The organism is Palaeococcus ferrophilus DSM 13482 (genome assembly GCF_000966265.1).
Classification (GTDB): Archaea; Methanobacteriota_B; Thermococci; order Thermococcales; family Thermococcaceae; genus Palaeococcus; species Palaeococcus ferrophilus.
Genome location: NZ_LANF01000011.1, coordinates 161,992 through 218,712, shown reverse-complemented (window position 1 = coordinate 218,712; position 56,721 = coordinate 161,992). Strand labels below are relative to the sequence as shown.

The 56,721-nt window shown below is 54.9% G+C and carries 56 protein-coding genes and 1 pseudogene (2 of these 57 cut by a window edge); 27 read left to right on the top strand and 30 right to left on the bottom strand.

Translation table 11 applies throughout. The features are described from left to right. Nucleotides 1-846: the 5' portion of an L-aspartate oxidase gene (locus tag PFER_RS06245; RefSeq protein ID WP_048149971.1), read on the bottom strand. 546 nt of this gene lie to the left of the window's left edge; 846 of the gene's 1,392 nt are visible here — the first part of the coding sequence; it begins with the start codon at nt 844-846; the stop codon falls past the left edge of the window. A 44-nt stretch (nt 847-890) separates the two neighbouring features. Continuing rightward, a complete protein-coding gene (gene purF, locus PFER_RS06240; RefSeq protein WP_048149969.1) occupies nt 891-2,225 on the bottom strand; it encodes an amidophosphoribosyltransferase in 1,335 nt (444 codons plus the stop codon). A 156-nt stretch (nt 2,226-2,381) separates the two neighbouring features. Here purF and purC point away from each other — a divergent pair, with 156 nt between their 5' ends. Beyond that, the gene (purC, locus tag PFER_RS06235; RefSeq protein ID WP_084593921.1) at nt 2,382-3,071 is read left to right on the top strand and encodes a phosphoribosylaminoimidazolesuccinocarboxamide synthase; all 690 of its coding nucleotides are present in this window, start codon (nt 2,382-2,384) and stop codon (nt 3,069-3,071) included. Here the strand turns inward: purC and PFER_RS06230 are convergent, their stop codons facing one another. From PFER_RS06230 to PFER_RS06215, 4 genes are read right to left on the bottom strand one after another with little or no spacing between them, the layout of a single operon-like run. After that, nucleotides 3,072-3,713: a hypothetical protein gene (locus tag PFER_RS06230; RefSeq protein ID WP_245612469.1), complete on the bottom strand. Its 642-nt coding sequence runs from the start codon at nt 3,711-3,713 to the stop codon at nt 3,072-3,074. Between the two features lie 52 nt (nt 3,714-3,765). Then, nucleotides 3,766-4,155, bottom strand: a complete 390-nt coding sequence (locus PFER_RS06225; RefSeq protein WP_048149961.1) for a hypothetical protein — start codon at nt 4,153-4,155, stop codon at nt 3,766-3,768. Between the two features lie 53 nt (nt 4,156-4,208). After that, nucleotides 4,209-4,703 carry an Lrp/AsnC family transcriptional regulator gene (locus PFER_RS06220; protein WP_048149958.1) on the bottom strand — a complete coding sequence of 165 codons (495 nt, stop codon included), beginning with the start codon at nt 4,701-4,703 and terminating at the stop codon, nt 4,209-4,211. Nucleotides 4,704-4,726: 23 nt separating this feature from the next. Then, entirely contained in the window at nt 4,727-5,101 is a 375-nt protein-coding gene (locus tag PFER_RS06215) for a cupin domain-containing protein (RefSeq protein WP_048149955.1), read from the bottom strand. Nucleotides 5,102-5,192: 91 nt separating this feature from the next. Between PFER_RS06215 and PFER_RS06210 the strand changes: the two genes are divergently transcribed. Beyond that, a complete protein-coding gene (locus PFER_RS06210; RefSeq protein ID WP_048149953.1) occupies nt 5,193-6,887 on the top strand; it encodes a metallophosphoesterase family protein in 1,695 nt (564 codons plus the stop codon). Nucleotides 6,888-7,062: 175 nt separating this feature from the next. Further along, nucleotides 7,063-7,875 carry a helix-turn-helix transcriptional regulator gene (locus tag PFER_RS06205; protein WP_157255122.1) on the top strand — a complete coding sequence of 271 codons (813 nt, stop codon included), beginning with the start codon at nt 7,063-7,065 and terminating at the stop codon, nt 7,873-7,875. Between the two features lie 109 nt (nt 7,876-7,984). Here PFER_RS06205 and PFER_RS06200 read toward each other — a convergent pair whose 3' ends face one another. Continuing rightward, the gene (locus PFER_RS06200; RefSeq protein ID WP_048149948.1) at nt 7,985-8,830 is read right to left on the bottom strand and encodes a universal stress protein; all 846 of its coding nucleotides are present in this window, start codon (nt 8,828-8,830) and stop codon (nt 7,985-7,987) included. A gap of 130 nt (nt 8,831-8,960) precedes the next feature. Between PFER_RS06200 and tnpA the strand changes: the two genes are divergently transcribed. Continuing rightward, the gene (gene tnpA / locus PFER_RS06195) at nt 8,961-9,371 is read left to right on the top strand and encodes an IS200/IS605 family transposase (protein WP_048149944.1); all 411 of its coding nucleotides are present in this window, start codon (nt 8,961-8,963) and stop codon (nt 9,369-9,371) included. After that, nucleotides 9,371-10,578: pseudogene (locus PFER_RS12640) on the top strand (RNA-guided endonuclease InsQ/TnpB family protein). The gene tnpA and the pseudogene PFER_RS12640 overlap by 1 nt, the downstream one beginning before the upstream one ends. Nucleotides 10,579-10,660: 82 nt before the next feature. On the opposite strand, the gene ileS reads toward PFER_RS12640, so the two are convergent. Continuing rightward, nucleotides 10,661-13,858, bottom strand: coding sequence for an isoleucine--tRNA ligase (gene ileS / locus PFER_RS06185; RefSeq protein ID WP_048149941.1), 3,198 nt, complete (start codon nt 13,856-13,858; stop codon nt 10,661-10,663). Between the two features lie 512 nt (nt 13,859-14,370). On the opposite strand from ileS, the gene PFER_RS06180 reads away from it, so the two are divergent. Further along, nucleotides 14,371-15,492, top strand: a complete 1,122-nt coding sequence (locus PFER_RS06180) for a hypothetical protein (RefSeq protein WP_157255120.1) — start codon at nt 14,371-14,373, stop codon at nt 15,490-15,492. 228 nt (nt 15,493-15,720) lie between these two features. Here PFER_RS06180 and PFER_RS06175 read toward each other — a convergent pair whose 3' ends face one another. Then, the gene (locus PFER_RS06175) at nt 15,721-16,086 is read right to left on the bottom strand and encodes a hypothetical protein (RefSeq protein WP_048149935.1); all 366 of its coding nucleotides are present in this window, start codon (nt 16,084-16,086) and stop codon (nt 15,721-15,723) included. Nucleotides 16,087-16,216: 130 nt separating this feature from the next. Here PFER_RS06175 and PFER_RS06170 point away from each other — a divergent pair, with 130 nt between their 5' ends. From PFER_RS06170 to PFER_RS06160, 3 genes are all read left to right on the top strand, one after another. Continuing rightward, complete coding sequence (locus tag PFER_RS06170; protein WP_048149933.1) at nt 16,217-17,407, top strand: TIGR00529 family membrane protein; 1,191 nt, start codon at nt 16,217-16,219, stop codon at nt 17,405-17,407. A 42-nt stretch (nt 17,408-17,449) separates the two neighbouring features. Then, on the top strand, nt 17,450-17,980 hold the full coding sequence (gene yjjX / locus PFER_RS06165) for an inosine/xanthosine triphosphatase (RefSeq protein ID WP_048149930.1): 531 nt from the start codon (nt 17,450-17,452) through the stop codon (nt 17,978-17,980). Between the two features lie 62 nt (nt 17,981-18,042). Then, on the top strand, nt 18,043-19,110 hold the full coding sequence (locus tag PFER_RS06160) for a DUF835 domain-containing protein (RefSeq protein WP_048149928.1): 1,068 nt from the start codon (nt 18,043-18,045) through the stop codon (nt 19,108-19,110). Here the strand turns inward: PFER_RS06160 and PFER_RS06155 are convergent. After that, nucleotides 19,107-19,934 carry a DMT family transporter gene (locus PFER_RS06155; protein ID WP_048149926.1) on the bottom strand — a complete coding sequence of 276 codons (828 nt, stop codon included), beginning with the start codon at nt 19,932-19,934 and terminating at the stop codon, nt 19,107-19,109. The two genes, PFER_RS06160 and PFER_RS06155, sit on opposite strands and share 4 nt — an antisense overlap. Before the next feature lie 96 nt (nt 19,935-20,030). Beyond that, the gene (locus tag PFER_RS06150) at nt 20,031-20,216 is read right to left on the bottom strand and encodes a hypothetical protein (protein WP_052696188.1); all 186 of its coding nucleotides are present in this window, start codon (nt 20,214-20,216) and stop codon (nt 20,031-20,033) included. 60 nt (nt 20,217-20,276) lie between these two features. On the opposite strand from PFER_RS06150, the gene PFER_RS06145 reads away from it, so the two are divergent. From PFER_RS06145 to PFER_RS06115, 7 genes are read left to right on the top strand one after another with little or no spacing between them, the layout of a single operon-like run. Then, on the top strand, nt 20,277-20,546 hold the full coding sequence (locus tag PFER_RS06145; protein WP_048149924.1) for a ubiquitin-like small modifier protein 1: 270 nt from the start codon (nt 20,277-20,279) through the stop codon (nt 20,544-20,546). A gap of 1 nt (nt 20,547) precedes the next feature. Further along, nucleotides 20,548-21,243 carry a ThiF family adenylyltransferase gene (locus PFER_RS06140; protein ID WP_048149922.1) on the top strand — a complete coding sequence of 232 codons (696 nt, stop codon included), beginning with the start codon at nt 20,548-20,550 and terminating at the stop codon, nt 21,241-21,243. Nucleotides 21,244-21,252: 9 nt separating this feature from the next. Next, entirely contained in the window at nt 21,253-21,831 is a 579-nt protein-coding gene (locus PFER_RS06135) for an AAA family ATPase (RefSeq protein ID WP_048149920.1), read from the top strand. Nucleotides 21,832-21,842: 11 nt separating this feature from the next. Continuing rightward, entirely contained in the window at nt 21,843-22,643 is an 801-nt protein-coding gene (locus PFER_RS11840; RefSeq protein ID WP_052696187.1) for a DUF835 domain-containing protein, read from the top strand. Nucleotides 22,644-22,647: 4 nt separating this feature from the next. Then, nucleotides 22,648-24,624, top strand: coding sequence for an IGHMBP2 family helicase (locus tag PFER_RS06125; protein WP_245612465.1), 1,977 nt, complete (start codon nt 22,648-22,650; stop codon nt 24,622-24,624). Next, nucleotides 24,621-25,190, top strand: a complete 570-nt coding sequence (locus tag PFER_RS06120; RefSeq protein ID WP_048149914.1) for a hypothetical protein — start codon at nt 24,621-24,623, stop codon at nt 25,188-25,190. Before PFER_RS06125 ends, PFER_RS06120 begins: the two co-directional genes overlap by 4 nt. Next, a complete protein-coding gene (locus PFER_RS06115; RefSeq protein WP_048149911.1) occupies nt 25,187-25,648 on the top strand; it encodes a flavodoxin family protein in 462 nt (153 codons plus the stop codon). The genes PFER_RS06120 and PFER_RS06115 overlap by 4 nt, the downstream gene beginning before the upstream one ends. A 99-nt stretch (nt 25,649-25,747) precedes the next feature. Here the strand turns inward: PFER_RS06115 and PFER_RS06110 are convergent, their stop codons facing one another. The 3 genes from PFER_RS06110 to glmM (PFER_RS06100) form a co-directional block, all read right to left on the bottom strand. Beyond that, complete coding sequence (locus tag PFER_RS06110) at nt 25,748-26,692, bottom strand: hypothetical protein (RefSeq protein WP_157255118.1); 945 nt, start codon at nt 26,690-26,692, stop codon at nt 25,748-25,750. 260 nt (nt 26,693-26,952) lie between these two features. Further along, entirely contained in the window at nt 26,953-27,375 is a 423-nt protein-coding gene (locus PFER_RS06105) for an EamA family transporter (protein ID WP_084593919.1), read from the bottom strand. A 2-nt stretch (nt 27,376-27,377) separates the two neighbouring features. Then, nucleotides 27,378-28,727 carry a phosphoglucosamine mutase gene (gene glmM / locus PFER_RS06100; RefSeq protein ID WP_048149906.1) on the bottom strand — a complete coding sequence of 450 codons (1,350 nt, stop codon included), beginning with the start codon at nt 28,725-28,727 and terminating at the stop codon, nt 27,378-27,380. Nucleotides 28,728-28,781: 54 nt separating this feature from the next. Between glmM (PFER_RS06100) and PFER_RS11835 the strand changes: the two genes are divergently transcribed. Continuing rightward, nucleotides 28,782-29,219 (top strand): hypothetical protein, encoded by a 438-nt coding sequence (locus tag PFER_RS11835; protein ID WP_157255116.1) that lies wholly within the window; start codon nt 28,782-28,784, stop codon nt 29,217-29,219. Here PFER_RS11835 and PFER_RS06090 read toward each other — a convergent pair. From PFER_RS06090 to PFER_RS06065, 6 genes are all read right to left on the bottom strand, one after another. Then, nucleotides 29,216-29,920 (bottom strand): hypothetical protein, encoded by a 705-nt coding sequence (locus PFER_RS06090; RefSeq protein ID WP_048149904.1) that lies wholly within the window; start codon nt 29,918-29,920, stop codon nt 29,216-29,218. The two genes, PFER_RS11835 and PFER_RS06090, sit on opposite strands and share 4 nt — an antisense overlap. 11 nt (nt 29,921-29,931) lie before the next feature. Further along, nucleotides 29,932-30,321: a hypothetical protein gene (locus tag PFER_RS06085; RefSeq protein WP_048149900.1), complete on the bottom strand. Its 390-nt coding sequence runs from the start codon at nt 30,319-30,321 to the stop codon at nt 29,932-29,934. A 20-nt stretch (nt 30,322-30,341) separates the two neighbouring features. Further along, nucleotides 30,342-30,791, bottom strand: coding sequence for a hypothetical protein (locus tag PFER_RS06080; RefSeq protein WP_048149899.1), 450 nt, complete (start codon nt 30,789-30,791; stop codon nt 30,342-30,344). A gap of 160 nt (nt 30,792-30,951) precedes the next feature. Continuing rightward, nucleotides 30,952-32,214, bottom strand: coding sequence for a hypothetical protein (locus tag PFER_RS06075; protein ID WP_048149896.1), 1,263 nt, complete (start codon nt 32,212-32,214; stop codon nt 30,952-30,954). Beyond that, the gene (locus PFER_RS12340; protein WP_211255077.1) at nt 32,207-34,654 is read right to left on the bottom strand and encodes a hypothetical protein; all 2,448 of its coding nucleotides are present in this window, start codon (nt 34,652-34,654) and stop codon (nt 32,207-32,209) included. The genes PFER_RS06075 and PFER_RS12340 overlap by 8 nt, the downstream gene beginning before the upstream one ends. Nucleotides 34,655-34,973: 319 nt before the next feature. Then, nucleotides 34,974-35,765, bottom strand: coding sequence for a BtpA/SgcQ family protein (locus tag PFER_RS06065; RefSeq protein WP_048149892.1), 792 nt, complete (start codon nt 35,763-35,765; stop codon nt 34,974-34,976). A gap of 298 nt (nt 35,766-36,063) precedes the next feature. Between PFER_RS06065 and PFER_RS06060 the strand changes: the two genes are divergently transcribed. From PFER_RS06060 to pbp11, 3 genes are all read left to right on the top strand, one after another. Beyond that, a complete protein-coding gene (locus PFER_RS06060; protein WP_052696197.1) occupies nt 36,064-38,991 on the top strand; it encodes a PKD domain-containing protein in 2,928 nt (975 codons plus the stop codon). 68 nt (nt 38,992-39,059) lie between these two features. Then, a complete protein-coding gene (locus PFER_RS06055; protein ID WP_048149888.1) occupies nt 39,060-39,629 on the top strand; it encodes a PH domain-containing protein in 570 nt (189 codons plus the stop codon). 9 nt (nt 39,630-39,638) lie between these two features. Beyond that, complete coding sequence (gene pbp11 / locus PFER_RS06050) at nt 39,639-39,941, top strand: tRNA-binding protein Pbp11 (protein WP_048149886.1); 303 nt, start codon at nt 39,639-39,641, stop codon at nt 39,939-39,941. Here the strand turns inward: pbp11 and PFER_RS06045 are convergent. The 10 genes from PFER_RS06045 to PFER_RS06000 form a co-directional block, all read right to left on the bottom strand. Next, nucleotides 39,929-40,531 (bottom strand): ZPR1 zinc finger domain-containing protein, encoded by a 603-nt coding sequence (locus PFER_RS06045; RefSeq protein ID WP_048149883.1) that lies wholly within the window; start codon nt 40,529-40,531, stop codon nt 39,929-39,931. The two genes, pbp11 and PFER_RS06045, sit on opposite strands and share 13 nt — an antisense overlap. A 73-nt stretch (nt 40,532-40,604) precedes the next feature. Beyond that, nucleotides 40,605-41,006 (bottom strand): cell division protein SepF, encoded by a 402-nt coding sequence (sepF, locus tag PFER_RS06040; protein WP_048149880.1) that lies wholly within the window; start codon nt 41,004-41,006, stop codon nt 40,605-40,607. A gap of 124 nt (nt 41,007-41,130) precedes the next feature. Beyond that, entirely contained in the window at nt 41,131-42,498 is a 1,368-nt protein-coding gene (glmM, locus tag PFER_RS06035; protein WP_048149878.1) for a phosphoglucosamine mutase, read from the bottom strand. A gap of 44 nt (nt 42,499-42,542) precedes the next feature. Then, on the bottom strand, nt 42,543-43,925 hold the full coding sequence (locus tag PFER_RS06030; RefSeq protein ID WP_048149875.1) for a mannose-1-phosphate guanylyltransferase/mannose-6-phosphate isomerase: 1,383 nt from the start codon (nt 43,923-43,925) through the stop codon (nt 42,543-42,545). Further along, entirely contained in the window at nt 43,922-44,653 is a 732-nt protein-coding gene (gene mpgP, locus PFER_RS06025; RefSeq protein WP_048149873.1) for a mannosyl-3-phosphoglycerate phosphatase, read from the bottom strand. Before mpgP ends, PFER_RS06030 begins: the two co-directional genes overlap by 4 nt. A gap of 2 nt (nt 44,654-44,655) precedes the next feature. Then, nucleotides 44,656-45,837: a mannosyl-3-phosphoglycerate synthase gene (mpgS, locus tag PFER_RS06020; RefSeq protein ID WP_048149866.1), complete on the bottom strand. Its 1,182-nt coding sequence runs from the start codon at nt 45,835-45,837 to the stop codon at nt 44,656-44,658. A 65-nt stretch (nt 45,838-45,902) separates the two neighbouring features. Next, the gene (locus PFER_RS06015; protein ID WP_157255144.1) at nt 45,903-47,276 is read right to left on the bottom strand and encodes an ADP-specific glucokinase; all 1,374 of its coding nucleotides are present in this window, start codon (nt 47,274-47,276) and stop codon (nt 45,903-45,905) included. Between the two features lie 97 nt (nt 47,277-47,373). Further along, nucleotides 47,374-47,949, bottom strand: a complete 576-nt coding sequence (gene pgiA, locus PFER_RS06010; protein ID WP_048149862.1) for a glucose-6-phosphate isomerase — start codon at nt 47,947-47,949, stop codon at nt 47,374-47,376. 70 nt (nt 47,950-48,019) lie between these two features. Continuing rightward, complete coding sequence (locus tag PFER_RS06005) at nt 48,020-48,601, bottom strand: site-2 protease family protein (protein WP_048149860.1); 582 nt, start codon at nt 48,599-48,601, stop codon at nt 48,020-48,022. A 2-nt stretch (nt 48,602-48,603) separates the two neighbouring features. Further along, complete coding sequence (locus tag PFER_RS06000; RefSeq protein ID WP_048149858.1) at nt 48,604-48,783, bottom strand: KH domain-containing protein; 180 nt, start codon at nt 48,781-48,783, stop codon at nt 48,604-48,606. Between the two features lie 112 nt (nt 48,784-48,895). On the opposite strand from PFER_RS06000, the gene PFER_RS05995 reads away from it, so the two are divergent. The 7 genes from PFER_RS05995 to PFER_RS05965 form a co-directional block, all read left to right on the top strand. Beyond that, on the top strand, nt 48,896-49,837 hold the full coding sequence (locus PFER_RS05995) for a ribonuclease Z (RefSeq protein ID WP_048149855.1): 942 nt from the start codon (nt 48,896-48,898) through the stop codon (nt 49,835-49,837). Next, nucleotides 49,834-50,508 (top strand): TraB domain-containing protein, encoded by a 675-nt coding sequence (locus tag PFER_RS05990; protein WP_048149853.1) that lies wholly within the window; start codon nt 49,834-49,836, stop codon nt 50,506-50,508. The genes PFER_RS05995 and PFER_RS05990 overlap by 4 nt, the downstream gene beginning before the upstream one ends. A 141-nt stretch (nt 50,509-50,649) precedes the next feature. After that, complete coding sequence (locus PFER_RS05985; protein ID WP_048149851.1) at nt 50,650-53,676, top strand: PKD domain-containing protein; 3,027 nt, start codon at nt 50,650-50,652, stop codon at nt 53,674-53,676. Nucleotides 53,677-53,744: 68 nt separating this feature from the next. Next, nucleotides 53,745-54,716 carry a tetratricopeptide repeat protein gene (locus PFER_RS05980; RefSeq protein ID WP_245612462.1) on the top strand — a complete coding sequence of 324 codons (972 nt, stop codon included), beginning with the start codon at nt 53,745-53,747 and terminating at the stop codon, nt 54,714-54,716. A 23-nt stretch (nt 54,717-54,739) separates the two neighbouring features. Then, complete coding sequence (locus PFER_RS05975) at nt 54,740-55,600, top strand: GNAT family N-acetyltransferase (protein WP_048149850.1); 861 nt, start codon at nt 54,740-54,742, stop codon at nt 55,598-55,600. A gap of 50 nt (nt 55,601-55,650) precedes the next feature. Then, the gene (gene hypA / locus PFER_RS05970) at nt 55,651-56,070 is read left to right on the top strand and encodes a hydrogenase nickel incorporation protein HypA (protein ID WP_048149849.1); all 420 of its coding nucleotides are present in this window, start codon (nt 55,651-55,653) and stop codon (nt 56,068-56,070) included. Then, nucleotides 56,067-56,721: the 5' portion of an Mrp/NBP35 family ATP-binding protein gene (locus tag PFER_RS05965; protein ID WP_048149846.1), read on the top strand. It continues 77 nt past the right edge of the window; only the first 655 of its 732 coding nucleotides appear in the window; it begins with the start codon at nt 56,067-56,069; its stop codon lies beyond the right edge, outside the window. Before hypA ends, PFER_RS05965 begins: the two co-directional genes overlap by 4 nt.

The following is a 56,721-nucleotide window of genomic DNA, read 5'->3' as shown; positions in this document are numbered from 1 at the left end:
GTATATCTGGGGGAACTTCCCCCTGAAGTCCTCTATGCCCGTGGCGTCGAGGTACACCTCGCCCTTCTCCAGCTCCCTGTATATGGCCCTCGCCACGACGTCCCTTGGTTCGAGCTCGTTCACGAAGCGCTCTCCCCTCTCGTTCACGAGCTTCGCCCCGTGCCCCCTCACGGCCTCGCTGATGAGCTTAACGCCTCCCTTTCCTATGAAACCCGTCGGGTGGAACTGTACGAACTCCAAATCCCTCGCGGGGGCCCCGTTCATAATGGCATCGCCTATGAGCGTTCCCGTGTTTAGGGGCGAGCCCGAGCTGTACGTGAAGAGTCCCGTGTAGCCGCCGGAGGCAAGAACCACGCCGTCCATTCTGATGAGTTCCCCTCCGATGAAAACCCCAACCGCCCGACCGCTGACAACTGCAAGGGCCTCAACCTCGCCCTCGAGCGTGTGGACACCCATCTCCCTCGCCCTTATGTACAGGAGCTTCGTCATGTGCCGGCCGGTCTCGTTCTTTATCGTGAAGACGCGCGGAAAGCTGTGGCCGCCCTCCAGCTCCGTGTACTCGAACTCCACCCCGGTGGAAAGCAGAAAATCGTAGGCCTCGCTCGCCTTTGAGATTACGCTCCACACGGCCTCCACGTCGTTGAGGTAGCGGCCCGCGCGGAGGGTGTCCATAACGTGGAGCCTTACGGAGTCCCCCTCGAGGACGGGAAAGGCCACACCGGCCTGCGCCAAATACGAGTTTGTGTTTTCAATTCCCCTGTGAATTAGCGTTACCTCGTAGCCCCTCTCCGCGAGGGCGATTGAAGCCGTCAGACCCGCTACCCCGCCTCCTATAACACCTATCATCCTCTCACCGGGGGATGTTGGGAAAGAAACGTATAAACTTTTCTCTAAACGCGGAAGTCGAAGGCCCACTCGGGGTATTCGCCCGTGAGGCAGGCGAGACACAGGCTTTCCCTGCCCACGGCCTTCACAAGGCCCTCAACGCTCAGGTAGGCCAAACTGTCCGCCCCTATGCTCCTCCTTATCTCCTCCACGTTCCTCCACGCCGCTATGAGCTCGTGCCTCGTGGGGATGTCAATGCCCATGTAGCAGGGGTGCCTTATCGGCGGCGAGGCAACCCTCACGTGCACCTCCCTCGCCCCGGCCTTTCTGAGCATGTTCACTATGCGCCTCATCGTGGTCCCCCTGACTATCGAATCGTCCACGAGGACTATCCTCTGCCCCTTGATGACCTCTCGAACGGGCGAGAGCTTGAGTCTCACCTTGAGCTCGCGGTAAAACTGACCGGGAGTTATGAAGGTCCGCCCTATGTAGCGGTTCTTTATGAGGCCCTCCGAGTAGGGGATTCCACTCTCCCGGGAAAAGCCCAGCGCGGCCGCCCTTCCAGAATCTGGAACGGCTATCACAACGTCCCCGTCGGCGGGGCTCTCCCTGGCGAGCTCCATTCCCATCCTCATCCTCGCCCGATAGACGTTCACCCCATCAATTGTGCTGTCGGGCCGGGCGAAGTATATGTACTCGAAGACGCAGCCGTGGTGCCTCTCCCTCGCGAGTATGCGGCTCTCGACCTCTTCCCCCACCAGAAAGACCTCTCCCGGTTTAACGTCCCTCACCTCGTCCACGAACATCCCCAGCGCGGAGTCCTCCGAGGCGAAGTAGTGGCCATCTCCGATGCCGTAGCTCAGAGGTCTGAAGCCCACGGGGTCTCTCGCTACGAGTATCTTCCCATCGAAGAGAAAAGCGACGGAGTAGGCGCCCTTAACCTCCCGAAAAACTTCCGCCATGGCCTCGAACTCGTCCCCTGTTTCCCTCAGATGGTGGAGGAAGGAGACCCCGAGGAGCTCGGTATCCACAGGCGTTCTGAACTTATACTCCCTCTCGTAGGTTCTCCTAAGGGGTAGGTAGTTGGTGAGCGTTCCGTTATGGGCCAGGGCCGCTCTCCTTCCACAGCACTCCACCTCGAGAGGCTGGGCGTGGTGCGCCCCCCCGAATGTAGAGTAGCGGACGTGCCCTATGGCGATGTCTGATTTGAGCCTCCTTATTCCATCCCCCTCAAGGGCCTCGGGAACGAGGCCGGGTCCCTTGAGAGTCCTTATTTTACCGCGCCACGCGCTTATTCCAGCACTCTCCTGACCGCGATGTTGAAGGGCAATGAGCGCGTAGTACGCTTTTCTCGGAGCGTTTTCGGTTTTTGCCGCGAAGACTCCGCACTTTTCCCTCATGGTACCACCGGGCTTCATCAGTTTCATGTTTAAAATGATACATCCATCTGCCTGAATTTACGCACCCGTGCTTAAAAACTTTGCCCCGTGATTTACAAATTTATGTTAAAAAATGCTTAAATATCGGTTAAATTTTACATTTAAATGGTGAAACCCATGGAGGTCTACGAAGGGAAGGCAAAGAAGGTAATCCCCCTCGACGGCAACAAAGCCATCATGGAGTTTAAGGACGATGCAACGGCTTTTAACGGTGAGAAAAAGGCCCAGTTTGGTGGAAAGGGCACTCTCAACGCCAAGATAAGCGCCCACCTCTTCAAGCTCCTCGAAGGGAAAGGGATAAAGACCCACTTCATAGGTATCGCTGGCGACAACAGGCTCATAGTTGAAAAGCTCGATATGTACCCGCTCGAGGTCGTCGTCAGAAACGTCGTCGCCGGAAGTTTGAAGAAGCGCCTCCCCCTCGGGGAGGGCACGGAGCTTCCCGAGCCCATAGTGGAGCTCTACTACAAGGACGACGCCCTTGGCGACCCCATGATCAACCACCACCACGCCAAAATCCTCGGCGTAAGCCCCGAGGAACTGGATGAGATGGAGCGCATAGCCCTGAGTGTGAACGAGGTTCTCAGGGAGTACTTCAACGAGAGGGGCATAATCCTGGTGGACTTTAAGCTGGAGTTCGGGAAGAACGCGAGGGGTGAGATAGTCCTGGCGGACGAGATAAGTCCCGACACCTGCCGCTTCTGGGACGCCGAAACCAAGGAGAGCCTCGACAAGGACGTCTTCCGCTTTGAGAAGGGGGACCTTGTCAGCGCCTACGAGGAGCTTTACAGGAGGCTCGCGGGGTAATCACTCCCCCATCAACAGTTTTGCTTTTTCATCCACCGTTATTGAGTGCTCCCCGACGTTCTTTATATGGAGAGCTGGAAGCTTCGAGAGGCTCACGTTCAGGCGGTAGTGGCCACGGTAGGAGGAGCTCCTTATCACGATTAGGTACTCGTAGAGCTCCGGGAGAACAAAAAGGCGCCTGTACTCGGCGTTGAGGTTGAGCTCGTTGAGTTCAAGCGTGTTCTGGGAGAAAACCGCGTAAAGCCCCTTCTCATCAATGAGGCGTCTAAGGCCCACAACATCCCCCTCGCCCGCCCCGAGAATCGAGAAGTTCGAGACGAAGACGAAGGAGTTCTCCTCCACTATCTCGAGGGCCCGAACCAGCTCCCCGGCACTGTAAACCTTGCCCACGAGAACCTCCCCCTCACCGAAGCGCGAGAAAAGCTCCACGGAGAAGCCGTTTGAGGGGTCTATGTAGTAGGCCCTTACGCCCGCGTTAAGGGCGCCGGCGAGGGAGGAGTACTGGATTAAATTCTGGGAGAAGAGGTCTGTGGTTATTACTCCCGCTATGCTCCCCTCACTAAGCTCCCCCGCTAGGGGGGTCAGCTCGTCCATGAGCGGGACGGTGACTTTATTCGGCGCTGGTTTAAAGAACATGGCCATCACATAGATTACTCGCCAGGAATATTTATCTTTTTTGGAAAAAAGAAGAGGGTCACATGAATGCCGTCATCATTGAGACACCGATCAAAACGCCGAGGATTATCATGACGACGAACTCGACGATTATGGTCAGGAGCCACGCTATCGCCGCCTTGCCCCAGTCGGTGTTGAAGACGGCCTTTATGACCCAGATGTAAACCACTATGCCCACTATCCACCCTATGAGCCTTAGCACGGGTATGAAGGCGAAAATCCCCGTGATTATTGCCGACAGGATTCCACCACCAAGCACTGCTATCATGGCCTTTCCGAGCGTGGCGTTCTCAATCCCCGCCCACTTGGCACCGATGTAAAGGAAGAACCCCGCTATTACCAGGGCCACGAGCATGGCCACTATCGCCATTCCCCCGAGTGCGAAAAATCCAGCCATTGGAGCCGGCATATCCACCACCTCAACTAATGATGGGGGTTATCTTATTTAACTTTTTTGAGTACTCAGCGGCGCCTTCCCCTGCGGCCCTTCCTCTCGGCCTTCATAAGCACGCCGTTCTCCTTTATCTCGTCCAGAACCACAGAAACGCGGTAGCGGCGCATGTTAGCCCTCAAATGGCGGTAGGAAAGCTCTTCAACGAACTTCTTGAGCTCCGCGGGGCTTTTGAAGCTCGCCCTTATCATGAGCTGGTACTCTCCAGTCTTCCGGTATATCGCGAGAACCTCCTCCCTCTTCGCCAACTCGATGAGTATGCCGTCGAGGTTGGCCTCGCTTATGACCTCAACCTCTATTATGGCCTGCACGAACTCGTCGAGAAAGGCCGGGTCAACTATCGTGGTGTAGCCCTTCACGGCCCCGAGGCGCTCGAGCTTGCCGAGCCTGCTCCTGACGCTGGCGGGGCTTAGCCCGAGTTTGTGGCCTAACTCCGTCAGGGTGATTCGCCCGTTCTTCCGGAGCTCCCTCAGAAGTTTCCTATCAACCTCATCAACGCCGGGCATGGGACCACCAAAAAGTAAAGGGGTTACTCACCCCACTCGCTCTCGGGAATGGCCTCCTTCTTGGCGGGGATTATGCATAGGAACTCGAAGGTCTCAGAATCCTCGTTTATATAGCCGTGGGGCTCGTTTGGAGGCACGTAGAAGAAGCTTCCCGGAACGGCTTTTATGAGGTTCTTGCCGTCCGTGGTGAGGTAGCCCTCGCCCTTGACGACGAATATCTCGTGCTCCCAGTCGTGCTGGTGTATGGGAATCGTTCCGCCCTTCTTTATGACGAAATAGCGCATGGCGAAGTTCTTCGCTCCGACCTTGGGGCTTATCAGCCACCTGATGGTGGTGTTCTCGACGCCCTCGAGGGTGACCTCCTTCTCCTCAACATCGAGGTAGTGGTTCGCGTACATGGTATCACCGGGAAAATCTCCCATCGAGAACTTTTAAATTATTCGAAAAGCTATTGAACCCGGCCGGCGTTTATCCATCTAGGTGAAGCGTATGAAAAGGCTCATCGTGCTTTTGATTATCGGGATTGTTCTGCTTGGAAGCGGATGCACATCCAAGGATACCACCACAACGCCCTCAACTACAGCACCGCCCACCACCATAGCGACCACAACCACGAGCCCATCTTCAACTACCCCAACCACAACAACTACCACAACGACAACCACTCCAACCAAGACCTACGCCCCAATAGACTTCAAGACCGCCAAGACTGGGGAGATACTCTCCAACTGGTACGATCTCTTCGATTCAAGCGTGATATACGCCAGCCCCGAGCTGGTTGAGCTGGCAAGGCACTACTTCCCCGATTCGGAGATAAGGCCTATAAACGAGTTCCAGAGCGGAATAGCGATTCTAAGCCCAAAAGACGGAAGGGCCCTCCTGCGCGGCAAGCCCATGCTCGTAACCGTTGACAGCTACTTCGGCTACGTCTCCTACCGCACTGGATACAAGTACTTCGGGGAGAACGTGGGCATGATGGTGGTCTACAAGGAGGACGGCATGGACAGGCTGATCTTCACGGGCAATGGCCCATCTGGCATCGGCGCGGCGCTTGAGTACGCGATGGAGCTTAAGGAAGGGAGAAGCGTGAACCCCATGTTCGTGGCGAAGCGCGGGGACTTCAGGGGGATAATGGTGAAGGTCATAGGGGACAACGACTGGGACGGCGTGAAGGACGAGGGCGAATTCTGGACGCTTAAGGACTTCGCCTACGAGGAGCCCGTCCAGTTCTACTGGCGCGTGGTTGATGGAACCAACGTGACAGTGAGCGGCGGCTTCATAAGGATGGTGAACGGCTCAACAGTCTACATCCGCGCCCTCGGTTTTGACGTGAGCGTTGACGTGGACGAGCCCGGGAAGCCCATAACATACGTGGTGGAGAACACCAACCCCGATGTGCTTGAACTACCAGATGGTGCCGAGAGGGGAGACACCTGGGTGCGGTTTACATCTACGGACGATTTTGAGCTCAAGGCAAAGCCCATTGGCGATTACAGGATACTGGCCTTCGGAGACCACAGACCCGGTGGCGGAACCGCACCTCCGAAGCCGTTCCTCAAAATAGTCGAGGCCCTCAAGAACGAGAGCGGGCTCTTCATAATAGACGGCGGAGACCTCGTCTACTCCGGAAGGATGAACGAGTGGGCGGCGCTCATGAAGGTCTGGGACTTCAATAGGCCGATTTTCCTGGCATCAGGCAACCACGAGTACCAGGGGGAGGGCAAGGCCATCTACCACAAGCTCTTCGGGCCCACGGACTACTCCTTCGCCCTCGGGAGGTTCTACTACATATTCGTTGACAACACGGAGAGCGGCTATCGCCTCTCAAGCGCCCAGTGGGCGTGGCTCGAGGAGGAGCTCAAGAGGGCAAGCGAACTTGGCCTCAGGCCCGTTGTGGTGATGCACGCCCCGCCCTTTGACCCGAGACCCGGGGAGCACCATGCCATGCGCGATGCCGACGGTGAGAGGCTAATGAGCCTAATGAAAACCTACAACGCCTTCGGAATCTTCAGCCACATCCACATGTTCTGGTTCGGGAAAAAGGACGGTGTTGAGGTGCTGGTTACCGGGGGAGGAGGCGCTCCCCTCTACGTGCCCGAGGAGGAAGGAGGCTACTACCACTACGTCCGCCTCGACATGCTGGCCAACGGGACGGTTAGGGTGGAGCCAGTTAGGGTTGGCTGACTCTTTTCTATTTTTAAAAAAAGGGAGCGGGGATTTGAGCCCTCTGATTTTAGCTACGGCAGATTCACACACCATGTGTTTGTTCCACTATATAAATTTTGTTATTATATGTAAATTTTGATAGCCCACTTAAAAATGGAAAATTTTATTAGCGGGGGAGAATACACTTCCAGTGGTGTGGAGGCGCATGAACGGTGAGGAACTCATCAAATCCCTTGCGAGCTCGGCGCACAGGAGAGAAATACTGTTTTCGCTGATGGACTCCCCCAAACCACTGCGCGACCTTCAGAGCATCGTTAACGCTTCCCCCTCCGTCCTGGCCCACGCCCTCTCCTATCTGGAGGAGGAGAACCTCGTGGAGAGGGAGAAGGGCACGAGGAGCTGGAGGCTAACCAACACGGGGCTCATTGCGGCGAAGGTTCTAAAGAGTGCGATGGAGGCTTTCCACGTTCTGGAGAAGTTTGAGGACTTCTGGCTGGAGCACGAGGTGAGCTGGCTTGACGATGAGCTTATCTTCCACCTCGGGAAGCTTAAAAACACCGAGCTCTTCGCCTACGACGGCATAAACTACCCCCACGTTAAATACGTTGATGAGATAAGGAACGCCAGGTGGCTCAAAGGCGTCTCGGGGATGGTTCTCAAGGACTACATGGACGTTTACCCTGAGCTCGTAGAGAAGGGCGTGGAAATCGAGCTCATCCTCTCGGAGGAGGTTCTGGACTACGTGAGGGGGCTTCTGAGGGAGTCCTTCGGGGTGACCCTCGGGGAGTACCTCGATGCCCACCCCAACGTGAGGGTCTTTAAGCTCGACTTCAAACCCTCTGTGGCGTTCACCGTAACGGACACTTACTTTTCCCTAGGCTGCTTCACTGTGGAGGGCATCTATGACCTTAACACGGACATCATGGGGTGGGACGAGGATTCCGTGAGCTTCGGTCTCATGCTCTTCGAGCGCTACCGCTCCAGAGCGAAGGAGGTTCGCGAGTGAGGGGCTTCCGAGGAAACCCTTAAAAGATGGAAAGCGTATGGTCACCTGACCTGTGATGACTTTGCAGGGTAGCTACTGATATTGATGAAGAGGTCGCTCCAGTCTGAGGTCACAGCTCGCACGGAACGAGGAGTACGGGAATCTTTGAGTCCCTCACAATTCTTTCCGCCGTGCTTCCAACGAGAAGGTCCTTTAGGATGCTCCTTCCCTTCTTGCCGAGGACTATGAGGGACGCCCTCTCCGCTATGCCGATCCCGAGTATCTCCTGGGACGCAACGCCAAAGCCCACCCTCTTCTCCGTGGGGAACCTCACTATGGCCCCGTATCTCTCCAGGTTTGCCTTGGCCTTTTCCGTGTTCTCCTCCAGTTCCTCCACACCCCCGTAGTCCACGACGTGAAGGAGTATGCCCTTCTCAACAAGCTCCTCAAACTTCTTGACCGCCGCCATGACCTTCAGGGAGCACTTTGAGAAATCTAGAGCTATGAGCGGTTTTTTGAAGATTGAAGAGCAGTCCGTTGTGCACTCAATCTTCTTGCCCTCCTCGTCCCACTCGTACTTTATGAGGAGAACCGGTTTCTTGGTGGCCCTCACGAGGTTTGAGGCGGTGCTGCCCAGGAACATCTGGCGCACGATGTTCTCTCCCTTCGAGGGTGAAACTATGAGGTCAACGTTGAGCTCGCGGGCCATGTCAGCTATCTCTATGGAGGGGATTCCCAGCTTGACTATTGCTTCGGCATCTATACCCCTCTCGTGCATTTCCTCCGCAAGTTTGTTAAGTTCCTCCTCGTCCACCTTCATGAGCTCCAGGGCCTCGATATCCGTTGCCGTTATGTCCACGATGTGGACGAGGTAAAGCTTCCTGGCTCCGAGGTTGAAGAGCTTTGGCACGCACTCCCTCAGGGCTAGGAGAGAAACCTCCGAAAAATCCGTGGGGAAGAGAATCTTTTCGAACATACCACCACCATGTTAATACACGCTCCCAAAATATTTAACCTATTCGGGCGGGAAGTTCCCTCCCTTTAGGGAGGAATGAAAGCCCGAAACCCTTAAATACTTTCATAGTTACACAAAATTTGGGATAACTATGAAATACAAACTCGACAAGGGAGCACATTCAGTCTATTCGCTCTACTACCACCTCATTTTAGTCGTAAAATACCGCAGAAAAGTTTTCACCAACGATAAGATAATAGACTTTCTCAAACAGAAAATCCACGAAATATCAGAGACCCACGAGGTAGAAGTCCTCGCCATCGAGACAGACCAAGACCACGTTCACATCCTCTTCAAGGCAAAACCCACCCTCAACATACCAAAATACATCAACGCCCTAAAGACAATCACGTCAAGGGAAATACGCAGGAACTTCCCAGAAGTGAAGGAAAAACTCTGGAGAAACACCTTCTGGTCGCCCTCATACTTCCTCGCAACCTCTGGGCAGGTAACCCTCGACGTTCTCAAAGCCTACGTTGAGAGCCAAGGTGAGAAGAGTTGATGCGTTCCTACCGCTTCAGAATTTATCCCTCAAAAGCACAGCAGGAAAAGATGCTCCGGCATATGGAACTCTGTCGCTGGCTTTACAACGAGTTGTTGAGGGCAATACGGGAAAACCCTTCGCTCAGGAGAACCGACACCCAAAGGCTAATCGTTGAGCTGAAGAAGGAAAACCCAGAACTCAAGGAAGTCTACTCCAAAGTCCTGCAAATGGTAAACCACCAGCTCTGGAACAACCTGACCGTCCTGAAGGTTCTAAAAAAGAACGGACATAAAGTTGGGAGGCTTAGATACAAGACCTCACCGAATAGCTGGAAGTCGCTGAACTACAACCAAAGCGGTTTCAAGCTCGATGAAGAGGGGAAGAGACTACACCTTTCCAAGGTTGGGGAAGTCCCCATAAAGCTCCACAGGAAGATTAAGGGCGAGGTTAAGGGTGTAATCATAAAGCGGACGAAGACTGGGAAATGGTATGCCATTTTTCAGGTCGAGGAAGAACCAGAACCGCTACCCAAAACAGGTAGAGCAGTCGGGATTGATTTGGGAGTAGCCAATTTCGTCGTTGATAGCGACGGTAACGCCTTCGAAAACCCGCTGTTCTTTGAGAAATCCCTTGAAAGGGTTAGGAAAATACAGAGAAGGGTCTCAAGGAAGCAAAAAGGTTCGAAGAACTGGGAGAAGGAGAGAATAAAATTAGCTAAAGCTTATGAAAAGCTAACGAACCAACGAACGGATTTTCTCATAAGCTCGCCCTTCACTACGTCAGGAATTACGACCTTATTGTTGTGGAGAAACTGGAAACAAAGAATATGGTTGGGAACGGTTATAGAAGTCTCAACCGCCATCTGCTCGATTCCTCTCCCAGTGCTTTCATCAGGATACTCTCCGACAAGGCTGAGAGAGCTGGTCGGAGGGTGGTTTTCGTCGAACCAGCCTACACTTCGAGGACTTGCTCCCGCTGTGGGTTCGTTGTGGAGAAAATGCCTCTTTCGGAGAGGGTTTTTCGCTGTCCGAAGTGTGGGCTGGTGATGGATAGGGATTTGAACGCTTCGCTCAACATTTTGAGAAAGGGTTTGGATGAAGGGTTGGGACGACCCGGATTGCCTGTGGAGGGAAGACCTCTACCCCGTGTTGTGTCTTATGAGGCTGTTATCACGGGGCAAGTCTTCCTTATGAAGCAGGAAGCCCCGCCCGAAAGGACGGGGTAGTTCACCCCTTCCCCGGCCCTTGGAGAATAGCAATATAACGGCACTACTGGCAGGGAACGAAAAGTTTGGAAAATGAGGGGGATTAAACCCTCTCAATCCCTATCTTTGCCTGAACCTCTGGCCATTCCACGACGTAGCCCTTCGCTTCTTCAAAGCGAACCTCCACTGCCCTCGTTTCACGCATTATGTAGTCCAGGTTCTCCCTTAAGAGGTCAACGTTCTCGTTGGTTGTCTCTATGGTGACCCTAATGCGGTCGTTGACATCGAGGTCGAGCCTCTTGCGCATCTCCTGTATCCTTCTTACGAACTCCCTCGCAAGTCCCTCGGCGAGGAGCTCTCTCGTTAAGGTCTTGTCCACGAAGACCCTTCCGCCCTCGAACTCTTCGCTAACAAGGAAGTCCGGGAGCTTCTCCTCAACGGCTATGTGCTCCCTCGTGAGGTGGAAGGTCTTATCCTTTATTTCTACGTCCATCTCACCCCTCTCGTAGAGCTCCCTGCCGTGCTCGCTTATCCAGGCTATGACCTTCTTGGCGTCGCCCTTGAACTCAGGGCCGACTTTGGCGAAGTTCGGCTTTACGATAAGCTCGCGCTCGACTTTGCCAACGGTAACTTCCTTGGCGTTGAGCTGGTCCTTGAGGAGCCTGTTCAGCCTCTCGACGGCCTTTGCAACAGTTTTGTCCTCTGTCTCGACGACTATCCTCCTCACCGGGTAGCGGAGCTTTATCCTGGCTTTCTGTCTCGCGCTTGAACCGGCCTCGACTATCCTCCTGACGTACTCCATCTCGCGCTCGAGCTCTTCATCTATGGCTCCCTCGTCCGCCTTCGGCCAGTCGAGCATGTGGACGCTCTCAACGCCGGTGAAGGGCCTTATGAGGTTCTGGTATACCTCCTCGGCGATGTAGGGCGTGAACGGTGCCATGAGCCTCAGCAGGACGTCGAAGACCTTCCAGACGGTGTAGTAGGCCGCCAACTTGTCCGGGTCGTCGCCCTCGACCCACATGCGCTTCCTGATGAGCCTCACGTACCACCTGCTCAGGTCTTCAACCACGAAGTTGTAGATTGCCCTCGTGGCCTTGGTGAGCCTGAAGGTCTCTATTCCCTCAGTTACCTCTCCTATGAGGCTGTTAACCCTGCTGAGTATCCACCTGTCCTCTTCGCGGAAGGGAAGCTCCTCCGGCTTGACCTTGGTCGGGTCGAAGCTGTCGAGGCTCATGTAGGTGGCTGAAAGCACGTAAACGTTCCAGAGTATGTTCAACATGCGCTTGACCTGCTCAAGGCCCTTCCAGCTGAAGCGGAGGTTCTCCCACGGGTTCGTCGCCCAGAGCATGTAGAACCTGAAGGGGTCCCTCCCCTCCTTCTGGACGACCTCTTCCGGCCTTATGATGTTGCCGAGGCTCTTGCTCATCTTGTCGCCCTTCTCATCCAGGACGTAGCCGTGCATGGCGACGTGCCTGTAGGGAACGGTGTCGAAGGCTATAACCGAAGCCGCCTGCTGGGAGTAGAACCACTTGGTGACCTGGTCCTCACCCTCGACTATGAAATCAGCGGGCCAGAGCTTCTCGAAGAGCTCCTCCTCCCTAGGGTAGTCAAGGGAGGCCCAGCTCGCTATTCCGCTGTCGAACCACACATCCACGACGTCCTTAACGCGCTTCATCTCCTTGCCATTGACCTCTATGATGAACGCATCGACGTAGGGTCTGTGGAGGTCTTCCGGGCCGAGCCTCTCCTCTATCACCTTAAGCTTCTCCCCGTAATCCTTCGGGAGTTCAACCCGCTCGCCGTTTATCTCGAGGGCAACACTCTTCTCGACGAGCTCCCTGAAGGAGCCGACGACGTATATCTCGCCATCCTCTGCCTGCCATATCGGGAGAGGGATACCCCAGTAGCGCTGCCTGCTTATGACCCAGTCGCCGGAGTTCATGACGCCGTTGTCATACCTAACTTTCACCCAGTCCGGATACCACGTGACCTTCTCGTCGTTCTCGGCTATGATTCTGTCCTTGACCTTGCTCACCTTGAGGAACCACTGGTCGGTGGCGCGGAATATCAGCGGGGTCTTACAGCGCCAGCAGTGCGGGTACTTGTGTTCTATCTCGCCGGCCTTCACGAGGTAGCCCTTCTCGGTGAGGTGCGCTATTATCTCGGGGTCAGCCTCTTTGACGTAGGTTCCCTTCCAGAAGCCCTCCGTGTAGCGCCCCTCATCATCCACGGGGCTGTAAACGGGCAAACCGTAGCGCTGGCCGACCTCGAAGTCCTCCTCACCGTGGCCCGGAGCGGTGTGAACCAGTCCAGTACCGTCCCCGAGGGTGACGTGCTCGCCGAGGATAACCCTGTGGGCCCACTCGTACTTCTCGCGGAACTCCTTCTGCGCCGGGTACTCGTCCATGAGGATGTGGGTGTATCTTATCCCCTCGAGCTCCTCGCCCTTGAACGTCTCGACGATTTCACCCTTGACGCCGACCTCGTTAAGAACCCTCTCCACGAGGGCCTTCGCTATTACCCAGTACTCCTCACCCTTCTCGGTCTCAACTCTAACCTTCGCGTACTCGTACTCCGGGTGAACGGCAACCGCTAAGTTAGCTGGAAGCGTCCAGGGCGTGGTCGTCCAGATGAGCAGGTACTCGTTCTCCTTGCCCTCGACCGGGAACTTGACGTATATGCTCGGGTCCTTCCTTACCTTGTACTCGCCGCGAACCTCGTGCTCAGCTAAAGCGGTCTCACAGCGCGGGCACCAGTGGAGAACGCGCTTGTCCTTCTCGAGGAGGCCCTTCTCCCAGGCCCTCTTGAGCGTGAACCAGCCGGATTCTATGTACTCGTTCTTTATCGTCATGTAGGGGTTGTCCCAGTCCATCCAGACGCCGAGCTGCTTGAACTGCTCGGTCATGACCTTGAGGTTGTTGAGGGCGAACTCCTTACATTTCCTTATGAAGTTGTCAACGCCTATCTTGGTCTCAATGTCCTTCTTTATCTTGAGTCCGAGGGCCTGCTCGACCTTCACCTCTATCGGGAGGCCGTGCATGTCGAATCCAGGTTGCCTTCTCACGTTGTAGCCCTGCATGCTCCTGAACCTTATCACCATGTCCTTGATGATCTTGTTCCACGCGGTTCCGAGGTGTATGGCGCCGCTCACATAGGGTGGCCCGTCGAGGAAGTAGTAGTTCGGTCCGTTGGCCCTGCTGGCCTTTACCTTCTCCTGGATGTCGTTTTCCTTCCAAAAGCGCTCTATTTTCTCTTCAAGCTTACCCGGGGTGTATTCTCTAAACTCTGGTTCTTTAATCATGGAGAACCCCTCCAGAAGTGATAGTAATCGCTAACCCAGAACAGGGGGCCTCATGCCACGAAACGGGCGAAGCGAAGGATAAAACACTCCCCCCTCATGGGCATCAGCCCAAAATTGGGAACTTTATTTATAAGGTTTTCTGTGGGGAGGCAGGGAAAATTCTAGAATTTGGCCGAAAACCCTATGGGAATGCTGGTAGGACATATTTCCTTTATGAAGATTGGGGGTGTTATTACTCAAGGAAGCTCCCCCTCGTATCCTCTGAGTTTAGCATAGAAACAGATGCATCGGTTTGGAACTTTCGTTTTCGGCCGTTTATGCTTTCTTCTTGAACCTCAACAAAAAGTTATTTTGGCTGAATTTAGGAGTTTTGCAATTATCAAGTAGAAAAATTTATTAGTTATTTCTACGTATTTCATAATGGATGCCTCTTTGGAGGTGGATCACCATGCGAAAGAAGCTGTTGAGTGTTGTGCTGGGCTTTTTTTGTATTATTCGGCTTGACAATAGGAATGGCTAGTAGTTCAAGTGTTGGGGCAACAAACATCACAGAGAAGTCAGAGGTATTGCCTGTAAGTCAGCCTGAAAGACTAAACGATGTTACAAAAGTTCCAGTATATTATGTGGGATCCCCTGAGATTGGAGAACTCATTCAAAAAGCGGGATTCACTAAAGTCTCTGTTCTAAACCGTATTAGGATGTTGCCTAAAGAAAAAGGTGTTATGATTATAAGCAGAAAGTTAAATGATTACGAGGTTGACTTACTTGATAAGGCATTGAAAAATGAATTCATTATTATAACTGTTGGAAAAGAGCCTCTTGACCAAATGGGGCGTATACTATCGAAGATGAGGGCAATTTCAGTAGAATTTTATTACTCAGACACCAATGGGAACTTAGTTGAAACTGAGGTCTACGCCTACAAGGTTATAAAAAGATTGCCAAATGGAAAGTACGGGGTTTATATAAAAGGGTATGCGGGGGATGTCACTCCTGATGTGTTGAAGACAGCGGCTTTTGAAGCAATGACTACTGAAGGGAGTTGGGAAACTGTTCATTATATAAGCTGGAGCTCTTATGATTCATGGAAACCATATGGTAAATTAAACATTGAGCATGCACTAATTTATTATACCAGTGATCCTTGGACTTATATGGATTTATGGGGAATAAGAGCGGCGACTCAGATGATTCCAGGATATAAATTAGGATGGTCTTATTTTAAGAATGACTATTTGAAGAACATGTACTATCTCAAGGAGTATACAAATATATACGAATTAAGAGACTACGATCCAACATCAGTCTCAAATGTTGGAGCAAGTGTGGGTGTAACTCTTTCGTGGACCCCACCAACTCTTTCATGGAGTTATCCTGGCGATTATATATGTCGCATAAGTGATAACAGTGACTTCAGCACGGATATAGCAGGTTGGTACCATGATTTTTGTAGTTGGGGAAGTTCTGGAACATTAGAAACCCTCAAAATAGAGCCAGGATTTGAGTTTACCGTATCTCCTGAAACAACTGGGAAACAGGAGTGGAAGATTACTGCAGGATGGGTGATGGACGAAGGAGGGTGGCATCTTACTGAAGAGAGAACTGTTGTAATAGTGTTTACGCTTTATTACTGAAAGGGCACCTTTTACTTTTTTACATCACTGGTAAAAGGGGAAACACCTGAGACTGGAATCATCGCTCGCTGAGTGTTTGCTTCAAGAGATGATCCTATACTCTCGGAGCAGGGAAGGTGCCAATTCAACGGAGTCGGAATCTGAGAAATGCGTGTCCTCCCTGATCGCCTCCGGTTACCGTTCCTGGGAGTTTGAGGGGAGGATAGTCATGATTTGGTGGAGGGGAATTTAAACCTGCCGCTCCTCCTCAGGCTCTCCTTTTCTCCTGCTCTCGTTCTTGATGACCTGCCTCACGTAGTCTATGAACCTCCGGACCTCCTCGAGGTCCTCCTCCGGGATATCTACAATCTTCCTGTTCCTGCTCTTGTAGGTCAGCAGCTTGAGCAGTGCGAGCCTCCCGAGGGCCGTCTTGGTGCTTATCTCGCCATCCTTCCAGTCCCTCCAGATGGCGTTGGCTATTCCGTAGAACTCCGGGATACTGTCGAGGCCCGGATCACCAACGTCTATAACGTCTTTGCCGAGGTACTTGTAGCGTTTCTCCTTCTCCTCCTTGGTGAACTCCTTGGTCTTCCCTTCGATGTACACCCTGACCATGGCCACCACCCCCGGGATTAACTACGCCCGAAAATTTATTAACTTTTTGTTTTTAAATTGGGCATCAGAAAGGTAGCCTTATAAACGCTCGATATGATTTCAGTCTAAACATTAGCATGACGGTGAAAACATGAACGGGCTCCTCTACCTGGTTGTTTCGTTCACCATTATCGTGCTCCTCATCCGCCTCCGTGTAAACATAGGGGTTTCCATATTCGCCGGCTCCCTCCTGCTGGGCCTCCTCTTCGGTCTGGCACCACAGGAACTGGTGAACACGCTCTACTCCTCGGCCACGTCGTGGGCCACCCTGCGGCTCGTTCTCATAATCGTCGCAATAATGGGCCTTACCAACGTTTTCTCCCAGACGGGCTATCTCAAGCTCATGGAGAATGCCGCCAGGAACCTCTTTCCGGACGAGAGGTACTCCCTCGCTGCCCTCCCGGCTTTGATAGGCCTCATGCCAATGCCGGCGGGTGCCCTCGTCTCGGCCCCCATGATAGAGGGCGTGGCGGACGAGTTCGGAATCCCTCCCGAAAGGAGGACGCTCGTGAACTACTGGTTCAGACACGTGTGGGAGCACTCGTGGCCGATGTACCAGGCAATAATCATAGCTTCGGCCATTCTCAGTGTCTCGGTCAGGGATTTGAGCGCACGCCTCTTTCCCCTCACGCTGATAATGATACTCGTGGGGTATCTCTTTCTTCTGCGCCCCCTGGGCTCCAAGGCCAACGGAATCAGGAACACGGGGGAGGGGCTTAGGCTGTTCCTCAGAACCACCTATCCAATACTCGTAATAATACTCATCTCCATCGTTCTGGGCTACGATATGGTTTACGGCGCTTTCATCGGCCTCCTCTCGGCCCTACTTCCCCACTTCGGGCGCGTCTCAAAGGGAGACGTTGTTAAGTACGCCCTTCAGCCCAAGATAGTGTTCCTTCTCCTCTCCGTCATGTACTTCAAGGGTCTCCTGGAGGTCACGGGGGCGGTTGAGACGCTTCCGCGCACCATTCTGAACCTGAACTTTCCGGTTGTGGCGGTAATAACGGCGACCCCCTTCGTGGTGGGCCTCATAACGGGCATAAGCTTCGCCTACGTGGGGATGACCTTTCCCCTGCTCCTCCCCTTCCTCACGGATTACAGGTGGATAGCGCTCGCCTACTTGAGCGGCTACATGGGGATGCTCTTCAGCCCCGTCCATCTCTGCCTCGTCTTCTCCGCGGAGTACTACGGGGCCGATTTGGGGAGGGTCTACAGGGAGCTCCTCATTCCCGCTCTGGTGCTGTTCTTCCTCGGCGTCGCCTACATCCTCCTGTTCCTGTGAAAACCATTTAAACCCTAACTTCGAGTGCAGAGGGGTGGTGGAATGAGAGTAGCGGTCGGTTCGACCAACCCAACCAAAATCCTCGCGGTTAGGGAGGTCATGGAGGAGCTCTACGGAGAGGTGGAGGTTTTCGGCGTTGAGGTTGAGAGCGGAGTTTCCCATCAGCCAGTTGGGATAGAGGAGACGCTTGAGGGGGCCATAAACCGGGCGAAAAGGGCGCTTGAGAAGGGGAAGGCCGACCTCGGTGTTGGAATCGAGGCAGGGATTTACCCCGTGCCCCGCTCACTCACGGGCTACTTCGACATCCAGTTCTGCGCCGTTGTGGACGGGGAGGGCTGGCTCACAATAGGGCACGGCCCCGGTTTCGAGTACCCGCCCTACGTCATAGAGCGCATTAAGGAGGGCGTGGAGGCCGGCGTCGCCATGGACGAGCTCGTTGGTGAGAGCGGCCTGAAGAGGAAAATCGGGGCGATAGGCTTCCTGACCCATGGCATGCTCCCGAGGAAAGACCTCAACAAGCTCGCCGTGCTGATGGCGATGGTGCCCAGGATGAACGAGGGTCTTTACATGTGACCGACCTGATGGCCGTAAATATTTAATACCCCTAGAACGTAAAGAGTGCATGGTAGATTGCCGTGAACCACTGGCTTTTGCTTGGAGGCTCCTCGCTGAGCCTCATCGCCAAACTGATCGCCGTGCTGCACCTCTACCTTGCCTACACCAAGTCGGGTAGGCGGTCCTCCCTGCTTTTCTCGGGGGCCTTTCTCTTCGCGGCACTGCAGGTGATGAGCGATATATGGGGTGTGGAGAAGCTCACGGCGCTAATGGAGGCTTTCGCCGCCTCGTTGTTCTTCTACGCGACGGTTACGCTCCTTGATGAGGAGTTCTACAGGTACCCATCTTTCCGCTCCTACCTGTCAGTGACCCCCGTCGTGGTGACGCTCTACATGCTCACGGCGGAGACCTTTGGTTCTCCCTTAAACTGGCTCGCCACCATTGGGGTTGCCTACGCCATATCCGGCCTGTTCATGGTGTTCGCGGGCCTGATCGTTTGGAACCTGCGGGAAAGCTATCCCCAGCATGTCCTGTCGTTGTCGGCCCTCTTCATACTCTACGGCCTTCATGAAATGGACTACCCCCTTTTGAGGCCCGTTGAGTGGTTTGCTCCAATTGGGTTTTCCCTCAGCGCCGTTCTCACGATAGCGCTGGCCTACTCGGTCGTGAGGTTCGTGAGGAGCGAGAGGTTCATGGAGTTGAAGCCCTTTTCGGGAAACCTGGAGATCGAGCTCAAACCCGGGGTGCTCCTAATCTCACCCCAGGAGTATGGAGCGCTACTCTCGAAGATCAAAGATTTTCCCGTCATGGCGTTTCTCAGGGACGCCATCAACGCCCCGCCCCAGTGGATGCTCCACTTCGTTACCCAGGCCCCGGCGGATAACGCGGTGACCCCAACGAACCTCGCGCGGATCACGGAGACAATAAACCGCTACCTGCACTCCATGAGAGATGCCGGGAAGCAGGGGGTTGTTATTATTGATTGCGTGGAATACCTCGCCGTCTACAACGGCGTTGAGGCGGTTATAAAGCTCCTAAGTGCCATCAGGGACATGGCGCTCATAACGGGAGGGACCGTGATAATAGTCACAGACAAGAATGCGTGGGAGGAGAAGGACTGGAAGCTCCTTCAGAGGCTCGTTGGTTAGTCCTTCCTAACCTCGTTCCACATGCCGGATAGTATAAGGAGCGCCCCGAGGTAGCCCTTTGGAGAGAGCACTTCTCCCATCGTTATGAAGGCACTTACGTGGCCGAACACGGGCTCGGCTGAGTATATAAGCGCCGCCCTGTAGGCCTTGGTCTCCCTCTGGTACCTCACCTGGAGCGTGAATGCCACGACCGTCGCAAAGATTCCCGTGTAGAGTATTCCCCCCCATGCGTAGACGTTCCCAGGTAGGCTTAGCCCCTCGGCCCCGGCCGCGTAGGCGAGTGAGAGCACGAAGTTCCAGAATATCTGCCAGAACGCTAGGCTAAGGTAGTCCTTCTCTCCGAACCTCTGAACCAGCACTATCTGGAAGGCGAAGCTAAGGGCGCAGAGGACTGTGAGCAGATCGCCGTAGTTAAAGTGCAGGCTCGCCCCCGAGATTAGGAAGAGGCCGCTCATGGCTAGGACGAGCGAGGAGACGTCCCTCCACCCGAGCCTATCCCCAAGGAGGAAGTAGGATATGAAGGGCGTGAAGACAACGTAGAGGGATGTTATGAAGGCCGAGTTTGACGCCGTAGTGTACTTGAGTCCCACGATCTGAAAGCCGTGCCCGAAGAAGAGCGTAACACCCAGAACGAGCCCCTCGAAAAGGGTTTCCCTTTTGAGAACCCGCCCCCTGAAGAGGAGTAGCATGAGGAGGGTCGCTATCCCGAAGCGGTAGGCGAGGAAGAGTATCGGGGAGACATACTCCAGGCTAACCTTCATCGCCGGGAACGTAAAACCCCATATTGCCGTTATCCCGAGGAGCACGAGTTCAGCGCGTTTCATGGGCCCTCCCCCAGCCCAACGTCCTCATCGAAGGTCATGGTGAGGTAAGTCTCAATTCTCTCTCTAAGGCCTCGACTATCTCATCCTTGAGGGCCCTCAGCCCCCCTCGTCCAGGGGCCTCTTCGTCTTCAGCCATTTGAGCTTTCCATCCCTTTTATCGAGGACCAGAATGTCCTCCTTTACGAGTATGGGGGCGTATCTAAGCCTTATCCCGTAGAGCTCTTCCTCAAAGGCCATCTTGCCTATCAGGCCGTTCAGATAATCCCTGAGCTTTATGGGCATCGAATGAAATTGAGCGAACCCCTTTTATACCTGACGGGGCTAATCCGGGTGGTGGTGACGATGAGGGTGCGCGTGAGGTACTTCGCACGCTTCCGCTCTATAGCGGGGAGGGACGAGGAGGAGTTCGAACTTCCGGCCGGAAGCACTGTAAGGGACCTTTTGAAACTCATAGTGGATAGACACCCTGCCTTCAGGGGCGAGAGCTTCGGGGAAGACTACGACGACGAGGCAGATGTGAACGTCTCAAGGAACGGCCGCTACGTGGGCTTTGACGAGGTTCTCGAGGAAGGGGACGTGGTGGCCATATTCCCGCCCGTGAGCGGTGGTTGAGATGCTGGGCGAGAGGGAGCTTGAGCGCTACGACAGGCAGATACGCATATTCGGCGTCGAGGGGCAGGAGAAGTTGAAGAGGTCAAGGGTGGCCGTAGTTGGCGTGGGAGGTCTCGGAAGTCCGGTTGCCTACTATCTGGCCGCCGCAGGGGTTAATCTGCTCCTCATAGACGAGCAGGAGCCCGAGTTGAGCAACCTCAACAGGCAGATACTGCACTGGGAGGAGGACGTGGGGAGGAACCCCAAGCCCCTATCGGCCAGATGGAAGCTCGAACGCTTTAATTCTGACGTTGAAATCGAGACCTTCGTCGGGCGGCTGGACAGGGACAACGTGGCGGAGGTACTAGAGGGGGTTGATGTCATAGTGGACTGCCTCGACAACTTCGAGACAAGGTACCTGCTCGATGAGTACGCCCACGAGAGGGGGATACCCCTTGTTCACGGTGCGGTGGAGGGCTTTTTCGGCCAGGTTACCACCATAATCCCGGGGAGAACGAAGTCCCTGAGGGAGCTCTTCCCGAGGAAACCCGCCCCCAAGGGGAAGTTCCCCATACTCGGGGCCACCGCTGGAGTCGTTGGAAGCGTCCAGGCGGCCGAGGTGGTTAAGCTCCTAACGGGTTACGGTGAGCCCTTGGCCAACAGACTCCTTATAATAGACCTTTCCAATGGTGTCTTCGAAGTTGTGGAGCTTGAATGAGGTGGGAGGATGATAATCGGAGTTGTGGGTAAGATAGCGGCCGGAAAAACCACCGTGGCGAAGATACTCGAGGGGAGGGGGTTTTGCAGAGTGAGCTGCAGCGACCCCTTAATAGACCTGCTCACCGGAAAAATTGAGGAATACTCGTGGGTACCGGAAGTTCCTGCGAGGAGGGAGCCCACGAGGGACACCCTCATAGAGTACGGCAGACACCTCAAGACCACATACGGGGGGGACATACTCATCCGCCTCGCCCTCGACAAGAAGAGGGACTGCGAGAAAGTGGTAATTGACGGCGTCCGCTCCATAGAAGAAGTGAGGGCGATAAAGGAGCGCGGCGGGCTTGTGGTGTACGTTGACGCCCCCGCGGAATTGCGCTACGAGCGTCTCAGGGCGAGAAAGGCGGGCAAGGACAGGGTCATCACCTCCTACGAGGACTTCCTGAGGATGGATGAGGCGGAGGAGGAGCTCTACCACACGACGACCCTCAAGGAAATTGCCGATGTCGTGATTGACAACTCGGGGAGCCTCGATGACCTCAGGGAAGAGGTGGAAAAGCTCTTATATCTCCTCCCCAAACGTCCATGAGGTGTTATCACGTGGATGCGCTTCACGCCGTGAGTTTCATAGTTAACATCGTGGCCATAGCACTCGTTGGCCATTCCCTCCGCTTCCTGCTGAGCGTGGGGAAGCACCTCGAGGAGCGGGGAAAGCGGCTGGTCCCGGCCACCCTCCTGGGCGGCATCCTCATAGCTCTGGGAATGGGCGCGTGGCTTGTGTTTCTCCCCTCCCTTGACTCTGCCCCTGTGGTGGGCCTTGAGGCCTTCATAGCGGCAGGGGTCGCGTGGGTTGCCTACTCATGGGCTAGACTCAACAGGGAGATGCTCGAGGAGAGGAGCGCCGTGGAGGTTAGGAAGGTCGGCCTCGACCCAGGTCTGTACCTCTGCAAGGAGGGCTGCGATGAGGTCGCCAACCATCTTCTCCTCACCCATCCCTCCATGGTCATCTCGCGGGAGCCGAGGACAAAGGTGGAGCACTCACTGAACCTCGATGGCGTGGCCTTCTGGTGGCTCTCGAAGGTCGAGGGAGACCATGTAATAGCCCCCACCCGGCTTCCGTTCCTATCCTACAACATAACGGAGTTTCTGGACTCCCATGAGCGTCCCTTCGTGTACCTGGACGGACTCGAGTACTTGATACTCGAGAACGGCTTCGAGACGGTCTTCAAGTTCCTCACGGCGATAAAGGACCAGGCGATTCTCAAGGGAGGGGTGATCCTCGTTAAGATAAGCCCCGACGCCTACGAACTGAAGGAATACCGCCTCCTCCTTAGGGAGTTCAACATCATCGAGGCCAAGAGGGCGATAATAACCAGCGGGGGCGCGGTGTACCTGATGTGAGGTGGTGCTTTTGCGGTTCGGCTCGTACGATGAGTACGTCTCCTATTTCGCCCGCCTCGTTGAGCTCGAGCGCGAGGAGGAGATGCGCTTCCACAGGGAAGAAATCAAGCGTCTCAGCGGCGAGAAGAGAGAAAAGCTCGGGAGGGCAATCCTCAACCTGAACGGAAAAGACCTCGGGAGGGGCATAGAGGGCTACCTCGTTAAGTTCGGGAGGAGGGAGCTCCCCGAGACGGAGATAGGCGTTGGGGACCTCGTCCTGGTGAGCAGAGGGAAGCCGAGGAAGGACGATCCCCAGGGCACGGTGGTGGAGAAGGGGAGGAGCTTCCTCGTGGTCGCCTTCCAGAACAGGCCGCCGCGCTGGGTTTACGGGCGGGGGATAAGGGTTGACCTCTACGCCAACGACGTCACCTTTCAAAGAATGCTGGCGGCCCTAAAGGCCCTTAGGGGAAACGAGCGCCTCATCAACCTCCTCCTCGGAAAAATTCGGCCTCACTTTGGCTCCGCGGGCAGGATAGAGTTCTCAAACCCCTCGCTAAACCCCTCGCAGAAGGAGGCCGTGAAGCGCTCCCTCGAGGCGAGGGATACCTTCCTCATCCACGGGCCCCCGGGGACGGGAAAGACCACCACGCTCGTGGAGGCCATAGTGCAGCACGTTAGGAGGGGCCACCGCGTTCTCGCCACCGCGGATTCGAACATAGCCGTTGACAACCTGATGGAGAAGCTTTTGGAGGCGGGGGTGAAGGCTGTCCGCGTTGGGAACCCCGCGAGGGTGACGAAGGCCCTGAGGGAGAACACACTCGACCACCTCGTTACCCTCGAGGGGGAGTTCAGGGAGGCGGAGAAGCTCTGGAAGGAGGTCGAGAAGCTGAGGGAGGCCCAGTCGGCCTACCAGAAGCCCACCCCCCAGTGGCGGAGGGGGATGAGCGACGGGGACATAAAGCGGGCCGCGAAGGAAGGACGGAGCGTTAGGGGCGTCCCCCAGCGCGTGATAGTGAGCATGGCCAAGTGGCTCGAGGTTCAGGAGGAGATATCGAAGCTGGTGGAGAGGGCGAGGGCCCTTGAGATGAGGGCCGTTGAGCGGGTTCTTGAGCGGGCGGAGGTCGTCTGCACCACCAACTCCACGGCCGGAAGCGAGCTCCTGCAGGGGAAGAACTTTGATGTGGTCTTCATTGACGAGGCGACCCAGTCCGTGGAGCCCTCGTGCCTGATACCCATGGTCAAGGGGCGGAAGTGGGTGATGGCCGGCGACCACAGGCAACTCCCGCCGACAATTTTGAGCGAGAAGGCCCGTCCCCTCGAGTTCACGCTCTTTGAGAGGTTGCTCGGCGTTTACGGTGATGAAATAAAATCCCTCCTGCGCGTCCAGTACAGAATGAACGAGCGCATAATGGCCTTTCCCAACAGGGAGTTCTACGATGGCCTACTCATCGCGGACGGGAGCGTGGCGAAGATAACGCTCGAAGACCTCGGGGTTTCACTCCCCTCCAGTGAGGGGTGGCTCATGAGGGCACTGGCCCCATCGAAGCCGATAGCCTTCGTTGATACACTTGGGGAATGTCCCGAGAGGCAGAGGCAGGGTTCCACGTCGCGGGAAAACCCCTGCGAGGCGCGTGTGGTGAAGGATATAGTTGAGGGACTCCTTAAAATGGGGGTTAGGGAGGAGTGGATAGGCGTGATAAGCCCCTACGACGACCAGGTTGACCTCCTCGCTTCCATCCTCCCCGAGGACGTTGAGGTGAAGACGGTTGACGGCTACCAGGGACGCGAGAAGGAGGTTGTGGTGATTTCCTTCGTCCGCTCCAACGATAGGGGGGAACTTGGCTTCCTTGAGGACTTGAGGAGGTTGAACGTGGCCATAACGCGGGCAAAGCGGAAGCTCGTGATGGTTGGAGATTCGAGAACCCTCTCCACCAACCCAACCTACGCCCGCCTCGTCGAGTACGTTAGGGGCGAAGGCGGCTACGTTGGGGTGAGAGCATGAAGCTCTTGATCATAGCGCCCTGCCTGCTCAGCCCCTTCTACGTCTACCGTGGGCCGAAGGAAAAGGAGTACGAAACCTCCAGAAGGCTCAGGAAGTTCATAGGTGAGCTCGGCGACGAGTGGGAGGTTTTAGCCTACCCCTGCCCCGAGTTCGAGCTGGTCGGCTGGCCGCGTGCCCCTGCCAGCAGGGAAGTCTACGAGAGGCTCGGGATGAGGGAGAGGGCCAAAATCATTGCCGACTTCATCGGCAGGGTTCTGACCGATGAGAAGCCCGAGAAGGTGGTCTTCGTCGGCGTCAAAGGCTCCCCCACCTGCGGCGTCTTCACAACGAGCTCAAGCGACCCCGATAGGTACCCCTACCGGGCAATGGGGGAGTTCTTCTACCTGGGCAAGGGGGAGAGGATAAAGCGCTCAAAGGAGCTCGTTAGGGAGCAAAACTTCGAGCTGAAGCCCCTGCCCGGGATACTCTTCGAAATCCTCATGGCGAGGTTTCCGGAGGGGTTTTACGTGGAATTTGATAAGGACGACATCGAGGGAAGTATCAAGCGGTTGGAGGAGGCCCTATGAGGGCCCTCATAGTCTACGTCTCCGTCCACCACGGGAACACGGAGAGGGTAGCGAAGGCGATGGCCGAAGTTTTGGGAGCGGAGCTGACCAAACCATGGAAGGTCAAACCGGAGGAGCTTCTCAGCTATGACCTCATCGGCTTCGGCTCGGGTATCTACTGGTGGAGGCACCACTGGGGGCTCTTCAAGCTCGTTGAGAACCTCCCCAACGTCGGAGGCAAGAAGGCCTTCATCTTCTCGACCGCAGGGCTTAACATTCGCCCCTACAACCACAGGAAGCTCAGAAGGGCCCTCAAGGAGAAGGGCTTCGAGATAGTGGGGGAGTTCTCCTGCAGAGGCTGGGACACGAACGGCTGGCTGGCGAAGATAGGCGGGCTGAACAAAGGACATCCAGATGAGAGGGACATTGGGAGGGCTAGGAAGTTCGCGGAAGGGCTGAAGGCTAAATTCGCGAGATAGAACTAAGTTTGACGCCTTTTTGGGCTTAGAAAAGCCTGATGAGCTCCCGGCCAAAGAGGTTTTGAGATGAACCTGCTCTGAAGCTTTGAAATTTGAGTCTTATCTCTCTTCAGTATTTTCAGGAAGAGCGTACAAGGTATCCCCACAAACTGTTATCATATCCATTTTTAAATCCTTCCAAGGGATCGCCATATAGCATTCTCCTTTTTTCAATACTAAATAGCGATCATCAAAGGGATCAAAAAGGAAGCCTCTGGCATAGGTATTTCCATCTTTGGATATCTCAACCCAAGGTAATCGAATGATGCTTTTTTCTATGAGATTCAGCTTCCAGACGAGAGCTGTCAGTTTCTTTTCAGCCTGAATAATTGAGCTCACTATAAAGAGAAATTCCAAGATTAACACAAACAAAATAATCATTTGTTTTAATGGAGTATCCTTTGTTTCCAAAAAATAAGATGCAAATAATACTGCTTGCCATATACTTGCGATAGTAATAATAAATAAAGTTACAAAAAATAGAAATTTTGACTTAATATCCTTTAAATACATCTTGCCCCTAAAAAGTATCATTGGAAGTAAAAATTGTAGAAGAGATTCCAGTATTATTGTACTTCCCCATATGCCCCTGGTGTTATAGCGACTGTATATCCATGATGAAGCAATAAGAATAACAATAATTGCCAACACATTAAGTGCTGAAAGAATAAACACGAAATAAGAACTATTACATATTTTGCCTAGATTTTCAAGATTTAGAGTCCCAACTGGGCTCGTGGATAATCGTTTAAGTGTACTCAATACAATTAGATTGAATATCAAAAACCAGACTACACTATATATCAAGAACCCAAAAATAAGTATAACGAGCTTATTTTCTAAATTCAATCCTGAGGAATTAAAAGCAAAGAGAAAAACAACGAGTAGCGGAGCCAAAATCAGTTTTAACAATGACCAAACTCCATAGGCACGATACACTTTGCTAAAGCTTACATCTTTCATAATGTCCTCTGTCATGTTCTGGATCTTCTTAAAGTAATTCATGACACCCCCAAACAAAAGGGAGTAATTATAAATCTTAGACTTTGACTTAAATCCAGAGAAAAAACTTAGTATTGGCACCAAGTACATTAAAGAAAGAACCAAATACACTAAATTGATGAGATTAGTAACTTGAGCGAGAGTATCCCCACTCATTGATATCATCTCCGCATAAATAATCAACGATAGTTTCCTAATTAACATTTTATAAAATTATAGTTGTTGTGGGATTTACTCAGTCTAATCAAAGACATCTAAGAGGATCACAGTGACACCAGCAGCGCGCCCAGGACTATCAACAGCGCCCCGAGAGCCGTCTTAAAGTCCATCTTGTCCCCAAGGAGGAGCCAGGCGAGGAGTATCGCCAGTGCCACGCTCATCTTGTCTATCGCTATCACCGCGGTAGTTCTCCCTCCCTTTATCGCCATGAAGTAGAAGAGCCAGGAGAGTGCCCCGGCAACGCCTGAAAGGGTTACAAAGAGCAGCGCGCGGTGGTCAAAGCCGGTTGTGTTCGTCTTTCCAGTGGCAAGGGCAACTAGGAAGAGAAATGCGAACATTATGAAGGCCCTGATTACAGTAGCTACCGTTGAATCGACGTCTCTGAGGCCGAGCTTTCCAAAGATCGGGACGAGGGCGGCGAAGAACGCCGCCAAGAGGGCGTAGATTATGTAAATGGGGATTCTCAATTTCAGGCCTCCTCAATAGCTCTCTTAACTAGCCTCTCAGCCTTCTCCATCAGTTTCTTTGCTTTCTCCTCCGTATGGGCCTCTAAAGTTATGCGCATTATTGGCTCTGTCCCGCTCGGGCGGAAGAGGATCCACCAGTCGGAGTTCTCTATCCTGATACCATCAATGTCAATAAGCCCCTCGTAGTCAAAGGCCTTCAGGGCCTCTCTCCGGATTATCTCCATCGCCCTCGCTTTCTTCTCGTTCGGGCAGGGGATTTTTGCCCTTAAAGTTACGTAGCGCGGAACTTCCTTCGCGAGCTCGCTGAGCGGGCCGAGTCTGTCGATCATCTCGAGAACGAGCGCTCCGGCAAAGATTCCATCCGGGGTGAGGTTCCACTGCGGGATTATCCACGTACCGCTCGGCTCGCCGCCGAAGACGCCGCCGTGTCTGGCGAGTTCATCGGCGACTGCAACGTCCCCAACGCGCGTCCTTATAACCTCGCCACCGAGGGGCCTAACGTAGTCATCCAAAGCGAAGCCCGCATCAACCGTTGTTACTATTTTTCCCTTCCCGAACTTCCTCAGCATGTAGCCGGCTATGAGCGAGAGCATGACCTCGTACTCAACGAATTTCCCTTCGTCGTCAACGACGCCAATCCTGTCGGCGTCGCCGTCGTGGGCTATTCCTACATCTGCTTTCATTGCCCTGACTGCCTTAGCCAGAGCGGAAAGGCTCTCCGCGTTCGGCTCGAGCTCCCTCACGAAAAAGCCGCTCGGGTGGGAGTTGAGCGAGATTACCCTATTTCCCATCTCGCGCTGGAGGTAAGGGCTGAGAATGGAACCCGCTCCGTTTCCCGTATCGAGAACGACCGTGTAGGAGTTCTCAAGCTGGACGAATTTTAAAGCCTCGTTTATGTACTCCTCACGGGGATCGGCAGTTCTGAGAGTCCCAATCTCGCTCCAGGGCGCTTTTTTGAAGTTCCCGGATTCAAAGATTGCCTCAAGCTCGTTCTCCATCTCTGGGGTGTAGGCCATTCCGTTGGCCTGCCACACCTTTATGCCGTTGTATTCCGGTGGGTTGTGGGAGGCGGTGATTGTAACTCCTGCGTCAGCCTCGTAGAGCTTTATCGCAAAGCCCGTGAGGGGCGTTGGAGCCAAACCGATGTCAATCACGTCAACACCAGTTGAGAGAAGCCCGCTTATAACTGCAGATTTGATAACGTCGCCGCTGGTCCTCGTGTCCTCCCCTATGACGACCGTTCCACCGCCGAGGTACGTTCCAAGGGCTTTGCCAACCTTCAACGCAAGCTCCGGCGTCAGCTTCTCGTTGAAGACCTCCCTGATTCCGCTGGTTCCGAAGTACTTCCCCATTTCAACACCCCCGTGCTAAAGGCGTATATACGGGGAGCGAATATAATCCTTTGGGTGATAGCGGTGGAGGATGCGTACGTTAAGGGGGCGATACTCTTCTCCGTCCTGACCGTTGGGGTACTGACCTTCGCCGGCCTCTACTTCGACGTGGCGATAACCCTAATCTCGCTGCCCTTCCTGGTGTTCCTCGTGGTTCTCTTCATGGGGTGGAGCAGCAACCGCTCCCTCGACAAGGGGGAGATGAGGAGGGCAATAGCGGCCATCTTCGTTGCCGCTTTTATGGTGCTGGTGGTTGGAAACAAATACCTCAACGTCCCCGCGGAGCTGAGGGACTACTTCCTCGGCGTGCTATCCACCGTCATCGGCTTCTACTTTGGCTACCGCGGAAGGGAGAGCGAGGAGGAAAGGCTAAACAGACTGGCAAGGAGGATAAATACGGAAGGAGAAGGGCAAAGCGACAATACAAAGGAGAGAGAGGGGGTAAATGACTAACTCCCGAAAACGGCCACCTCTTTCCCGTCCGGGTCAAGGACGTGGAGAACGACGCTACCGTTCAGAGCGTTTTCAAGGCCCGATACCATTTCCATGTAAGTGTCCTTGACGGAGTTGACTTCTTCTTCGCTCCTGAAGGAGCTCATTGCCCTCACGTGGTATGTGGAGCCGCTCTTCTCAAGGATTACGTCCCACGGTCCGCTTCCTGCGAAGTCAAGCAGGTAGTTCAGTGCTTTCTGGGCGTCTTCTTCGCTCGTCCCCGTGTACCAGACGTTGATGCCGTTCGAAGAAACGTAGCGGTACTTGCTCTCCACTTGGTAGAGGACGTTCTTCCCGTCGTCAAGAATCTGGAGGAGCACGTGTTCACCGTTGAAAACGTCCTGCGACATCTTTGACGCCAAAAAGACGAGGTAGAACTTTAGAGACTCCTCCATCTCGTCGGCGCTCCCGTAGGTGCTCGTCAATCCAACGACGTAGCCGTTCTCCTTCTTCACGTAAACGTCCATCTCATCGGGGCTCAGCTCGGCGTTGATGAAGTTGATAAGGGCTTTGGCCTGGCTCATGGACACGTCGCCGGAGTAGTGGACGGTGATGCCGTTTACGGTGAGGGTCTTCTCCGTGGTAATGCCTCCGTCCGTGCAGCCGCTGGCGAACATAACAACCACGAGCAGCAGGGCCGAAATCGCGTAAACCTTCCTCATTTTCCTACACCTCACTTCTTCACAAGTCTGTATATGCCCACCGTTGCGGTGTAGCTCTCATCCGGGTTCGGCGGAGAGTAGTCCACCCTCACCACAAAGGGCTTCGCTGAGCCGTAAACCATGTTCGTGCTGTCCTCGTAGGAGGAAATAACCTCGTTTGTTTCTGGATCAAGGATTTTAATCCCCTTGACCACGCCCGTTCCCCCGGCCTCGATCTTGTACGTGCCTGCTTCAAGGGTGTGCGAGAGGTAGAAAACGTCTCCGCTCACAGTATCGCTCTTCACTTCCACGGGAACCTTGTCGTAGAATGCATCGTAGTAGTACTGCATGCCGAAGACCGCTATTACTCCAAGCAGAATCAAGAGGAAAAAGCCAACAAAGAGCTTTTTAATGAGTCCCATTCTTTTCACCTCCATTACCCTTAAAACCCGAAGAGACCCCCTCCCTTGACCTTAACACCGAGGTCGGAGAGCTTCTTCTTTATCTCCCGCTGGTTCATGTTTCCGGAGAACTTGCTCTTCTCCTTCCACTTGATCTCCAGCTCATCATTTTTGCCCTCGTCCACGTTGCCGCTCTTGAGCTTGACTTCCTTTATCCCCCTCAGAGGAATCGAGAAGTTCTCCGGAGCCTCTTTGAGAACATCCTCAGGGGACATATTGTAGTAGCGCTCGTGCATCGTCCAGCCTGATGAAATCCTCTTGAAGAAGCCGTCTCCCCGCGCCTTTGCCTCTTCTCTGGCCTTCTGAATCAGCTCTTTCTTCACGTGGGCGACGATTATCCTCTGGTCTGTCACAACAAGGTTCACCAGGGCGCTCTTGAGAAAGCCCTTGTGGTACTCCAGGTTGGGTATAACGTAAACCACTTTCTCCATATCAAACACCTTCCGATTTTCTTTTCAGTCTCATCAAACAAGCCTCCGAATGAGCATTAGGACAAGCTTTGCAAACAAAAGGAGGAGAGCTAACGCTACCAAAATCAAGAAAAGGCCCAGAAGAGGACCGAAGACGTGGAATCCGGTTAGGGGTTCCGTTTCAGCCCCCTCCGAGGTTTGCGTACCTTATCGTTATCCTGTGGGAGCAGTCACCGGTTTTCTCGTGGGAGACGAGCTCAAAGGCTGTAAGCGTCCCATCGGAGTTGAGGTTCACGTAGACGTGCCCCATTTTGATCTCATCGGCAACCTCACTCGTTGGATAGCCGGAGGTCGGCACCGCCCTCGGGTCCAAGCTATCGAGGCTCCCCTCGCCGAGGTCTATGTAGTGGCCGAGTAAGGCCGGATAGTCAACGCACCACGGTTCTGCCATAATGTCAATGTCTTCCCACGTCAGGGTCTGGTCAGAGCCCTTCAGCTCGCCCGTGGAGAACTTTATCGCCATCACTCCATCGGTGTCGAGGGTGGCGGTCTTGAGTTCTTCCATCTCCCCACTTGAGGTTGCAGAAGTCGTCGTACTCGAGAAGGAGTCGTAACATGCTTTAGCTTCCTGGTACTTGGCATATGCCTCCTGAATCTCCTCATCGCTTGCTCCTGAAGATTGGAGGGAAGTGACGTTGTTGTAGGCCTGGACGAAGAGCCTGTAGGCGTCTTCCTTGTTATCCGGGCAGGTGAAAGTCCCCAACGTCCCGTTCGCGCTTTCTGGAGGATAGAGGGTAACGTTCTTCTCGAACTCGTCAAAGACCCCGTCGAAGTCGTAGTCGTGAAGGTCGGGGGTCCCATCGAAATCAACGTCGCGCTCGTCTATTATTCCATCGGAGTTTATGTCCCAGGCGTCAACCTTTCCGTCCCCGTTGGAATCGTAGACATCCGGAATCCCGTCACCGGTTATGTCCCACGCGTAGCTCTCCACGCCGTTGAAGGTCGTCCTCCACGTGTCGGTCTTTCCGTTGTAGTCTTCGTCGAGGTAGGCGGTGTCGTAGTTCCCGTCGCCGGTCGTGTCGAGGTGTATCGCGTCTATCCTCCCGTCCTTGTTCCTGTCAAGGAAGAGCACCGAGCCGTTCGTGGTGGGAACCTCCGCATAGTCGCCCCCGATGTAAACGTCTTTACTTCCATCGTCGTCCGAGTCAACCCACCCATTCTCACCGGAGAATGGTTCGCTGGAGGTCCCGGAAGGTCCCCCCGTGGAGGTGCTTTCCCAGGGGGAGGAAGTGGACGTTGTGGAGGTATCTCCACCGGAATCAAAGCCATTGGGGAAGTTGTCCCTTCCCTTCGTGAGGTCGTCTATTATGTGGGGATTCGTGTAGTAGATGTAAGCCGCCCCTAGGAGTATGAGTATCAAGAAAAATGCTGTGAACTTACCCATTTTCCTTCACCTCCACGAAGGTTGGAGGGCTGAGCCATCCGCCTGAGATACGCTTGAACTTCCTGCCCGTCTCGTAGTCCTCGTAGATGCCGGGCTTCGCAGTCTCGTGGAGAACGTAGCCGTTCCAGGTGAACCAGCCCTGGTTCCTTTCCTCTATCTTCTTGCGGAGGTTCACGAGGGAGCCTATCGTTGCATCGGCCATGTTCCCAAAGTAGCCGGTCGGATCGAGGAGCTTCCCTATCTTGGTAGCCCCGTCGAGAACTATTATCGAAACCTTCGTGTTCTCGGGCAGGTTCATCTTCTTGAGCTCCTCCGCCTGCTTCATGAGCGCCCTTGCATCTTGGGCGACGAGGAAAACGTTGACGGGTGTCCTGAGCATCTTAACCGTCTCCGTTCCCTTCAGCTTAACCGTGTCACCGACCTTCTCAAAGTTACTCGCCACGAAGTTCGCCCAGTCGAGGGCCCCGCCCGAGCCGTACTGTCCTCCAACGAGCCACTTGGGCGGTTCAAGGATTCCCGTTAGAATAGCGTTCATGGTAGCTTCTCTTTCCGCCTCGCTCTCCGAGTTCTCGTAGATGAAGCGCCTCATAGCTATCCTCCGCTGTATGGGGTCGTAGCGGTACTTCTCGGCTATTTGACGGAGTTTGTAGCGCTTCTCGGGGTCGTCCGCGAATATGGAGAGGTAGCGGTTGATCTCCTGGTTCCTGTAGACCTTCTCCTCCATGTAGGCGTTCATCTCCTTGACCATCCTATCGGGGTCGTCCTTGTACTGCTCGTGAAGCTCGCGGAGGTGCTCGATGTAGAGGTCATAGACAACCTTCATGCCCGGGTCGGTCTCTATCATCTTGTTGATGTAGTCAATGTGCCTCTCCATCAGAGATTCCGCCCATTCGAGCTTCTTCTGAAGGATACAAGCGTCGCAGGTCGCTATGTCAGGGTCGTCGCAGTCGGTTAAGCCGTCCATGTCGTTGTCTATCTCGTCCCCCGGCACTTCCGCACTTACGAGGCTCACGTGGATGCTCTTCTTCACGAGGAGTCTCTCCTCATCGCCCACCTTTCCGTAGAGGCTCACGGTGAGCGTTCCCTCCTTCACGCTCGGGTCGCTCATGTAGATAACGTCGAGTATCTCACCGTTATCAACGGACAGCCTCTTAGAACTTCCGTCAGGGAGTGTGACGACTGCGTAGAGGTCTTTGGCACCACTACCCTTGACCTCCGCATAGAGGGGCACGGAGAAGAGGCCGTTTATTATCTGCTTGAGGTGGGCACCGTTCTTCGGTGTGAGCAAGTTGAGAGAATAACCAGTGACGTTCCCTGCGAACACGAAGTCCCACGATACCTCCTTGGTATCGCCCCCGCTGCCGTCCCTGACCACGAAAACCACCCTTGCCTTTCCTTCCTTAACCTGACCGGGCTTTATCACCACATCGAGGATAACTGGCACGGTTATGCTCGACCCGTTCATCCACGCGTAGGCCACGGTGCTACTTTTTTGAGTGGCCATGTAGGAGTAGAACTCCTGGGCGGAGGGGAACTTTATTGCCTCGTCACCGTACTTTCCGCTCTGGTCTATGTAATAGGCCTCAACCCCCGAGACATCGCCGTTTCTGTCGAAGACGCTCGCCGAAAAGATGAGTCTCCCTCCTTTTTCGATATCGGTTTCGTTGAACGTGATGGTTCCTATGTAGCCGGGGGAGAGCTTAACACATCCGCTCCCCGGAACACACAGCTGGAAGTCTCCCAGGAACCTCGCGGGATAGGGCTGGCCCTTCAGGGAAGCCAAAACCGCGTTCTCGACGCTCTTTCCCAGTGAACGGGCCTGGGAGTATGCGTAGGCCTTCATTGCGAGCATTGAGGACAGGTATGAGTTGTATTCATCCTGCATGAACTCCGTGTGGCACTCCGTCTGGTTGTTCTCGTTAAGGTTACAGGCCGTGGAGAGGAAGGAATCAAAAGTGCGCTGGAAGTTCAGGTACTCCCCGGAAATCTGGATTGAGATTCTGAGATCTCCAAAGGGGAACTCATGGGAGTAGAAGGAACGCAGACCTGTCCTGAAATCAACTGTGATGTTCTCTCCAACGGGCTCTCCATCCAGAGTTTCGGGATAAAACGCGGTCTTGTAAAAGCTGTAGCCCAGGAGAAAACTTATATCTTCGCCGTTTTCTGATTCTCCTGAGTTTTGAAGGGTCTCGTCCATGGATGGGGCAATGCTAATGCCCGGTGTGAGGACGTCCCCTATCTCTACGGCCATCAGGTCTTCGCTCGTTTTAACGGGGTACTCCGTTATGGTAACGAGGATGGTGTAGTTAACGCCATCACGCACTGTCTCGCCGAGCAGGACGACGCTGTTTACACCGTTCTCCTGAACGTGGGAGGTTTTTACAACGTTTATTCCCAGCCCCTGAAGTGCTCCCGTGGGCGCGATTACGGCTCCCACCATGGATGATAGAATTAGCAGGAGCATTAGAACGCTACTTACCAAAACATGTACTTTCACACGACATTCCTCCTTCTGATGAACCTCCAAAAGTGGAGGACAACGAAAAGGTCAATAATCCCTAACACAATGAGCAGGATAGCCCCAAGGAGTGGACCGAATACATTAAATTCGGCTAGGTTTGAGGGCAAATTCTTCACTTCCGGAGCAAAACCCTCTCGCAGAAAAGAAAAGCGAGACAGGCTTTGCATTTTTCTTATCGGCAAATTACGCATTTTAGGGTAATAAGACTTTCGGAAAAGAAAATTCGAACAAAAGTAAATCAACCCAAAAATACCCCGGCCCGAAGATTTTTCGCAAGCTCAACGAGCCGCCTCGCCCGTTCCGGGGAGACTTCGTTCTCCACCTTCCCCTCGCGCTTTGTCCACGTGCCCACTATGAAGCCGTCGGCATACTTCCAGAGGCCAGGGAGGTTGTCGTAGCTCGTTCCAGAGCCCACTATCACCGGCACGGGAGAGGTTCTCTTCGCCAGCGCGAGCTTCTCAACGTTCACGGGCTTCCCCGTTGCCTTCCCGCTGATGACAACCGCATCGGCAAGGCCCCTCTCCACCGTGTCCCTTATGGAGTCCTCGAAATCACCGAAGTGGACGGCGTGCTTGACGTGGACATCCGCTAAGACCTTTATCTTCGAGGGAAGCCTCTTCCTCAGCATCCCCAGCTCGTGAGCGATTCCCTCTATTATCCCCTGGTCAGTGTAGGCAACGCCGCTGAGAACGTTCACCCTTATGAAGTTGGCCTTTACGGCGTAGGCTATGGAGTAAGCAGCAATCCCGTCGTTCCTCAGCACGTTTATCCCGAGGGGCAGGGAAACCTCGTCCCGGATGGCCTTTGCAACGGCGGTGAAAGCGGCCACGGTGGTTTTGTCAACGTACTTCGGAAAGGGCACGTCGCCAAAGTTCTCCACCATTACGGCGTCAAAGCCTGCTTCCTCCAGCACTCTCGCGTCCCTGAGGGCGGCCTCGATGACAGTGTCAAAGTCACCCTCATAGAGGTAGGAACCCGGAAGGGGCTTGAGGTGAACCATTCCAATGAGCGGCTTTTTCTCAAAGTCCATGTCACCACCTGAGAATTAGAATGGATTTGGGAATAGTTAAAGATTTTGGCACGGGTTTTGGTTTTGTAATGAGTATGTGCATATTGCTTTTAAGTAATCTCCGCATTGGTAGGGTTTTCCGAGCATATTTTCAGACTCGAAAAAATAAATATTATATACATTCGGGTACAATGGTGTACCAGACTGCATCGGTTTGCTTTTCTGCAAGCCCCTGCAGCGTGGAGGAATCGTTATGGGGAGAAGACGTTTCCTGGGGTTAGCCCTTCTGGCCCTTTTTGTTATCCCATTCCCAGTTCCTATGGCTTTCGCATGGAGAACTGACTTAATAGAGGGCCTCTCTGGCGGAACCGTGGTTGAGGACGAGGAGATAATCATAGGGGACCGGAAGGACGTTGTGTATATATACGAAGACGAGAGCGGGGAGCTCATAAGGAGTTTCGACCGCGCCTTCCAGAAGTGGGACGAAATGGCTGCAGGAGATGTCAACGGGGACGGAAAGGCCGAAATAGTACACGCCGACAGGAGCGGAGATAAGATATATGTATACAGCCTCTACGGCCTCATCTTAAGCAGAAAAAGCACCAACTTCGAGGTGGGAGACGACATAGCGGTGGGAGACCTGAACGGGGATGGAAGGGCAGAGATAGTGCACGCTGACAGGAACAACTGGATAAAGATATACGACGGAAACATAGACCTAATCAACTCCTTTAAGGTGGAACAGTTCGCCGACGGGGACTCAATAGCAATAGGAGACCTCAACGGTGACGGAAGAGGTGAACTCATACACGCGGACGACAGCGAAAACCTTGTGACGGTTTACGACATGTACGGCAACGCCCTGCTGAGCTTCTCCACCGACGATTACTTCGACCTGAAACCGAGGGACGAAATGGCAACCGGAGACCTCAACCTCGATGGTGTTGACGAGATAGTGATAGCCACCCAGGATACTGCCAACAGGGGAATTCACGTGTTCTACGCCGACCTCGGCAGGGGTAAGGCTGGAGAGATAGCCAAGTTCACGATGGCCTTCAAGAAGGGGGACAGGATAGCGGTTGGCGATGTGAACACCGACGTCGCCGAAGAGATAGTCTGGGCCTCCCAGAGCGGAAAGGTGAGGGTCTTCAACATAGGCGGAGATCTGCTGAACGGCCCGGAGGGCTTCGATACGAAGTTCACCTACGGTGCCGGCCTTGCCGTGGGAGACCTCGACGGGAACTCCATAGAGGTAGGAACCCCAACCAGGGGTGCGCTGTACGTGGAGAAGAAGCTCATAGCGGTGGTAAACTCCCCTCCGGTTGACTACGAGGTGATAAACGAGACGGGGCTCTTTTACTCCCAGTACAGGACTACAACGAGCAACACTGTCAAAGGTTCGGTTAAGTCCATCTCGGACGCCACCCTCAGCACGGGGCTGAGCCTGAAGGGGGGAATTGTCGGCCTGAGCCTGGAGGCCAACCTTGACTTCACGGTACAGCAGACCCTTGAGAGGGAGAAAGGAGAGTCCTTCACAGAGGAAATCTCTTACGAAATAACCGCAGATATGAGCGATGGGGCCCTCTACGTGACGACCGCCTACGACGTTTACGAATACCCCATAATAGGCCCTCCAGAGCTTGCTGTGATAGACGGGGAGCAGCAGTACATACTCGTGACGGTTCCCAGGGGGCCGCCGGTGGTATCTTTCCTGGAGTACGAGTCGCCGATACACAGGGTAGGGGACATAACAACATACCCGAGCAGACCGGAGAATCTGGTTGGATATGACGTCAACACCTTGCTGGGTAGCTTTACCATGGAGGCGGGTGAAGTTGGCAAGAGGTACGAGAGGCTCATGAGACAGCTCAACTGGGAGAAAAAATCCAACAGTTTCAAGGCGACCATCTCAGCCGGTTTGGTCGCCTCAGGAGGGGCCTTCGTTGAGGCAACCCAGTACGTGAAGGGGAGCTACTCGACCGGAAGTGTAGCGACCCACGAAGTTTCATTCTCCAACGAGACGAAGATAGTCGTTGAGTACAGGGGAAGGATAAGCGAGCCAGAGAAGAGATACACGGTAACGGGATACATCTACCGCGACGTGGAAGAGGGGCACCTTGTCCTCGACTACGTGGTGAGCGACATGGGGGATTACTACTGGAACAGAAAGTGGAGCCCTATCCTCATAGACCTCGGGCTATTCACCATAACCTACGACCTCTTTCTCTCAATGAACACCCCACCAGAGTGTTCCCTTACGGCAACCCCCGAGAGCGGACAGTTCCCGCTGGAGGTCGAGTTCAACATCGGCATGAACGACACCGACTCCGAACTGAGGTGGGTTATGAACTTCGGCGACGGGGAGGAAATAGAGGGCAACGGAACCACCGCCAGGCACACCTACACCTCGGAGGGGCTTTACATACCTTCCTTAACCGTCTATGACCCATGGGGGGCGAACAGTTCCTGCATAGCCAGCGTTAACGTTCAGTACAACGAAGAGCCATCTGTGGGCTTCACCCACACCCCCGAGGAGCCTAAGGCAGGGGGGAGCGTGTCCTTCACATCCAGCGCGAACGACCCTGACGGTGGAATAGTGGAGTGGCTCTGGGATTTTGGGGACGGAAGTAGCTCAAAGGAGCGGAACCCGAGCCACGTTTACGAACTTCCTGGGGTTTACACGGCCACACTCACCGTAACGGACAGCGGCGGTCTGAAGGCAGTCTTCTCAAGAACCATAACCGTAAGACCGGAGAACGAACCTCCAACCGCCGACTTCACGTTCTCTCCAGAGAACCCTCTGACGGAGCAGGAGATAACCTTTAGAGACGAATCAAGCGACCCCGACGGAAGCATAGTGGGCTGGAGCTGGGACTTTGGCGACGGCTCGAGCTCAACCGATAAGAACCCGGTGCATGCCTACGCGGGTGAGGGTAATTACACTGTGACGCTCACCGTCAGGGACAACAAGGGCGCTGAAGACACCGTAAAGATGGCGGTACTCGTAGAAAAGGCACCTGAGACAGCCACCAGCACTGAAACAGAAAGCCCAACGGAGACCGAGAAGGAAGAACCGAGTCAGACCCCAACCCCGAGCAGCACAGGAACCCTCAAGGAAAGTAAGACACCCGAGCCGGAAGCATCTCAACCAACGTCCACGACTGAAGGCTCTCCTACGTGTGGGATTGGTTTAATAGCGGGCTTTGCTATTTTGCCACTCCTCCTCTGGAGGAGACGTTCTCATTAACTTCTCTCTTTTTCCCAGCTACGGGAGGGTTATATACCTATTTGACATAATTTTTCTTGGTGATTCCAATGAAGACTGAGCTCCCGAAGGGCATCCTTGAAAACCTCTCCCCCGGGGAGGAGGTACTATACGCGATACGGAAGAAGTTCAGCCTTGAGGCAAAGCCCAAGTGGCTCGTCGTGACGGACAGGCGCATCCTGTACGTTGACGAGAAGATTCTCGGCAGGTACGAGCTGATGGCAGTGCCCTACGAGAAGCTGGAGCAGGTTTACGTCAAGGTAGGCAAGATGTACGCGGAGTTCTCCATTATGAAGGAGGATGGGGAGGAGATAAAGCTCGAGAGGATGGATAAGACTGAGGCACGTGAGGCAATAGAATCCATAAGGGACGCTTTGAACGAAATAGCGGTGGAGCCGGTTTCGATAGAGCGGAAAAAGCACCTCCTGAGTGAGGAGTGGACGATACACAAACCCAGAGAGGTCGTGAGCAGGTCAATGAGGCTTGAACCCCGGGCAAGGACGGTGGAGAAGGAAGACCCGCTTGAGAAGCTCAAGAAGCTCAAGGAGCTCTACGATATGGGAGTGATAAGTCAGGAGGAGTATGAAGAGAAGAGAAAGAAGCTCCTCGACAGGATATGAGGTGAAGGCATGTTCCGCCGCCTCTTTGGGAGGAATCGAGGAATTGAGGTAGCCACCCGAAAACCCACGGGAAGGTTCAGGGTCTCAAGGGTGCTCGCGCTTCCGGGTAGAAAGGCGCTCCTCGGGGAGGTGCTCGAGGGAGTTATCTACCCGGGCTACAAGCTCAAGGGGAAAGGAGTGGCCCTAGTGAGGAGCATAGAGCGGGAGAGAAGAAGGGTTGACTTTGCAGTTCCGGGTGACGAGGTGGCCCTTATAACCGAAGGGGAGATTGAAGCAGGAGAGGGGGAAGTCCTGGAGGTTTACCCCTCCTGATCAGGCTCGTAGACTACGTAGGGGCCCGTGCTGAGGCTCTTTATTTCCTCCTGCGTGAGCAGCCTGCTCTTTACTTTCTCCCCTATGAGGGCGCTGTGGCCGAAGGGGTCCATTATCCTCACAGTGAGCGGCTTTTTGCCATCCCTGACCTCCTCAAGGTACTCAAGGAGTTCGTCCACCTTTTTGACTGCCTCCTCGTCCCCCTCCTGGCTCTTGAAGTTCCGCGTGGTTATGAGGGCATCCTTGACCCTCTCTATGAGCCCCTCGACGTTGGTTATGAAGCCCTGGGCCGCTGGCCCCGGCTCCACGGTTACCCCGACTTCCTCAAGCTCGACCGTTCCGCTCTTGCTCCTCACGACGCGCGTGAAGAGGTCCTTCTCCTCCTCAACGCGGAGGGTGTAGAGCCTCGGCTCCTTCTCCTCCAGAACCATCACGTCCGCATTCCTGTAGTTGCAGTTCTCGCATATTATCGTGCTCTCCATGACCTTGCCGAAGTAGGGAATCTCGTGGATGAACTGGAGCGCTTTGAGGCTGTTCTTCGCGCCGCATATGGGACAATCGCCCAGTCTAACCTCCTGAATCTCGCCCATGTTCTCACCTCAAAGATAGCGAGAAAGGGTAGTTTATAAATTTGAGCATCGGAGAAAAGAAGGAATGGTGCAATCACTTGGCTATCTTTATGTCGGGCGGCGTTATAAGAAGCTTTATCTCGTACTTTGATATCTTTGCGATGCTCCCGTCAAGGGCCCTAACCATTCCGACTATCTGCTCGGAGACCTTCTCGACGACTTCCGGCTTTGATTCTAGCGGGGTGAGGTCGGCTATTACGAGGTTGCCCTCCTGAACCTCCCTTGAAATCGCCTCAAGGTCCGAGTAGCTCGTGACGATTATCTTCTTTACGTACCTTACCTGGGGCTTCACTATCTGCTTTGCGAGCTCGTCCTCCTCGAGAGGGACTACCTCGACCTCCGCCTTTGCGGGGGGCTGTCCCTTCACGTCCTTCTTTATTGTAAGCGGTCTTGCCTTCCTTGGCTCCTCTTTCTTAATCTTGTCGAACAGTCCCATCCCCTTCACCTCATAAGAGTTACGCTAAAGTTTATTCTTTAACTTCATGTTTATAGCTCTTTCTCTTCCCGAACCCCTTGGAGCCATTCCCCGATGCAAAAGAAATGGATGGGGCTTTAGACCCTCAATGGAGGGCGTTCTCCAGAAGCTCCAGCCCCAGCTCGAGGTGCTCCTTGGCTTTCTCCTCGCTCTTCGCCTCGCTGAAAATCCTGATTATCGGCTCGGTTCCGCTCGCCCTCACGAGCACCCAGCCGTCATCGAAGAGTATCTTCGTCCCGTCCGTGGTGTCCACGTTGTAGCCCTTCTTTTCAGCGAGTTCGGCCACCTTTCCCACTATCGCCTTCCTGTCGCCCTCAACGTGCCTCTTCGTCTTGAACTGGTAGTACTTCGGGAGCTCATCTATCAGCTCGCTGAACCTCTTCCCGCTCCTAGCGAATATCTCGACTATCTTGGCTGTGGTCATGGCCCCGTCCCTGCCGAGCACGAAGTCCGGGAAAATAACGCCGCCGTTCTCCTCACCGCCTATGGTTCCGTTGTTTTCGAGGAGAGCCCGGGCAACGATTAAATCACCTACCTTCGTTCTCATAACCTTCGCGCCGTTCCTCTTTGCTATGTCGTCCAGGAGGTTGGAAGTCGCTATGGTTGTTACGAGAAGCCCACCCCCGTTCTCCCTAAGGACTGCATCCGCAACGAGGGCGAACGTCCTGTCTCCCTGGATGAAGCGGCCGTTCTCGTCAATGAACACGGACCTGTCGGCGTCACCGTCCTGGGCCACGCCGAAGTCCGCTCCAAGGGCCTTCACTATCTCCTTGAACTCCCGCAGGTTCTCCTCGTTGGGCTCGGGGTTCCTCGCCGGGAAGTGGCCGTCTGGGTGAGCATTTACCGAAACGACCTTACAGCCGAGCTCCCTTAAGAGGTAGGGGAGGGTTAAGCTGCCGGCGCCGTTCGAGGTGTCAACGACGACGAAGGGCCTCCTCTTCCTTATCGCCTCAACGTCAACTCTCGCCTTTATCGCCTCGATGTAGGGCTTTATTACGTCCTCCTTCCTCAGATCACCTATCTCGTCCCATCTGGCCCGGTAAAAATCCTCACTGAAGAAGACTTCTTCAACGACTGCCTCACGCTCCTTCTTCAGCCCCATGCCGTTAGGTTCGAGGAGCTTTATGCCGTTGTACTCCGGTGGATTGTGGGAGGCCGTTATGACTGCCCCCCCGTCGGCATTAAAGTGTGCCGTCGCCCACTGAACGGCGGGCGTTGGGGCTATGCCAACATCTATGACGTCGCAGCCCGTACTCAAAAGCCCGCTGATGAGCGCTTCCTTCAGCATCTCGCCGCTCACCCTCGTGTCCCTGCCGACGACGACGAGCGGTTTTTTCCTTCCTTCCCTCCTCAGCATCGTCCCGAAGGCCATTCCCATCTTGAGCGCGAACTCGGGGGTTATGTACTCGTTCGCTATCCCCCTCACGCCGAAGGTTCCGAATATCCTTCTCATTTCCGCCACCTCTATCACTCTTGGTGATAAATCACGTTAAAACTTTATCCCCTGCCGAAGTCGTCCTCAAAGCGGACTATGTCGTCCTCGCCGAGGTATTCCCCTATCTGCGTCTCGATGACCTCAAGGACGACCTTGCCCGGGTTCTCAAGGCGGTGCTTCACTCCGGCCGGAATAAAAGTGCTCTCGCCCGGTCTAAGGAGGAGCTCCTTATCCCCGACGATAACTTTCGCGGTTCCCCTCACCACGACCCAGTGCTCGCTCCTGTGGTAGTGCATCTGAACGCTGAGCCTCTTCCCTGGAAGAACCGTTAGGCGCTTTATCTTGTAGCGCTCGCCCTCTTCGAGCACGGTGTAGCTCCCCCAGGGCCTGTAGGCCGTCCTGTGGACTATCGCGCGCTCGTCCTTCTGCTCCTTCAGAAGGTTGTAGACTTCCTTCACCCTCTGGGCTTCGCCGCGGTGCGCTATGAGGAGCGCGTCGTCCGTGTCAACGATTATTAGGTTTTCCACGCCTATCGTCGCGGTCAGCCTCTTCGTCATCACGAGGTTACCCCGGGAGTTCACCCCTATGTACTCCGCGCCGTGGTTCGCTATTTTGACGGCGTTCCCTTCGTCGTCCTTGTCCATAACCTCGTATATGGCATCGAAGCTTCCTAGGTCGTTCCAGAGGGTGTTGAGGGGCACCACCGCTGCTTTATCCGTCTTCTCCATGACGCCGTAGTCCACGCTTATCTCGGGGGTTAGCTCGTAGGCCTCCTCTATGGTTTTACCCTCCTCGAAGGCCCCGGCGACCTCGGGTGCGTGCTCCTCCACCTCCTCGAGGAAGAGGGAGGTGTTGAAGAGGAACATGCCGCTGTTCCAGTAATAGCCGTTCTCCACGTACATCTTGGCCGTTTCGAGGTCAGGCTTTTCTTTAAATTCCTCCACCTTATATCCACCCTCAAGCTTCTCCCCGGGCTTTATGTAGCCGTAGCCGGTGTGGGGCCTGTTGGGTTTTATGCCGAACGTGACGAGGTACCCCCTCGAGAGTCTCTCAGCCCTCTCAAAGGCCTCCATGTAAGCTTCGTTCGCCTCTATGAGGTGGTCGCTCGGAAGAACCGCAACGGCCGACTCTCCGAATGTCTCGTGTACCCTCTTTATACCCCAGTAGATGGCAGGTAGGGTGTTCTTTCCCACGGGCTCAAGGAGGACGTTCTCCTCCGGGAGCTCTATTCCAAGTTCCCTTAAATCGTCGAGAACTCTGAATCGGTACTCCTTATTGGTCACCACGAATATCTCCTTTGGCTTTGAGAAGAGGACGGCCCTCTCAACTGTTTTCTGGAAGAGGGATTTATCGTCAAGGAAGCGGACGAACTGCTTTGGCATTAGCTCCCTGCTCAGGGGCCACAGCCTCGTGCCCTTTCCTCCTGCCAGGATAAGCGTCTTCATAACACCACCTCCAGCAATTCGTCGAGGGAGCTTATATGTTTAGCCCCGGAGTATGAGAGGTCACCTATTATGAAAGCGTGGTCAACTACCTCCAGCATGGGAAAATCGTTCTCCCCGTCGCCCAGGGCATAGCTCTCAACTTCCCCGAGGCGGCTGTAGAGTTCCAGGAGCAGGGAAGCGGCTTTTCCCTTGTCGGTATCGCCTGTAACGTTCACGAACCTGCTCCCCTTCGAAACCCGAAGGCCCTTTTTCCGGAGCTCTTCCGGGAAGCCACCCTTTCCCCACCGAAATATCGTCTCGCTGTAGTCCCTCCTCATGGCGAGCCTTGCCAGCTCCTCGGGAAGTCCCGTGAAGGCCATAACTTCCTCGAGGGTTGAGTTCCCGTAGTATTTGAGCCCGTATTCATCACTCATACAATCGAGGACGGCCTTTATCTCGGAGTAGGGTCTCCCAAGCTCCAGCAGGATGTAGTTCCCCCTCCTCACGCCGCCAATGGGGAAGGGGAAGTAGTCCGCGGGTATCACCACCGCACTCCCGTTCTCGACTATGAATGGCCCCTCCACGGCGAGGGCCCTTCTGTAGTACTCCTGCTCCGCCAGCGTCTTGGATGAGTTGAAGACCACCTCAAAGCCCGCCCTCCTGAGCTCTTTCACCACTCCCTTCGCGGGCTTCGGCGAGTAATCATCCCCGAGGAGCGTCCTGTCGAGGTCGAGGAATATCACCCTCATCCTCACACCTCGAAGTGGAAGAGTGTTTCCGAGTTGGATTCAAGGGTTTTCATCCACTTCTCAACGTCCAGGTCGCCCACAGGGGGCATGACCTTGGGTTTCGGCGGTTCCTCCCCCTCCCCGAGGAGACCGTGGAGCTTCAGATCCTCGAGTATGCTCTCCTTGAGTCCCTTGGTGGCGAGGGATGAGTGGTATATAACTCCAAGCGAGCTGAGTATCATGTCCGCAACGTGCTCGCTCCCCTTCTCCTCGTGGAGGTGCGGGTTGAGGGTCTCTATCTGGAACACCTCAACACCCTGGTCGTAGACTTCCCGGTATTCCTCAACGCCCTGCCAGCGGCCGAAGCGCTCGAAGAGGTAGACGAGCTCGAAGGGCTCAATAGAGTATCCCGTTGAGAAGGGCATTATCTCCGCAAGCTTGATGCTCATTGCGTGCTCTCCGGCGTTCCCCGTGGCTATGATGCTCGTCTCGAAGTTCGTGCCGGCCCCGAAGAGGGCGTTCATGTAGCGGTTGGTTATCTCGCTCACCCTCCCCCACTTCTTGAAGTACAGACCCCTCTTGCTCACTTTGGGTTTATGGCGCCAGCTGAGCCTTACCATGGAGTAGTCGCTCTCGCTCATCAGAAAGCCGGCCGCGTAGTCCTTGACGTACTCGTTTACCGACCCGGGTATGTAGTTGTCAGCATCAACGAAGCCCACGTACTTGGCCCCTATCGCCTTCGCCAGGAGGATTCCTATTAGCATGCCCTCCCCCTTGCCGCTCCTGACCTTGTCGCCTTCGAGTATATCCGTGTAGCCAACCTCATTGAAAGCCTTTGAGAGACCTATGTCCTTCTGGTGGACGACCACTATCTTCGAGCGGGTCAGGTTGTAGAAGTGCTTGATGAGGTCAATCTCCTGTTTGAAGAGGTTAGGTCCATCGCGTTTGCTGTTCGAGACGACTATTATGGGGCACTGGTGGGGGATGGCCTTTAGAACGCCGTCCACGAGCTGGAGTTTTTCGTTCTTCATGGGCACGACTATGGCTATGTCCTCGAGTACGCGGTAGATGTCCTCGCGAGGGACGTTCTTAACGGTGAAGCTCCCCACGTCTCGCGTTTGAGTATCAAGTTTGATTACCTTTTGAACTTCGTAGACCTCCACGGCCCCGAACAGCTCCTTGTATACGGGAGCCTCCAAAAGCATTCCATCACCTCCCCTGCAAGAAACCCTTTGAATTTTAAGAACCTAAAGTATATAAAATTTGCCCGCTAGAGTGTGCGGGCGAACTCGCCGAGGATGGCGGAACTTGAGATGGTGTCCCCTATGCCGACGGTGCTCTTCGGGGAGGCCACTATCTTCGTTGGGACGAAGGCGAGCTGCCTGTCCGTCATGTCAACGATTCCGTTCTCCATGTCCATCTCGCGCTCGAGTGCCTCCACGAGGGGAAAGGCCCTCTCGTTTGTGGGCACGGAAAGGGCATCCCTCACCTGCGGGAGACGCTCGAGGTTCCCGTGCATCGCTTTGGCCGCGGCCGCTAACGCTGCGAAGAGGAGCGCGTCGCGCACATGCTCGCCCCTGTATCTCGTTAGGGCCATGTAGTGGCCGTAGGTGTGGAAGTGTATCCTTTCTATCCCCGTCTCGTCCATCAGTAGGTTCATCGCATCAATCGTGGCGAACAGGTCGCCGTTGAGAACCTCCTCGGCCAGGGTGGAATCTCCCACTATCTCCATCACGGAGGCGAGTTCCACCTCGTTGAGGCCAACGCTGGTGAAGTTACCCAGCATCTCAATTATGCCCTCCCTTACCGCCTCGCTGGCCGTGTAGGCGAACTCGAAGTGGCTCTTAACTCCGAGGCGGTTGAGGACGCGGAGCTGGGAGGCGACCCTATCGAGGACATCCCTATACGTGCTTCCATCGGAATAGCGCTCCTTCAGCACGTGCAGGCCGCTTATTATCGCTAGGTCAACCCTCTCGGCTATCTTCTTGAAGTGCTCCCTAAACTCTCTCCTCATGTACACCCTCGCATTGTAGTCGTCGGCGTTCGCTATGAAGCGGTTCTCCCTCGGAGCCTCTACCTCAAAGACCCTGAAGCCGCGCGGGAACTCGTATATGTAGTGGATGAGGTCCTCTCCGTCCTCAACGGCCTCTCTCGGGTGCACCAGCTCAAAGGCGCTGTCGTAGAAGCGAGGAACGTAAATGGGTCCATCCATGAAGAGGCCCGCCTGCGTCTCCGTGTTCTGGGGCACGTGCACCACTACCGGAACCCTGTAAACACCGCCGAGGAGGTTGGCCATTATCCCCGCCTGACCGCCCATCCTCAGCTCGTCCCATCCCCACTCCATGAGGTACTCCCTGACTTCGTCGCTCTCGACGAACCATTCGGCCGCTTTTCCGTGTGTTATGCTCCAGAGTATTCCTGCAAACAGCTCCTCGAGGTTCCTTATCCTTCCGGGCGGCTTCTCCACGAGCTCAAACACCCGCTCCCTGCCGACCCTCTCAATCCTCTCCTCAAGGTCATTTGTCTCGAGGTACTTTAAACCGTCCACGTTGGTGTTGTACGCGAGGAGAACACCCCTTACACGGGGCATTGCGTTAGTAACGTTCTCGTAGGCGTTCATGTAGAGGCCCTTCCAGAGGCGTATCATGTCCCTGTAACTTTCTTTCATAAACATCACCTTTACAAAAATGCCACGTCCATATGTTAAAATGGAAAGGGGTGTATTTAAGGCTTGCTAAACTTCAATCAGATTTCCACCTGGGGTTATCAATTACCCTGACCTCGCCCCCTTCCTCGATGACGAGCTTGGAGAACCCCTTCTCCTTTATCGAACCGTAGTCGTGGCCGGCATCTGCTGGGTAGAGTGCGAGGAAGATAAAGGGCTCATTCCCTGTGTTCACCGTCCTGTGGGCCCAGTAGGGGGGGACGTAGACAACGGTTCCGGGCTCCATTGGAATCCATTCGGCCCTTCCCTCGGGCGTCTGGAGGAGCATGCCGCCTTTCCCCTTGAGGGCGTAGTAAACCTCTGCCCTGTCCGCCTTGGCGTGGTAGTGCCCCTTGGTAAAGAAGAACTCCTTCCCGACCTTGCCGGGGTAGAGGACGGTGGTGGCGAAGTTGAGGTCTCCATCCTTCTCCTCCTGCTCTATCGCGTAAACCTCGTAAACCACGGGATCATCCTTTAGGAGCTCGCTGTAGGCATTTTCATCAGCAAAGTACCCCTTAAGGTCGCTCAGCTTCCTGACGAGCTTCTTTGCACCCGGAATCACGCCAGTCTCAAGGTCAATCTTAACACCGAAAGGCTTCTTGTACTCGGCCATCAACATCACCACATAAGAATAGAGGGGAGTGGTTTTAACCTTTCCGCTTTGTATCACCGGCGGTGAAATATTAGACCATCGTATTGAGGAGGTAGGCGAGTCCTATAGCGACGGCCCAGTAGCCGGGGTTCCACCGGAAGACCTTCCACCCATCGAGGGGCGGGAAGGGCAGGAGGTTAAAGACCGCCAGCCAGAAGTTTATGGAGGCCGTGTAGTAGAGCACCGAAGCGAGGAAGCCGTTCAGCGGGAGGGTGAGGAGCATAACCAGTGCAACGATGCCGACGACTATGTTGGTCGCGGGGCCCGCGAGGCTTATCTTCCCGTTGGCCTCCCTATCGTCCCACTCCGCGTAGGGGGCGTAGATGTAGACGGCCCCGACCGCCGCGAAGAGGAAACCTATGTGGGCCACCCGGTTGAGGATTCCAAGGAGCAGAGCGAGAAGTATACCGGTGTCCCAGCGCTTGTAGAACGCTATGTAACCGTAGTGCTTGGCCACCTGCCTGTGGGCCAGTTCATGGAATACGAACGCTGTGAGGAGCCCCACCGCCACGTAGGGGAGCCATTTTACGTTGAAGTTTGAGAACACGAGGCTGAGGACGAAAAACGAGATAACCAGGTCCTCGAGTTCCTGCTTCCGGAAGTTAAGGGACATCATCACTTCCCTCTGATTTCTATCTTCTTGCCGAGGACGAGCTCAGCCGCTTTAACGGCGCTTCCACCGCTGCCGACCGCTATTTTAACCTGGTCCTTGGGTACGTAGACTATGAGCTTTCCATCCTCTTCCTCTACCTCGAGTATTTCCACGCGGAGCATCTGCTTTAAGCGCTCGATCATTACAACCACCTTAGGGTTAGTGGACTTTCTCTCTTTTTAACTTTTCTCCCAAACGTACGGGGGAGGGGGTGCTTCGATAGGTTTTTATTCACCTCCCGGCAACCTACAGAACATGTTGGAAGTCTTCTTCCTCGGGACGGGCGGGATAATGCCAACGGGCGAGAGAAACGTTCCTGCGATAGCGCTCCGCTATAGGGGGGAGGTCATTCTCCTTGACGCGGGGGAGGGAACCATAAGACAGATGAACAGGGCAAAGCTCAGCCCGATGAGGGTCGGGAAGATTTTCATAACCCACTTCCACGGCGACCACTACCTCGGTCTCGGGGGCCTCATCCAGACTATGAACCTGTGGGGCAGGGAAAAGCCCCTGCACATCTACGGCCCAAAGTACACCTTTCAGTTCGTCCAGAACTACATCAACAGCGGCTTTTTCCGCCCGGGCTTTGAGATACACGTCCACGAACTCGGGGAGAGCCGCTTGGAGTTTGAGGGCTACGAGGTCTGGAGCTTCAAGGTTAGCCACGGCATTCCAGCCCTAGGATACGTCTTCAAGGAGAAGGACAGGCGCGGGAACTTCATCCCCGAGAAGCTCAGGGAGTACGGCCTTGAGGGGCCTATTCTGGGGAAGCTTGAGCGCGAGGGTGAGATAGAGTGGAACGGTAGGCTAATCCGCCTTGAAGAGGTCACGGGGCCGAGGAGGAAGGGCTTAAAGGTCGTCTATACCGGCGACACCGAGCCGTGCGATAGGGTTAGACTCTTCGCGGAGAACGCGGACCTGCTCATCCACGAGGCCACCTACCTCGAACCGGAGCACAGGGGCGAGAGCTACCACAGCACCGTCAGGGAAGCGTGTGAAGCGGCGAGGGGTGCAAAAGCCAAGCTCCTGGCTCTCTTCCACAGGGCCTTCCGCTACGGTTACGATGAGTACGTCTCAGAGGCGGAGAGGCTGTGCGGTGAATCCGGCGTGGACTTCATCGTTCCAAGGGACTTCGACGTTTTGACGTTCAAATCCGGAAAATGGGAGCTCAAAAACCTGCTGGAGGGAGGGGAGTGAGTTATCTGCGCTACGTTAAGGTCATAGGCACGATGCACGTTTCGCCGGAGAGCAGGAGGGAGGTAATGGAGACGATCCTCAGGGAGAGGCCCTCTGCGGTTGCGATAGAGCTCGACAGGCTCCGCTTCCACTCCCTCAACGCCTCCGTAAAGCCGGAGCTCAAGGAGGCCCTCAGGCTCGGGAGGGGTGGCCTTGTGCAGTACGTCCTCGCCAAGGTGGAGGAGAAGCTGGGGGAGGAGTTCGGCATGATGCCCGGCGGGGAGATGAGGGGGGCCGTTGAAGCCGCCGCTCTCCTCGGCGTTCCCCTCTACTTAATAGATGAGGACATAAGGCTCATAACGTCAAAGCTCCTCGCGGCGCCGCTCAGGGAGAAACTTTTCCTCCTCCTCGAGGCGCTCGCGGTTTTCCTCCCCATAGGGGCTGTTTCGGAGGAAGGCAACCCGATGGAGGACTTCAAGCTCATGATGACCCGCTTTAAGTTGCGCTACCCTTACCTTTTCCACGTCCTCGTGGAGGAGAGGAACGAGGTCATGGCCCGCAACCTGATGAGAATCGTGGACGAACTCCTCACGAGGGAGGCGAAGCCCCGGGTTATAGCGGTCGTTGGCCTCGGCCACAAGAGCGGGATAGAGCGCATCTTAAACTCACACAGCCCACCAAGTTACGTTTAACTATTACAAATTTGCCCTGAAATATTCGGATATAATTAAACGAAAGAGCGAAAAAATTTATATATTTTGGGGTCTTAACTTGATGTAAGCCTGCGTGTTCTTTTTCTATCTTCCACAGGCGTACCTTACGAAGGTGGGAGTATGGGACGCGTACGATTGACTTCCTCCCTTCTCGTTCTGTGCCTTATACTAGCCTTTCTTCTGCCCCGTGCAACTGCTCAGGACGCGAACCTCATAGACGGGATCGGTGGCAGGGTCATTGAGGACGGGGATATCATTATAGGCGACCGCGGGGACTACTTCTGGATGTACGAGAACGGGAGCGGGGGAGTAATTGGAAAGTTCCACACCGGCTACGAGAAGTGGGACGAAATGGTTGCGTGCGACGTTAACGACGACGGAAGGGCCGAGATAATACAGGGCGACAGGAGCACGGACAAGATCTACATCTACGACATGTACGGAAACGAGCTCGGAAAGCACGACGTAAACTTTGAAGCGGGCGATGATTTAACCTGCGGAGACCTGACGGGGAACGGGAAGGCTGAGATAATCCACGCAGATAGGAACAACTGGATCCACATCTTCGACGAGAACTTCAACATGGTGAACCAGTTTAAGGTGGACGACTTTGCCGATGGCGATGCCATAGGAGCGGGCGACTTCGACGGAGACGGTATAGCTGAGATCGTCCACGCCGATGCAAGCGAGGACACCCTATCGGTGTACGACGTCAACGGAAACTCCCTTGGTATGGTTGAGATGGAATCCTTCGACATCCACAGCAGGGACGAGATGGCTACGGGAGACGTCGATATGGATGGCCTCGACGAGATAGTCATAGCCACGCAGGACAACAAGAAGAGGGGGGTCCATATATTCAAGCTCGAAAAGGACGGTGCACAGTTCAAGGGGAACGAGATCGGGGCATTCACAATACTGTTTTCCAAGGGCGACAGGATAGCGGTTGGTGATGTGAACACCGACGGCGCTGAGGAGATAGTGTGGGCCTCTCAGTACAATGGCAGGGTCAAGGTCTACAACATGGTGGGAGACCTACTGAATGGCCCCGATGGACTTCAGACGGAGTTCACCTACGGTGCGGGCATAGCAGTTGCGGATGTGAACGGGGACTCCATAGTCGTGGGCCCTCCCAACAAAGCCGTCCTCCACGTCGTGAACAAGGTCATAGCGGTAATAAACGCCCCGCCCGTTGACTACGACGCCATAAACGAGAGCGGGACATTTTACTCAGCGTACACGAGTAAGCAGACCCAGATGACCAGCGCTTCAATAAAGTCCACCACAGACATGAAGCTGACCGCGGAGCTCACGTTCGTGCAGAACGTACCGGGGCTCGTCAAGTACGAGCTTGGCCTGAAGACCATGATCGGCCAGAAACGTCAGAGCGAGACCGGCAAGAGCTACGAAACCACGATAACATACAAGATGCTCGCGGACATGGCTGATGGGGCCATTTACGTGAGCACGGACTACGACGTCTACGAGTTCCCCATAATATGGCCGCCGGAGCTTGCGGTCATAAACGGCAAACAGCAGTATATCCTCGTGTCAGTTCCCAAGGGACCACCCAATGCTCACTTCACCTCCTACGACTCGGATCTCCATGAAATCGGGGACATCAACACCTACCCCACCAAAATAACGGAACTCAAGAACTACGACGCAAGCAGCGTCCTCGGAGTCTTCACCATAGAGGCGAGCAACGTCCAGAGCTCCTACGAGCAGTACATGAAGCAGCTCCACTGGGAAAAGGATGCCAACACTTTCTCCCTTGGACTCTCACTCTCCTTCAAAGGCACGCTGGGGAGCAGGGTGCTCACGGGGTTCGAGGGCTCAATCCAGGGCGACTACGGCTACGAGAAGCTGACGACCCACGAAATGAAGTTCTCAAACGAGACCTCCATTCTGGTGGCCTACGAGGGGAGGATAGACGACAGGGACAAGTGGTACAACGCCACCGGGGTCATCTACAGAGACAAGGACGACGGACATCTAGTTCTCGACTTCTACGTCCCGAGCAAGGGAAAATACTACGAACAGAGGAACCAGAGCCCGATTTTCATAAACCTCGGCTTTCTCAAGCTAAACTTCGACGCGCTTCGGGCCCTCAACAAGCCCCCCGAGTGCTCCATAGCGGCGAATCCGAGCTCCGGAAAGATGCCCCTAGATGTTAACTTCACCCTCAACCTCAACGACCCCGAGAACGGCAGTTTGAGGTGGGTTATGGACTTCGGGGACGGTATAACCGGGGAGGGTAACGCCTCCCAGGTTCTGCACACCTACCGCAAAGAGGGGGTCTATCCAGTCACGCTTACGGTCTACGACCCGTGGAACGCGAACGCAACATGCACCGCCAAGATCAACGTCCAGCACAACGAGAAACCGAACGCCCTCTTCAGCTACTCGCCGTCGGAGATAAAGGCCGGCGATGAGGTTAGCTTTATGGACAGCTCAAGCGACCCGGACGGGAGCGTTGCCGGCTGGAGCTGGAACTTCGGAGATGGGAGCTTCTCGGACGAGAGGAACCCCAAACACACCTACGCCACACCCGGAACATACACGGTCATGCTCACCGTTGAGGACGAGAGCGGGCTGAGGGGAAGCTACACCAAGGAGATAAAGGTCGAGCCGAAGAACTACCTCCCGACCGCGGACTTCACGTTCCTGCCCAAGGAGCCGAAGGCGGGTGAGGAGGTAAGCTTCGCCGATAAGTCCACTGACAGGGACGGGAGCATAGTGAGCTGGAGCTGGGACTTCGGTGATGGGAGCACCTCAACGGATTCCGAGCCGAGCCACGTTTATGCGAACGGGGGCAACTACACGGTGACGCTGACAGTAAGGGACGATAAAGGAGGAGAGGACGTGAAGCGGGTCACCATAACCGTGGAGGAGGAAGCGCCCACAGCATCAACAACGACCACTGAAACCCCAAGCGAGACGATAACGACCTCATCAACCTCAACTCCAACCCAAACAGAGACAGCCACTACGCCATCCCCATCCTCCAGTTCAACGGCAACAACCTCCACCACATCCTCGGAGCAGCCGAGCAGCAAGCCCTCGCCCACCGGAGGGGGAGGCACCTGTGGGCCAGCATTCGTAGGCATCTTCGCACTCCTGGCCCTTTTGAGGAGGAGGCGCTGAGCCTCCCCACACTTTTTTCGCGGCAAGGTTATATACCCGTTGTTCCAAATCACTGTGGGGGATGAAAAATGGATGCGAACATGGAGGCTTTTCTTAAGGCCGTTGAAGACAGGGACGTTGAGGCCGTTAGGGCTTTCCTCTACGAAAACGCCGACGAGCTGGAGGATGGGGAGCTTAAGACCGCCCTCGAAAAGGCAGAGGAACTCGCAAAGGAGGTTAAGGACTACGAGCTCCTGAAACTCGTCTGCTACCTCTACGAGACATACCTTGAGATTGAAAAGATTCCTGAGTTCGAGGCACTCGCTTTCGAGGAGGACACCTTCGAGGCCAAGTTCCAGCTGGCGGACCTCTACGCCCAGGTAGGCGAGGTTGAGAAGGCGCTCGCCCTCTACAGAACCCTCCTGGAGGAGGAGACCGCCAAGGGGGAGAAGGAGCACATAGCTGAGATTTACTACAACATGGCGCTGGCCCATGAGGAGCTGACGGAGTACGAAAAGGCCCTCGAACTGATGGAGAAGGCGGCACTTGCCTTCGAGGAGCTCGGCAAGGAAGACGATTACCTTCACGCCCTCATATACCTCGCATACCTGCGCTTTGAGAACGGCGATGTGAGGAAGGCCAAAGCAGAACTCGCCGGTCTTTTAAGGCGCATCCGTGATAACAGGCTCCTAATGGCGCAGGCCCACCTAGCCTTTGAGGAAATCTTCGAGGACGAGGACAACTATGAGGCGGCACTCCAGGAGTGCCTTTACGCCCTCCTGGATTCCGAGGGGACGGCCTACTTCGACGTTTCCTTTGACGCCCTCGTGGATGTGCTCTGGCAGCTCTTCCTTGAGGATGAGTTCGAGACCGTTTACGACAACATGGACGCCTTTGCGAAGGCCTTCCCTGAGCTGGAGGCGTTTTTCAACGGCGTCAAGGCAATGGCCCTCTACAAGGATGGGGAACTCGAGGAGGGGAGGGTCAGGGAGATAATAGCTCAAATAAAGGACAAGCGGCTCCTTGACCTCGTCCAGCTGCTCGGCGAGTCCGAGCTCTGAACCCTTTATTTTTGGTGGTGTGGATGGAAATCAGAAAGGCTTCGCTCGACGACGTTGCCGGAATAGTGAGCGTTCACGCCGGCTCCTTAACCGGTGGCACGATTTTCGAGCGCTACCTTCGAGGCGGCCCATGGATGAGCCTCGAAACCTGCTCCATTCACACGAACAACCTTCTCCTGCACGGGGGTCTGCCCGTTGTGGCGCTGGTTGAGGGAGAAACAGCCGGCCACGCGGAGTTCCTCATGAGCGAGGAGCCCATTCACGGCGTGGGGACGAAGCTCACCCACCTCGACGTACTCCAGGTCAAAGAGGGATTCCGAGGCAGGGGCGTTGGAAGGGCCCTCGTGGAGTTTGGGATAAGAACCGGCCGCCAGGAGGGGCACGAACTCCTCACCGTAACGTCGGAGAAGAGCGCCCTCGGTTTCTACTCCCGCCTTGGTATCAGCGAGATAATCAACATCGGCGTTCTCGTGGGTGTAAAGCTCAAGGAAATAGAACCCCTGGAGGAAGCGCCCAGGCTGAGGCCCCTTGGCTGGGGGGACGTTAAGGGCAGGGAGATGACCCTCGGAAAGTTCCAGAGCTCCTACCACCACTGGTTCACACTCTTCGTTGACAGGATAGCGGGGGTTGACGACAGGGTGCACTTTGAGAGCGGCGAACTCGGTGGAAGCCTCTACGCCATGGAGGGGGCCTACAACGGGAACGTGGTCACGGCCTACGCGTGGGGAGGCGACGTGGGGAGAACGATCTCGCTCCTCGCGGGGAGGGCCAGGGCGCTCGGTTTCGACGAGATGAGGACGGTCGTGCCGATAGAGGCCCTTGAGGAGATACCCTTCTCCTACATGGCCGGGGAGAGGTTCGTAACACTTTCCCTCTCCCTCTGAGCCACCGTCTCTTTTATAAGTCCTCCCTCGGATATTGGGTTGGTGATGGTATGCACGAGTGGGCACTCGCTGACGGCATAGTTAGGACGGCGCTCGATTACGCTCAAAGGGAGGGTGCGTCAAAACTCCTTGCAATCCACGTCGTTCTGGGGGAGCTTCAGGATGTAAACGCCGAGGTGGTAGAGTTCGCCATGAAGGAGCTCCTCAAGGGCACCATAGGAGAGGGGGCGGAGGTAGTCTTCGAGGAGGAAGAGGCGGTCTTTAAATGCAGAGACTGCGGCCACGAGTGGAGGCTGAGGGAGGTTAAGGAAGGGTTCGACGAGAGGATCAAGGAGGACATACACTTCATCCCCGAGGTGGTACATGCGTTCCTCGCCTGCCCGAAGTGCGGAAGCAGGGATTTCGAGGTCTTAAAGGGAAGGGGAGTCTACATCAGCGGCATAAAAATCGAGAAGGGTGATGGGGCATGATAACGATTGACCCGCGCATAAAGGGCATAGAGGGCAGACTTGAGAAGGTAAAGCGGATAATCCCCGTTGTGAGCGGGAAGGGCGGTGTTGGAAAGTCCCTCGTCTCGACGACCCTCGCCCTCGTCCTGGCGAAGAGGGGCTATAGGGTCGGCCTCCTCGACCTCGACTTCCACGGCGCGAGCGACCACGTCATCCTCGGCTTTGAGCCTGAGGAGTTCCCCGAGGAGGAGTATGGAGTTGTTCCCCCCACCGTCCACGGGGTCAAGTTCATGAGCATCGTCTACTACTCCGAGGACAAACCGACGCCGCTGAGGGGCATGGAGGTGAGTGATGCTCTCATAGAGCTTCTCACCATAACGCGCTGGGACGAGCTCGACTACCTCATAATAGACATGCCCCCTGGCTTCGGCGACCAGTTCCTCGACGTCCTTCGCTTCCTCAAGAGGGGAGAGTTCCTGGTGGTGGCGACTCCCTCGAAGCTCTCAATCAACGTTGTGAGGAAGCTCATAGAGCTTCTGAAGGAAGGGAACCACAGAATCCTGGGCCTAGTCGAGAACCTCAAGCTCGACGAGGAGAGGGACATAGCCCGCCTCGCGGAGGGGCTCAGCGTGCCCTACCTCGTGGGAATCCCGCTGTACGGTGACCTTGAGG

Bases quoted from the DNA above. Each gene is read 5' to 3' on its own strand.
- PFER_RS06135 (WP_048149920.1), top strand. From the start codon at position 21,253: ATGATAATCGGAGTTGTGGGTAAGATAGCGGCCGGAAAAACCACCGTG.
- PFER_RS06170 (WP_048149933.1), top strand. From the start codon at position 16,217: ATGAACGGGCTCCTCTACCTGGTTGTTTCGTTCACCATTATCGTGCTC.
- PFER_RS06115 (WP_048149911.1), top strand. From the start codon at position 25,187: ATGAGGGCCCTCATAGTCTACGTCTCCGTCCACCACGGGAACACGGAG.
- PFER_RS06110 (WP_157255118.1), bottom strand. From the start codon at position 26,692: ATGAATTACTTTAAGAAGATCCAGAACATGACAGAGGACATTATGAAA.
- PFER_RS06225 (WP_048149961.1), bottom strand. From the start codon at position 4,155: ATGCCGGCTCCAATGGCTGGATTTTTCGCACTCGGGGGAATGGCGATA.
- PFER_RS06215 (WP_048149955.1), bottom strand. From the start codon at position 5,101: ATGTACGCGAACCACTACCTCGATGTTGAGGAGAAGGAGGTCACCCTC.
- PFER_RS06120 (WP_048149914.1), top strand. From the start codon at position 24,621: ATGAAGCTCTTGATCATAGCGCCCTGCCTGCTCAGCCCCTTCTACGTC.
- PFER_RS05975 (WP_048149850.1), top strand. From the start codon at position 54,740: ATGGAAATCAGAAAGGCTTCGCTCGACGACGTTGCCGGAATAGTGAGC.
- PFER_RS06080 (WP_048149899.1), bottom strand. From the start codon at position 30,791: ATGGAGAAAGTGGTTTACGTTATACCCAACCTGGAGTACCACAAGGGC.
- PFER_RS06180 (WP_157255120.1), top strand. From the start codon at position 14,371: ATGGCTAGTAGTTCAAGTGTTGGGGCAACAAACATCACAGAGAAGTCA.
- PFER_RS06030 (WP_048149875.1), bottom strand. From the start codon at position 43,925: ATGAAGACGCTTATCCTGGCAGGAGGAAAGGGCACGAGGCTGTGGCCC.
- PFER_RS06060 (WP_052696197.1), top strand. From the start codon at position 36,064: ATGGCTTTCGCATGGAGAACTGACTTAATAGAGGGCCTCTCTGGCGGA.
- hypA (WP_048149849.1), top strand. From the start codon at position 55,651: ATGCACGAGTGGGCACTCGCTGACGGCATAGTTAGGACGGCGCTCGAT.
- PFER_RS06090 (WP_048149904.1), bottom strand. From the start codon at position 29,920: ATGAGGAAGGTTTACGCGATTTCGGCCCTGCTGCTCGTGGTTGTTATG.
- ileS (WP_048149941.1), bottom strand. From the start codon at position 13,858: ATGATTAAAGAACCAGAGTTTAGAGAATACACCCCGGGTAAGCTTGAA.
- PFER_RS06230 (WP_245612469.1), bottom strand. From the start codon at position 3,713: ATGGCCATGTTCTTTAAACCAGCGCCGAATAAAGTCACCGTCCCGCTC.
- PFER_RS05985 (WP_048149851.1), top strand. From the start codon at position 50,650: ATGGGACGCGTACGATTGACTTCCTCCCTTCTCGTTCTGTGCCTTATA.
- mpgS (WP_048149866.1), bottom strand. From the start codon at position 45,837: ATGCTTTTGGAGGCTCCCGTATACAAGGAGCTGTTCGGGGCCGTGGAG.
- pbp11 (WP_048149886.1), top strand. From the start codon at position 39,639: ATGTTCCGCCGCCTCTTTGGGAGGAATCGAGGAATTGAGGTAGCCACC.
- glmM (WP_048149878.1), bottom strand. From the start codon at position 42,498: ATGAGAAGGATATTCGGAACCTTCGGCGTGAGGGGGATAGCGAACGAG.
- PFER_RS06200 (WP_048149948.1), bottom strand. From the start codon at position 8,830: ATGTTCGAAAAGATTCTCTTCCCCACGGATTTTTCGGAGGTTTCTCTC.
- yjjX (WP_048149930.1), top strand. From the start codon at position 17,450: ATGAGAGTAGCGGTCGGTTCGACCAACCCAACCAAAATCCTCGCGGTT.
- PFER_RS06005 (WP_048149860.1), bottom strand. From the start codon at position 48,601: ATGTCCCTTAACTTCCGGAAGCAGGAACTCGAGGACCTGGTTATCTCG.
- pgiA (WP_048149862.1), bottom strand. From the start codon at position 47,949: ATGGCCGAGTACAAGAAGCCTTTCGGTGTTAAGATTGACCTTGAGACT.
- PFER_RS06220 (WP_048149958.1), bottom strand. From the start codon at position 4,703: ATGCCCGGCGTTGATGAGGTTGATAGGAAACTTCTGAGGGAGCTCCGG.
- tnpA (WP_048149944.1), top strand. From the start codon at position 8,961: ATGAAATACAAACTCGACAAGGGAGCACATTCAGTCTATTCGCTCTAC.
- PFER_RS06085 (WP_048149900.1), bottom strand. From the start codon at position 30,321: ATGGGACTCATTAAAAAGCTCTTTGTTGGCTTTTTCCTCTTGATTCTG.
- PFER_RS05995 (WP_048149855.1), top strand. From the start codon at position 48,896: ATGTTGGAAGTCTTCTTCCTCGGGACGGGCGGGATAATGCCAACGGGC.
- PFER_RS06210 (WP_048149953.1), top strand. From the start codon at position 5,193: ATGAAAAGGCTCATCGTGCTTTTGATTATCGGGATTGTTCTGCTTGGA.
- PFER_RS05980 (WP_245612462.1), top strand. From the start codon at position 53,745: ATGGATGCGAACATGGAGGCTTTTCTTAAGGCCGTTGAAGACAGGGAC.
- PFER_RS06000 (WP_048149858.1), bottom strand. From the start codon at position 48,783: ATGATCGAGCGCTTAAAGCAGATGCTCCGCGTGGAAATACTCGAGGTA.
- PFER_RS12340 (WP_211255077.1), bottom strand. From the start codon at position 34,654: ATGGTGGGAGCCGTAATCGCGCCCACGGGAGCACTTCAGGGGCTGGGA.
- PFER_RS06145 (WP_048149924.1), top strand. From the start codon at position 20,277: ATGAGGGTGCGCGTGAGGTACTTCGCACGCTTCCGCTCTATAGCGGGG.
- PFER_RS06150 (WP_052696188.1), bottom strand. From the start codon at position 20,216: ATGCCCATAAAGCTCAGGGATTATCTGAACGGCCTGATAGGCAAGATG.
- PFER_RS06155 (WP_048149926.1), bottom strand. From the start codon at position 19,934: ATGAAACGCGCTGAACTCGTGCTCCTCGGGATAACGGCAATATGGGGT.
- PFER_RS06075 (WP_048149896.1), bottom strand. From the start codon at position 32,214: ATGGGTAAGTTCACAGCATTTTTCTTGATACTCATACTCCTAGGGGCG.
- mpgP (WP_048149873.1), bottom strand. From the start codon at position 44,653: ATGAGGGTGATATTCCTCGACCTCGACAGGACGCTCCTCGGGGATGAT.
- PFER_RS06065 (WP_048149892.1), bottom strand. From the start codon at position 35,765: ATGGACTTTGAGAAAAAGCCGCTCATTGGAATGGTTCACCTCAAGCCC.
- purF (WP_048149969.1), bottom strand. From the start codon at position 2,225: ATGAGGGAAAAGTGCGGAGTCTTCGCGGCAAAAACCGAAAACGCTCCG.
- purC (WP_084593921.1), top strand. From the start codon at position 2,382: ATGGAGGTCTACGAAGGGAAGGCAAAGAAGGTAATCCCCCTCGACGGC.
- PFER_RS06175 (WP_048149935.1), bottom strand. From the start codon at position 16,086: ATGGTCAGGGTGTACATCGAAGGGAAGACCAAGGAGTTCACCAAGGAG.
- PFER_RS06045 (WP_048149883.1), bottom strand. From the start codon at position 40,531: ATGGGCGAGATTCAGGAGGTTAGACTGGGCGATTGTCCCATATGCGGC.
- PFER_RS06140 (WP_048149922.1), top strand. From the start codon at position 20,548: ATGCTGGGCGAGAGGGAGCTTGAGCGCTACGACAGGCAGATACGCATA.
- sepF (WP_048149880.1), bottom strand. From the start codon at position 41,006: ATGGGACTGTTCGACAAGATTAAGAAAGAGGAGCCAAGGAAGGCAAGA.
- glmM (WP_048149906.1), bottom strand. From the start codon at position 28,727: ATGGGGAAGTACTTCGGAACCAGCGGAATCAGGGAGGTCTTCAACGAG.
- PFER_RS06055 (WP_048149888.1), top strand. From the start codon at position 39,060: ATGAAGACTGAGCTCCCGAAGGGCATCCTTGAAAACCTCTCCCCCGGG.